Origin of the sequence: Collinsella sp. SGI.184, from assembly GCF_050313415.1 — a bacterium.
Classification (GTDB): Bacteria; Actinomycetota; Coriobacteriia; order Coriobacteriales; family Coriobacteriaceae; genus Collinsella.
On sequence record NZ_JBNPLJ010000005.1, the window covers coordinates 1 to 57,671 of the forward strand.

45 protein-coding genes are annotated in these 57,671 nt (G+C 60.8%); 28 read left to right on the forward strand and 17 right to left on the reverse strand.

What is annotated here, in order from left to right:
* Positions 1–70: 70 nt before the first annotated feature.
* Positions 71–952 carry a homoserine kinase gene (gene thrB, locus ACQRAJ_RS02595; protein ID WP_154514914.1) on the reverse strand — a complete coding sequence of 294 codons (882 nt, stop codon included), beginning with the start codon at positions 950–952 and terminating at the stop codon, positions 71–73.
* Between the two features lie 203 nt (positions 953–1,155).
* The gene (gene thrC / locus ACQRAJ_RS02600) at positions 1,156–2,673 is read right to left on the reverse strand and encodes a threonine synthase (protein WP_427747656.1); all 1,518 of its coding nucleotides are present in this window, start codon (positions 2,671–2,673) and stop codon (positions 1,156–1,158) included.
* 103 nt (positions 2,674–2,776) lie between these two features.
* On the opposite strand from thrC, the gene ACQRAJ_RS02605 reads away from it, so the two are divergent.
* From ACQRAJ_RS02605 to ACQRAJ_RS02615, 3 genes are all read left to right on the forward strand, one after another.
* Positions 2,777–4,165: an aspartate kinase gene (locus ACQRAJ_RS02605; RefSeq protein ID WP_154514910.1), complete on the forward strand. Its 1,389-nt coding sequence runs from the start codon at positions 2,777–2,779 to the stop codon at positions 4,163–4,165.
* A gap of 221 nt (positions 4,166–4,386) precedes the next feature.
* The gene (locus ACQRAJ_RS02610; RefSeq protein ID WP_154514908.1) at positions 4,387–5,412 is read left to right on the forward strand and encodes an aspartate-semialdehyde dehydrogenase; all 1,026 of its coding nucleotides are present in this window, start codon (positions 4,387–4,389) and stop codon (positions 5,410–5,412) included.
* A 696-nt stretch (positions 5,413–6,108) separates the two neighbouring features.
* Entirely contained in the window at positions 6,109–6,687 is a 579-nt protein-coding gene (locus tag ACQRAJ_RS02615) for a methylated-DNA--[protein]-cysteine S-methyltransferase (protein ID WP_427747657.1), read from the forward strand.
* Between the two features lie 206 nt (positions 6,688–6,893).
* On the opposite strand, the gene ACQRAJ_RS02620 is transcribed toward ACQRAJ_RS02615, so the two are convergent.
* Positions 6,894–8,129, reverse strand: coding sequence for a chloride channel protein (locus tag ACQRAJ_RS02620; protein WP_427747658.1), 1,236 nt, complete (start codon positions 8,127–8,129; stop codon positions 6,894–6,896).
* A 317-nt stretch (positions 8,130–8,446) separates the two neighbouring features.
* On the opposite strand from ACQRAJ_RS02620, the gene ACQRAJ_RS02625 reads away from it, so the two are divergent.
* Together ACQRAJ_RS02625 and ACQRAJ_RS02630 are read left to right on the forward strand one after the other, a co-directional pair.
* Positions 8,447–9,148 carry an ABC transporter ATP-binding protein gene (locus tag ACQRAJ_RS02625; protein ID WP_427718202.1) on the forward strand — a complete coding sequence of 234 codons (702 nt, stop codon included), beginning with the start codon at positions 8,447–8,449 and terminating at the stop codon, positions 9,146–9,148.
* Between the two features lie 5 nt (positions 9,149–9,153).
* Positions 9,154–11,919 (forward strand): FtsX-like permease family protein, encoded by a 2,766-nt coding sequence (locus tag ACQRAJ_RS02630; protein ID WP_427747659.1) that lies wholly within the window; start codon positions 9,154–9,156, stop codon positions 11,917–11,919.
* Between the two features lie 513 nt (positions 11,920–12,432).
* On the opposite strand, the gene ACQRAJ_RS02635 is transcribed toward ACQRAJ_RS02630, so the two are convergent.
* Positions 12,433–13,512, reverse strand: a complete 1,080-nt coding sequence (locus ACQRAJ_RS02635) for a 6-phosphofructokinase (RefSeq protein WP_154514896.1) — start codon at positions 13,510–13,512, stop codon at positions 12,433–12,435.
* A gap of 140 nt (positions 13,513–13,652) precedes the next feature.
* On the reverse strand, positions 13,653–14,738 hold the full coding sequence (locus tag ACQRAJ_RS02640) for a carcinine hydrolase/isopenicillin-N N-acyltransferase family protein (RefSeq protein ID WP_427747660.1): 1,086 nt from the start codon (positions 14,736–14,738) through the stop codon (positions 13,653–13,655).
* Positions 14,739–14,899: 161 nt separating this feature from the next.
* Here ACQRAJ_RS02640 and ACQRAJ_RS02645 point away from each other — a divergent pair, with 161 nt between their 5' ends.
* Entirely contained in the window at positions 14,900–16,285 is a 1,386-nt protein-coding gene (locus ACQRAJ_RS02645) for a M18 family aminopeptidase (RefSeq protein WP_427728085.1), read from the forward strand.
* 285 nt (positions 16,286–16,570) lie between these two features.
* Here ACQRAJ_RS02645 and ACQRAJ_RS02650 read toward each other — a convergent pair whose 3' ends face one another.
* From ACQRAJ_RS02650 to ACQRAJ_RS02660, 3 genes are all read right to left on the reverse strand, one after another.
* Complete coding sequence (locus ACQRAJ_RS02650) at positions 16,571–17,512, reverse strand: D-2-hydroxyacid dehydrogenase (protein ID WP_427728083.1); 942 nt, start codon at positions 17,510–17,512, stop codon at positions 16,571–16,573.
* Between the two features lie 123 nt (positions 17,513–17,635).
* Entirely contained in the window at positions 17,636–18,523 is an 888-nt protein-coding gene (gene map, locus ACQRAJ_RS02655) for a type I methionyl aminopeptidase (RefSeq protein ID WP_427728080.1), read from the reverse strand.
* Positions 18,524–18,692: 169 nt separating this feature from the next.
* Positions 18,693–19,469 (reverse strand): radical SAM protein, encoded by a 777-nt coding sequence (locus ACQRAJ_RS02660; protein WP_427728079.1) that lies wholly within the window; start codon positions 19,467–19,469, stop codon positions 18,693–18,695.
* A gap of 225 nt (positions 19,470–19,694) precedes the next feature.
* On the opposite strand from ACQRAJ_RS02660, the gene ACQRAJ_RS02665 reads away from it, so the two are divergent.
* Both ACQRAJ_RS02665 and ACQRAJ_RS02670 read left to right on the forward strand, forming a co-directional pair.
* Positions 19,695–20,492: an alpha/beta fold hydrolase gene (locus ACQRAJ_RS02665; RefSeq protein ID WP_427728076.1), complete on the forward strand. Its 798-nt coding sequence runs from the start codon at positions 19,695–19,697 to the stop codon at positions 20,490–20,492.
* Between the two features lie 211 nt (positions 20,493–20,703).
* A complete protein-coding gene (locus tag ACQRAJ_RS02670; protein WP_427728073.1) occupies positions 20,704–22,584 on the forward strand; it encodes a diguanylate cyclase in 1,881 nt (626 codons plus the stop codon).
* Positions 22,585–22,655: 71 nt separating this feature from the next.
* On the opposite strand, the gene ACQRAJ_RS02675 is transcribed toward ACQRAJ_RS02670, so the two are convergent.
* The 6 genes from ACQRAJ_RS02675 to ACQRAJ_RS02700 form a co-directional block, all read right to left on the reverse strand.
* Positions 22,656–23,465 carry a gamma-glutamyl-gamma-aminobutyrate hydrolase family protein gene (locus ACQRAJ_RS02675; RefSeq protein ID WP_427728070.1) on the reverse strand — a complete coding sequence of 270 codons (810 nt, stop codon included), beginning with the start codon at positions 23,463–23,465 and terminating at the stop codon, positions 22,656–22,658.
* Positions 23,466–23,552: 87 nt separating this feature from the next.
* Complete coding sequence (locus ACQRAJ_RS02680; protein WP_117840240.1) at positions 23,553–24,317, reverse strand: amino acid ABC transporter ATP-binding protein; 765 nt, start codon at positions 24,315–24,317, stop codon at positions 23,553–23,555.
* A 36-nt stretch (positions 24,318–24,353) separates the two neighbouring features.
* A complete protein-coding gene (locus ACQRAJ_RS02685; protein ID WP_427747661.1) occupies positions 24,354–25,187 on the reverse strand; it encodes an amino acid ABC transporter permease in 834 nt (277 codons plus the stop codon).
* Positions 25,184–25,843 (reverse strand): amino acid ABC transporter permease, encoded by a 660-nt coding sequence (locus tag ACQRAJ_RS02690; protein ID WP_427747662.1) that lies wholly within the window; start codon positions 25,841–25,843, stop codon positions 25,184–25,186. Before ACQRAJ_RS02690 ends, ACQRAJ_RS02685 begins: the two co-directional genes overlap by 4 nt.
* Positions 25,844–25,981: 138 nt before the next feature.
* Positions 25,982–26,977: a glutamate ABC transporter substrate-binding protein gene (locus ACQRAJ_RS02695; protein ID WP_427718227.1), complete on the reverse strand. Its 996-nt coding sequence runs from the start codon at positions 26,975–26,977 to the stop codon at positions 25,982–25,984.
* A 649-nt stretch (positions 26,978–27,626) separates the two neighbouring features.
* Positions 27,627–29,408 carry a 1-deoxy-D-xylulose-5-phosphate synthase gene (locus ACQRAJ_RS02700; protein ID WP_427728065.1) on the reverse strand — a complete coding sequence of 594 codons (1,782 nt, stop codon included), beginning with the start codon at positions 29,406–29,408 and terminating at the stop codon, positions 27,627–27,629.
* 227 nt (positions 29,409–29,635) lie between these two features.
* Here ACQRAJ_RS02700 and ACQRAJ_RS02705 point away from each other — a divergent pair, with 227 nt between their 5' ends.
* From ACQRAJ_RS02705 to ACQRAJ_RS02745, 9 genes are all read left to right on the forward strand, one after another.
* On the forward strand, positions 29,636–30,193 hold the full coding sequence (locus ACQRAJ_RS02705) for an HD domain-containing protein (RefSeq protein WP_427728062.1): 558 nt from the start codon (positions 29,636–29,638) through the stop codon (positions 30,191–30,193).
* A gap of 3 nt (positions 30,194–30,196) precedes the next feature.
* Entirely contained in the window at positions 30,197–31,216 is a 1,020-nt protein-coding gene (locus tag ACQRAJ_RS02710) for a putative ABC transporter permease (RefSeq protein ID WP_427728060.1), read from the forward strand.
* Between the two features lie 198 nt (positions 31,217–31,414).
* Positions 31,415–32,692 (forward strand): ammonium transporter, encoded by a 1,278-nt coding sequence (locus ACQRAJ_RS02715; protein ID WP_427747663.1) that lies wholly within the window; start codon positions 31,415–31,417, stop codon positions 32,690–32,692.
* A gap of 156 nt (positions 32,693–32,848) precedes the next feature.
* On the forward strand, positions 32,849–33,187 hold the full coding sequence (locus ACQRAJ_RS02720) for a P-II family nitrogen regulator (protein ID WP_117734256.1): 339 nt from the start codon (positions 32,849–32,851) through the stop codon (positions 33,185–33,187).
* Between the two features lie 84 nt (positions 33,188–33,271).
* Positions 33,272–34,129 carry an HAD-IIB family hydrolase gene (locus ACQRAJ_RS02725; RefSeq protein ID WP_427747664.1) on the forward strand — a complete coding sequence of 286 codons (858 nt, stop codon included), beginning with the start codon at positions 33,272–33,274 and terminating at the stop codon, positions 34,127–34,129.
* A gap of 120 nt (positions 34,130–34,249) precedes the next feature.
* Positions 34,250–34,960: a TetR/AcrR family transcriptional regulator gene (locus ACQRAJ_RS02730; protein ID WP_427728052.1), complete on the forward strand. Its 711-nt coding sequence runs from the start codon at positions 34,250–34,252 to the stop codon at positions 34,958–34,960.
* A gap of 11 nt (positions 34,961–34,971) precedes the next feature.
* Positions 34,972–39,735: an acyl-CoA dehydratase activase-related protein gene (locus tag ACQRAJ_RS02735; RefSeq protein ID WP_427728049.1), complete on the forward strand. Its 4,764-nt coding sequence runs from the start codon at positions 34,972–34,974 to the stop codon at positions 39,733–39,735.
* A gap of 416 nt (positions 39,736–40,151) precedes the next feature.
* Positions 40,152–41,111 (forward strand): 3-hydroxyacyl-CoA dehydrogenase, encoded by a 960-nt coding sequence (locus ACQRAJ_RS02740; RefSeq protein WP_427747665.1) that lies wholly within the window; start codon positions 40,152–40,154, stop codon positions 41,109–41,111.
* A gap of 123 nt (positions 41,112–41,234) precedes the next feature.
* Complete coding sequence (locus ACQRAJ_RS02745) at positions 41,235–42,092, forward strand: aminoglycoside N(3)-acetyltransferase (protein ID WP_427747666.1); 858 nt, start codon at positions 41,235–41,237, stop codon at positions 42,090–42,092.
* On the opposite strand, the gene ACQRAJ_RS02750 is transcribed toward ACQRAJ_RS02745, so the two are convergent.
* Both ACQRAJ_RS02750 and ACQRAJ_RS02755 read right to left on the reverse strand, forming a co-directional pair.
* Positions 42,049–43,188: a DUF389 domain-containing protein gene (locus tag ACQRAJ_RS02750; protein ID WP_427747667.1), complete on the reverse strand. Its 1,140-nt coding sequence runs from the start codon at positions 43,186–43,188 to the stop codon at positions 42,049–42,051. The two genes, ACQRAJ_RS02745 and ACQRAJ_RS02750, sit on opposite strands and share 44 nt — an antisense overlap.
* Positions 43,189–43,397: 209 nt before the next feature.
* On the reverse strand, positions 43,398–45,101 hold the full coding sequence (locus ACQRAJ_RS02755; RefSeq protein WP_427747668.1) for an OPT/YSL family transporter: 1,704 nt from the start codon (positions 45,099–45,101) through the stop codon (positions 43,398–43,400).
* A gap of 306 nt (positions 45,102–45,407) precedes the next feature.
* Between ACQRAJ_RS02755 and ACQRAJ_RS02760 the strand changes: the two genes are divergently transcribed.
* The 11 genes from ACQRAJ_RS02760 to ACQRAJ_RS02810 all read left to right on the forward strand — a co-directional run bounded on the left by ACQRAJ_RS02760 (position 45,408) and on the right by ACQRAJ_RS02810 (position 55,846).
* Positions 45,408–46,259, forward strand: coding sequence for a type III pantothenate kinase (locus ACQRAJ_RS02760; RefSeq protein ID WP_427747669.1), 852 nt, complete (start codon positions 45,408–45,410; stop codon positions 46,257–46,259).
* Between the two features lie 87 nt (positions 46,260–46,346).
* A complete protein-coding gene (locus ACQRAJ_RS02765) occupies positions 46,347–46,871 on the forward strand; it encodes a deoxycytidylate deaminase (RefSeq protein ID WP_154514829.1) in 525 nt (174 codons plus the stop codon).
* A gap of 188 nt (positions 46,872–47,059) precedes the next feature.
* Positions 47,060–47,338, forward strand: coding sequence for a NifU family protein (locus ACQRAJ_RS02770; RefSeq protein ID WP_427718265.1), 279 nt, complete (start codon positions 47,060–47,062; stop codon positions 47,336–47,338).
* A gap of 109 nt (positions 47,339–47,447) precedes the next feature.
* The gene (gene lgt / locus ACQRAJ_RS02775) at positions 47,448–48,269 is read left to right on the forward strand and encodes a prolipoprotein diacylglyceryl transferase (protein ID WP_427747670.1); all 822 of its coding nucleotides are present in this window, start codon (positions 47,448–47,450) and stop codon (positions 48,267–48,269) included.
* Between the two features lie 146 nt (positions 48,270–48,415).
* On the forward strand, positions 48,416–50,599 hold the full coding sequence (locus tag ACQRAJ_RS02780) for a DUF6020 family protein (RefSeq protein ID WP_427747671.1): 2,184 nt from the start codon (positions 48,416–48,418) through the stop codon (positions 50,597–50,599).
* A gap of 165 nt (positions 50,600–50,764) precedes the next feature.
* Complete coding sequence (locus ACQRAJ_RS02785; RefSeq protein ID WP_154514825.1) at positions 50,765–51,571, forward strand: YebC/PmpR family DNA-binding transcriptional regulator; 807 nt, start codon at positions 50,765–50,767, stop codon at positions 51,569–51,571.
* Positions 51,572–51,736: 165 nt separating this feature from the next.
* Positions 51,737–52,282, forward strand: coding sequence for a hypothetical protein (locus ACQRAJ_RS02790; protein WP_175406071.1), 546 nt, complete (start codon positions 51,737–51,739; stop codon positions 52,280–52,282).
* The gene (locus ACQRAJ_RS02795) at positions 52,275–52,652 is read left to right on the forward strand and encodes a DUF2273 domain-containing protein (protein WP_427747672.1); all 378 of its coding nucleotides are present in this window, start codon (positions 52,275–52,277) and stop codon (positions 52,650–52,652) included. The genes ACQRAJ_RS02790 and ACQRAJ_RS02795 overlap by 8 nt, the downstream gene beginning before the upstream one ends.
* 44 nt (positions 52,653–52,696) lie before the next feature.
* Positions 52,697–53,218 carry an Asp23/Gls24 family envelope stress response protein gene (locus ACQRAJ_RS02800; RefSeq protein WP_154514821.1) on the forward strand — a complete coding sequence of 174 codons (522 nt, stop codon included), beginning with the start codon at positions 52,697–52,699 and terminating at the stop codon, positions 53,216–53,218.
* Positions 53,219–53,425: 207 nt separating this feature from the next.
* Positions 53,426–54,448 carry a YitT family protein gene (locus tag ACQRAJ_RS02805; protein ID WP_427747673.1) on the forward strand — a complete coding sequence of 341 codons (1,023 nt, stop codon included), beginning with the start codon at positions 53,426–53,428 and terminating at the stop codon, positions 54,446–54,448.
* Between the two features lie 150 nt (positions 54,449–54,598).
* Positions 54,599–55,846 (forward strand): DUF4013 domain-containing protein, encoded by a 1,248-nt coding sequence (locus ACQRAJ_RS02810; protein WP_427747674.1) that lies wholly within the window; start codon positions 54,599–54,601, stop codon positions 55,844–55,846.
* Between the two features lie 140 nt (positions 55,847–55,986).
* Here ACQRAJ_RS02810 and ACQRAJ_RS02815 read toward each other — a convergent pair whose 3' ends face one another.
* Positions 55,987–57,450, reverse strand: a complete 1,464-nt coding sequence (locus ACQRAJ_RS02815) for a M20 family metallopeptidase (RefSeq protein WP_427747675.1) — start codon at positions 57,448–57,450, stop codon at positions 55,987–55,989.
* Positions 57,451–57,671 lie beyond the last annotated feature (221 nt).

Sequence of the window (57,671 nt, forward strand, 5' to 3'; positions counted from 1 at the left end):
GGCAATTCATGATCGAGGACGTTTTCAGGGGAAGCCCCAAGGAGACCGGTGAGAGCAATGAGACAGGGCGCTACAGGTACTCGATTTGAGCGCCCTCGGTGTCGCACGTCAGAATGTGCGTCTCACACTTGGGGAACTGCTCGCGCAGCTTGACCTGCAGGAATTTTGCCACGATGGTGTCGTCGGTCACAGCCATAAGGGTAGAGCCCGAGCCGCTGATCCAGATGGTCTTGGCGCCGCCGTTAAGGCAGGTGTCGCGCACAGCGTTGTAGTCGGGAATCAGGCGACGACGATAGGGCTCCTGGATGCGGTCGTCATTGGCGGCAGCAATCAGGTCGAGGTCGCCGGCCTCCAGGCCTCGCGTCATGCCGGCGATACGGCCCATTTGCCATACGGCGGTGGAGAGCGGAATCTCCTGCGGCACGACCTTGCGCGCCTCGCTCGTGTGAACCTCGTAGGGCGGAATCACGGTAATAAAACGCAAGCGATCGCTTACCTCGTAGCGCAGGCACTGGGGGAGCGAATCGGTCGGCGTAAAGGAGCAGACGGCGCCGCCCAGGATGGCGGGAGCGACGTTATCGGGATGGCCCTCGACCTCGGTGGCAATGCGGACGAGCTCAGCGCGGTCGACGGTGTGGCCTGTCAGTGCGGCGGCGGCCATAATGCCAGCGACGACGCAAGTGGAGCTGGAACCCAGGCCGCGAGCGACGGGTACATCGGTTTGAATGTCGATGGCAACGGGGAAGGCCGGCTCGCCCCATGCGGCCAGCGCATCGACAAAGCTGACGTAGACCAGGTTGTTCTCGTTTTGGAACTCCTCGGGGCAGCCCGTGATGGTGAGCTTGTCAGCGCGCTCGAAGGTGAAGTGCGAGTAGAGGCTGACGGCCATGCCGAGGGTGTCGTAGCCGATGCCCAAGTTGGCGCTGGTTGCTGGGACGGTGATTTTGATCATGTGGGCCCTCCTGGCGTGCCTGGCTGTTTAGTTCGCTGCTCGGGCAGTCCTGCGCAAGACGGAAAGCACATTAAGTGCTTTCCTTTGCGTGCGGAACTCGCGACGAACTAAACAGCCAGGCACGCTGTGGGCGTTCGTCATCATCCCGGGGGTTATCTGATAAAAGAAGGTGCGCCGGCTTTCGCCGGCGCTTAATAAGGGTTTTAGTTGGTAGCCATCTTTTTTGCTGCAGACTCGACGTAGCTTGCCATCTCATCGACGTCACAGACGTCTTCGAAGCGGACGGGTTTGGATTCGAGCTCGGCGAGCTGCGCCGGTGCGGCCGTATTGGTGGCCTGCTCGAGCACGCGCATGGCCTCAAAGTCGTCCTCGGGAACGTTGAGCCCCAGAGCGTCGCAGCAGGCACGCGGGAACTTGTAGGGGCTGGCGGTCGAAAGCAGCACACGGGCCTTGGCGCCCTCGGCGGGAGCGACCTTTTCAAAGACGTGATAGCCGCAAGCGGTGTGCGGGTCGATCACGTAGCCGTTCGCATCCCAGCAGCTCTTGATGGCAGCGCGCACCTCGTCCTCGCTGGCCCAGCCGCAGCCAAAGACGCTCTGAATCTTTGCCAGCAGGTCGGCGGGAACCTCATAGTGACCAGTCTTTGCCAGCTGCTCCATAAGGCCGGCAACAAGCTCGCAGTCGCCATCGGACAGGAAGTAGAGCATGCGTTCCAGGTTGGAGCTGATGAGGATGTCCATCGACGGCGAGATGGTCGTGAAGAACGGACGGTTGCGGTCGTAGACGCCGGTGGTCAGGAAGTCAGCCAGCACGTTGTTCTTGTCGCTCGCGACGACGAGCTTGGCGACGGGCAAACCCATGCGCTTGGCATAGTAGCCGGCCAGGATATCGCCAAAGTTGCCGGTCGGTACGCAGAACTCCACGGCGTCGCCGGCCTCGATGGCGCCGGCGCGCAACAGCTGCGCATAGGCGGCAAAGTAGTAGACGACCTGCGGCACCAGACGGCCGACGTTGATGGAGTTGGCACTCGAAAGCACCGTTCCGGCGGCCTCCAAGCGCTCGGCAAGCTCCTTATCGGCAAAGATGCGCTTGACGGCACTCTGGGCATCGTCGAAGTTGCCACGAATGCCGCAGACGGCGACGTTATCGCCTTCCTGTGTGGACATCTGCAGATTCTGCACGCGGCTGACTTTGCCTTCGGGATAAAAGACGGTGATGCCCGTGCCCGGAGCGTCGGCAAAACCGGCGAGTGCGGCCTTGCCGGTGTCGCCCGACGTGGCGGTGACGATCATGATGCGTTCGGCGCCGCCGTCCTTGGCGGAAGTGCGGGCCATGAGGCGGGGGAGCATCTGCAGGGCGACGTCCTTAAAGGCACTCGTGGGGCCGCCAAAGAGCTCCATCACATAGGTCTGAGGGGCGTCAGCGCCCGGCGCAGAGTCGAGTTTGACGAGCGGCGTAACCTCTTCACTCGCGAACGTGCCGCGATATGCCTCATTCACACAGGCCGAAATTTCTTCGCCCGTGTAATCATTCAGTAACATTCCCAACACATCTTGAGCGATTTCAAAGTACGATTTATCTGCAAGCGAGCTGATATCGACCTGCTGGGTGCCGAGCTCGTCCGAGACAAACAAACCCCCGTCGGGAGCGATGCCGGTGCGGATTGCCACCTTACTTGAGCACGATAAAGTGCGTCCTCGTGTACTATGATAAGTTCCCATATAACACTGCTCCTCGGATGCCTTGGTCCCAATCGGTGAAACCATGGTATCAGAGCGCGCAAAACAGGTTCGCAGAGGCTTTTAGAAAGGTAACCTCCAGCCCATGATTAAGATTGCCAAGTTTGGCGGCTCGTCGGTCGCCGACGCCGAACACTTTAAGAAGATCAAAGCCATCGTCGATGCCGACCCGGCCCGCCGTTTTGTGGTGGTTTCCGCCTGCGGTCGCCGCTTTAAGGGCGACACCAAGGTGACCGACCTGCTCTACCTGGTTAACGCGCACGTTAAGTATCACGTGTCGTGTGAGGAGCTGCTCGAGGACATTGGCCAGCGCTATTTTGATATCGCTGACGAGCTGGAGCTCACCTATCCCATCCGTGAGGAGTTCGCGGCCTTTGCCGAGCGCGCCCGCTCGGGCGGCTACTCCACCGAGGAGCTTGTGAGCCGCGGCGAGTACTTCACCGCTCGCCTGATGGCCGAGTACCTGGGCCTGCCGTTCCTGGACGCCGCGACGGTTGTGGCGTTCCATCACGACGGTACGCTCAGCATGAACCGCACCTCCGAGCTGGTGCAGGAGTACGGTCAGCAGGGCGGCTTTGTTATGCCCGGTTTCTACGGCGCGACGCGTGAGGGCCAGATTAAGCTGCTCGATCGTGGCGGCGGCGATATCTCGGGCTCGATCCTGGCCAAGTGTCTGGACGCCGACCTTTACGAGAACTGGACCGACGTCTCGGGCTTCTACTCTGCCGATCCGCGTATTGTTCCCGAGGCTCAGCCCATTGCGCGCGTTACCTACGAGGAGCTGCGCGAGCTTTCGTACATGGGCGCAAGCGTCCTGCACGAGGAGGCCGTGTTCCCCGTGCGCGAGGCGGGTATTCCGCTGGTCATCAAGAACACCAATGCGCCGCAGGACCCCGGCACCATCATTAGCGAGACGGCTGATGAGGGCGAGGCGGAGCCCATCATTACCGGCGTGACCGGCAAGCGCGGTTTTGTCGCCATCAACGTGGCCCGCGATCGCACCAAGCCCCGCGTCGGCTTTATGCGCCGTGCACTTTCGGTCTTCGAGCGCTATGACGTTTCCGTCGAGCACATGCCCACCGGCGTCGACCGCTTTGGCGCCGTGGTGCAGGAGCAGGATGTGCACGATTCGCTGTACTCGCTCGTGGGCGACATCCAGCAGGAGGTTGAGCCGCTCGAGATTGAGGTTGTCGAGGGCCTGGCGCTCATCGCGACCGTCGGTCGTAACCTGCGCGGCCGCGCAGGTATTTCCGGCCACCTGTTTGGCATGCTCGGCCAGGCTGGCGTGAGCGTGCGCATGATTTCGCAGAGCTGCGACGAGATCAACATCATTATCGGTGTCGAGGATAAGGACTTCGACCTGGCGATTCAGACCATTTACCGTGCCTTCTCCGACGAGAACGGCATTGTGAAGGTCTCCGATCTGGAGGCTCCTGCACCGATTGAACCCGCCCTGGCTGCCCTCCACAAATAGCGACCATCCCGGTAGATTTTTGGGATATGTCTAGAAATCTACCTTTTGGCGCATGAGTGGGTTTTTGAGGCATGTTCCAAAAAATCTAGCGCGGGGCGTTTCGTTTCGGTTTCGTTTCGACGGGGTGGGTTTCGTGTCCGCCCCGTTCTTGTATACACTGGGCAAGAATATCCTGCCTGCTCGGCGTGCGGGCAAAAGCCACAACCTTTAAAGGGGGAAGCATGAAACAGTACACGGTTGCTATTTTGGGCGCGACGGGGGCCGTGGGCACCCAGATGCTCGAGTGCCTCAACGAGCAGGAGTTTCCGGTTGGCAAGCTCAAGCTGCTGGCGAGCGCGCGCTCTGCGGGCAAGACCGTCGAGTTCCGCGGCGAGCAGGTTGTTATTGAGGAGGCTTGCCCCGAGGCCTTTGAGGGCTGCGACATCGTACTCGGCGCTGCCGGCGACGATATCGCCAAGGAGCTGCTGCCCGAGGCTGTCAAGCGTGGCGCCGTCGTGGTCGACAACAGCCACGCCTTCCGCATGGATCCCGAGGTGCCGCTCGTCGTGCCCGAGATCAATGCCGACGACATCAAGTGGCATCACGGCCTTATCGCTAACCCTAACTGTGCAACTATCATCGGCCTGGTTCCCACCTGGCCGCTGCACAAGCTCGCCGGCGTGAAGCGCATGATCGTCTCGACGTACCAGGCGGCTTCGGGCGCTGGTGCTCCCGGTATGGCCGAGCTCGAGGCCCAGCTGGCCGCCCTGGGTCGTGGCGAGGAGATTCCCGAGCCGCGCGCATTTGCCGCCCAGTTGGCGAGCAACCTGATTCCGCAGATTGGCGGCGTCAAGGAGGAGGGCTTTACCTCCGAGGAGATGAAGTTGCAAAACGAGGGTCGCAAGATTATGCACCTGCCCGAGCTGCGCGTGAACTGCACTTGTGTGCGCGTGCCTGTGCTGCGCTCGCACTCCGAGAGCATTACGCTCGAGTTTGAGCGCGACATTACGGTCGAGGAGGCCCGTGCTGCGCTGGCTTCTGCCCCGGGTGTCAAGCTGGTCGACGACTTGGGCGCCGAGGATGCGCACGACCGATTCCCCATGCCGATGGACACCTCCGACCAGGACCTGATTTGGGTCGGTCGCGTGCGCCGCGACATCTCGAACCCCGAGGCCGCGCGTGGCATCACCTTCTGGTGCTGTGGCGACCAAATCCGTAAGGGCGCGGCAACCAACGCCGTCCAGATCGCCAAACTGCTCTGCGAGTAGCGGTGGAACTGTCCGGCGGGGGCCGGACTTAGCTTTCAGAACGTCCTCGACCATGTGCGGCGCCTTGTCCTGCTCCTTCGGAGCTGCGGACAAGGCGCCGCACTGGTCTGCGGAGTGTTCTGAAAGCTGAGCCCGGCCCCGCCTGCGGTGACTCGGCTGCGAGCGGCCTGCGATGGGGCCGTTGTTGGTTGGGGCCGCTGGGCTGATGTGAGGGCACGTGGCCGTTGCGGGACCTGGTCCCGGCGGCGGCCTCGGCGCTTTGCGCCTGCCTCCTTTGGGGACTGCGGGTCCGTGACGGCAGCTGCGGCGCTTCGCGCCTGCTGCCTGAGGTGACTTTGGGGTTGGGGTGAATTGAAGTTGAATACTTTTCCCGAGAAGTGAACGACCTATTTTGGACCCCCGAAGCATTGGCATATTTTGACCGCTATTTCCTGCGGTTTTGCTGCGCGAATCCTGCGGTTTTGTAATCAAAAAGTGTGGATGCTTTGGGGTCCTATTTTTACTCGTTCACTTCTCGGGAAAAGTATTAGAGCTCAGCTGGCATGGGTACCGCTCTGGCGTCGAAGCCCCGCGTCTTCTTCTCTTGATTGGGGAAAGCGGCCTCGCTTAAACAATTACGAGCCTGCCCGGGCGTATCAGACAGGTTGTCTGCACAATTCGCGGTATTATGGTGCGGAGTTTTGAAAGGAGCCGCTGGTGGTCACGACGACGTTTGCTTCGCCTTTGGGCGAAATCCTGCTTGCCGCTGATGGCCGCGGCCTGACGGGGCTTTGGTTTGAGGGGCAGGAGCACTTTGGCTCCACGCTTCTCCGGGAAGACTCCGAACATGTTGAAGGGGCCGATGCGGTTTCCGGTGCTGGTGGCATGTCGTCGGCGAGTCCGGCTCATGGTGCGGCTTCTTCGGTGCTTGAGCGTTCGTGGGCTTGGCTGAATGCTTATTTTGCAGGGCAGGAGCCTCGGTATACGCCGCCGTTGCATATGATCGGTACGGCGTTTCAGCGTGAAGTTTGGTTTGAGCTGCTTTCTATTCCGCGTGGCGAGGTCGCCACGTATGGCGAGATTGCGGCTCGTGTCGCCGCCCGCCATCGGGTGCCGGGGAACGAAGACCCCGTTGTGTCTCCTCGTGCGGTGGGGGCTGCGGTCGCTCGCAACCCTATTTCGATTATCGTGCCGTGCCATCGCGCGGTTGCCGCCGACGGCTCGCTTAACGGATATGCCGGCGGGCTCGATCGCAAGGAGTGGCTGCTTCGGCTTGAGGGCGCGTACGAGGAATAACGTTCGAGCACTTTGCATAGCCAAGATGCCGTGAAAGAACGGGACACGCTTTCCGAATGGAGACTCAGACGGAAACCACGTCCCGGAATTCCGTTTTAAAGCGGGATGCGCTTTCCGAATGGCGTCCCAAGCGGAAACCGTGTCCCGGAATACAGCCTCAGAGTGGGACGCCGTTTCCGGTTGAGACCACCTGCTTGGACATCTTTCTACGCTCGCTTCTGCAGGGCGTAGATCGACTTATCCATGTTGAACAGGTAAGCCACGACGCAGACAATAAAGAACATCGGCAGATTACCAAAGCCGAAGACTTCGCAGCCAATAAGGATGGGTGCGAGCAGCGTATTGGTGGCGCTGCCAAAGACGGCTGCGTAGCCCAGCGCGGCGCAGAGTTCGGCGGGCATGCCGAGAAACCCGGCGAGTACGACACCCAGGCTGGCTCCGATGGAAAACAACGGCGTCACCTCACCGCCCTGATATCCTGCGGCAAGTGTGGCGATGGTGAGCACGAATTTGAGCGCCCAGTCCCAAGGCATGATGGCGACCTTACCGTTACCGTTGAGCGCCGCCGATATCAGGTTGGTGCCAAGGCCGCAGTATCGACCCTGCCACAGTGCGAACAGAATCGCCGATAGCGCGATGCCGATAGCGACGATGCGCGCATAGGGGTTGGGGAGCAGCCGCGCCGCAAGGGTCTTGGCATGCGCAAGGCACCAGGCAAAGGCACCGCCTACCATGCCAAACGCGATGCCTAGTACCGCAAGCCGTCCAAGACCGGGGAGATCAAGCGCGCATGAGGCGACAACGGCGACCTCAAACTTCTCGAGTCCCAGGGCACCGGAGGTCATACTTGCGGCGAGCGAGGCTGTAAGCGCGGGAAACAGCGCGCGGTATTCCATGCGTCCTGCGACCAGTACTTCGATAGCAAAGACCGTGGCAGCAAGGGGCGTTCGAAAGAGCCCGGCAAAGCCGGCGGCCATGCCGATAAGCAAAAACGTGTTGCCGGGGTCTCGGAAAGGTAGACGTCGGCCGATCCAATGTGAGACGGTTGCACCGATCTGCACGGCCACGCCCTCGCGTCCTGCACTGCCGCCAAAGAGGTGCGTCCCCCACGTGCTCAGCATAATGAGCGGCACCAAGCGCGGCGAGATGGCGTCCTCACGCCCGTGGCCTACGTCGAATACCAGGCTCATGCCGCGGTCGGTACCCTTGCCCCAAGCGTGGTAGGCAAACACGATGGCAAGGCCCATAAGGGCGAGGAAGGGGAGGAGCAGGGTGATGTGTTCGTCGCGGAAGGCGCCGATCGCCAAAAGCACGCGTCCAAAGAGCGCGCAGATGGCGCCAACGATGATACCGACGGGGATTCCGACGGCACCCATAAGCACAAGACCGCTATAGGTGTTGAGCAGACGTTTGATTCTGCTCGATGCGCTGCTTTCCGACACTTCTCCTCCAAAACAAAAAAGACTCCTGCCGCAGCGTGATGCCTAGGGGCATCACGTAACAGCAGAAGTCATCAGCAACAAGGCGGTTTAGGGTAACGCGGCAGCTTCTTGGCTGGCGCACCCAACGGAGACATTCATTCCGCAGTGGCATCATAGCGGTGGATACGGTTTGGGTCAAATGGTTGCCGTGGACAGTCCTGGTGCCTGCCCGCACCCTCGTTTCCCCATATAAAACCTGCCAAAATAAACCTGTCCCTTTTTGGTCGGTGCGAAATGGGTAATACTAAAGAGTTATCCGACCAGATGGGAATTAATCGATGGCTTATATCGAATTCAAAGACGTCGTCAAAGCATACGGCGAGGGTGACGCCCGCATTCACGCGCTGGACGGCGCGAGCTTTACGGTCGAGCGCGGTGAGCTCGCCATTATCCTGGGTGCTTCGGGTGCCGGCAAGACCACGGCGCTCAACATTCTGGGCGGCATGGATACGGCGACTTCCGGCACCGTAACGGTGGATGGGCGCGACGTGAGTTCCGCCAATGAGGCGCAGCTCGTGGAATACCGCCGCGCCGACGTCGGCTTTGTCTTCCAGTTCTATAACCTGGTTCCCAACCTGACGGCGCTCGAAAACGTCGAGCTTGCGGCGCAAATCTGCCCCGATTCGTTCGATGCCGAACAGACACTTCGCCAGGTTGGCCTGGGCGAGCGCCTCGCCAACTTCCCCGCGCAGCTTTCGGGCGGCGAGCAGCAGCGCGTGTCCATCGCCCGCGCACTGGCCAAGAACCCCAAGCTGCTCCTGTGCGATGAGCCCACGGGCGCGCTCGACTATAAAACCGGCAAGCAGATCTTGCAGCTGCTGCAGGATACCTGCCGCAAGCAGGGCATTACGGTCATCATCATCACGCACAACTCCGCGCTCGCGCCCATGGCCGATCGCCTGATCTGCTTTAAGAGCGGTCGTGTGGAGAGCGAGACGGTCCAGCAAAATCCCGTGCCTATCGAGACGATCGAGTGGTAGCGCCCATGGACCAAGATCGCCAAAACAGCCAAAACCACGATACGGAGCACGTGGGTAACGATCGGGAGTTCGCGACCTACCGTACCGCTCAAAGCTCAAATGATATGGCGCCGACGGTTTTTCGCCGTGGCATCTCCCGCACAATCCGAGGCAGTCTTAAGCGCTTCCTATCTATCGTGGTCATTACCGCGCTCGGCGTGAGCGTGATGTGCGGTCTTAAGGCGGGCTGCGAGGATCTGCGCGATTCGGTCGACGTCTATTTTGACCAGCAGAATGTCTATGACATTAACGTGCAGTCGACCTATGGCCTTACGCGCGACGATCTTGCGGCCATTCAAGAGGTCGACGGCGTCGAGACGGCCGAGGGCATCTACACCGAGACCGCCTACACCGCCGTGGGTACCACGCGCGAGCGTGTAGTCGTGCAGAGCTTTTCCAGGAAGAATATCGATCAACCGGTGCTGGTGAGCGGCGATTTGCCCGAGAGCGCCGGCGAGGTCGCGGTGACTTCGAAGTTCCTGAAGGCTTCGGGCAAAAAGCTCGGCGACACGGTGAGTTTTGCCGCCAATGACGCGAGCTCGTCGAACCAAAGCGCCAAGGACCAGTTTGCCGCGGGTGATTACACCATTACGGCCGAGGTCCTCGATCCTACTGATGTGAGCTCCGACTCGACAGTCAACGCCTTTCGCGCTGCTTCGGCTGCGGACTATAAGTTCTATGTGAGCGAGGATGCCGCGACATCTTCTTCCTACTCCGCGGTCCACGTGATCGTCGAGGGAGCCAAGAGCCTCAACTCCTATTCAGATGCCTACACGACAAAGATCAACGAGGTCAAGGGTAATATCGAGAAGATTCGCGACGAGCGTGAGGAGGTGCGCGTCCAAGAGCTGACGGTCGACGCGCCGGCAAGCTTGGATGCCTCCGAGCGCCAGGCGAATATGCTCTTTGGGATTGAGCAGGACAACATCAACCGCATGCCCCAGGGCAGTGAGGAGCGCGCTCGGGCTCAGGCCGATTTGGACCAGCGCCGCGCCGCCACCGACCAGCAGTTTGCCGATGCACGCGCCGAGCTTTCCGATCTGGGCGAATGCACTTGGTACATCCAGGATCGCGGTAACATCGCAAGCTACTCAAGCGTCGAGAGCGACAGCTCTTCGATTGAGGCCATTGCCACGGTTTTCCCATTTATTTTCTTTGTCGTAGCCGTGCTCATCAGCCTTACCACCGCCACTCGTATGGTCGAGGAGGAGCGCACGCTCATTGGCTTATACAAGGCGCTCGGCTATTCACGCGGGCGAATCCTGTCCAAATACGTGGACTACTCGCTGTGGGCATGTCTGTTCGGCGGCGTACTCGGCAACATCATCGGATTTGTGGGGTTGCCGCTGTTCCTGTTTACGGTGTTCGACGACATGTACTCACTGCCCCAGATGCTGCTTTCGTACGACATCGTGTCCTCGATCGTCTCGGTGGCGCTGTTTACCGTGGGCGTGGTGGGTGCCACGATTATCGCCTGCCGCCACGAGATGGCCGAGACCCCAGCCTCGCTTATGCGTCCCAAGGCCCCGCGAGCCGGCTCGCGCATCTTGCTTGAGCGCATCGGCTTTATTTGGCGCCGCATGGGCTTTTTGAACAAGGTGGCAGCGCGTAACCTGTTCCGCTACAAAAAACGTGCCTTTATGACCATCTTCGGTATCGCCGGCTGCACGGCGCTCGTGATCTGCGGTATGGGCATCCGCGATACGTCGGTGGCGCTTTCGCCCAAACAGTACGGGCACATCACGCGCTATGACTTGCTGGCGGTCGCCAATCCCGATGACTATGCTCAGACGTGTGCGGCGCTGGAAGAGCGTAGCGCGGCCAGCGACTCCGGCGTACGCGTGACCTCGACCCTGCCGATTATGACCGACAACGTCACCTTTACGTTTGGCGGTAAGAGCGAGACCGTACAGCTCATCGTGGTGCCCGATGACCGCACGAATGACCTGGACGATTACGTGCGCCTGGAGGATGAGTCCAAAGAACCGCTCGCCCTGCGTGACGGGGACGTGTATTTAAGCAAGAGTTCACAGCTGGTGCTGGGGATTCAGCCGGGCGATACGGCGCAGGTCCAGGATTCGTCGCTCAATGTTACCAAGGTCAAGGTTAGCGATATCTCGCTCAATTATTTGGGCAACACGCTTTATATGACGCAGGGCACCTATGAGCGCGCGTTCGGCCGAAGCGCGCGTCTTAACGGCATCTTTGTGCTGCTTAAGGGCTCGTCGGCCGACCAGATTGCGTTTAGCAAGAAGCTTAAGAGTGACGGTTGGCTTACGATTTCGAGTACGGCCGAGCATTGGGAGAACTATGAGTCGAACTTTACGATTATCAATTCGGTCGTAGTGCTTGTGACCTTTATGGCGGCGTGCCTGTCGTTTGTGGTGGTGTTTACGCTGTCTAATACGAATATTTCGGAGCGCGAACGCGAGCTGGCGACCATCAAGGTGCTGGGCTTCCGCCGTGGCGAGGTGCACCACTACGTCAATAAGGAGACGTTGATCCTTACGGCGATTGGCACCGCATTGGGCGTGCCGCTGGGTGGCCTGCTTGCCGAGAGCTTTACGTACGTTCTTCAGATGCCGTCGCTGTACTTTGATGTTGAGGTCGAGCCGCTGAGTTTCGTGCTCGCTGTGGTGCTTTCATTTGGCTTTACGTTTATCGTCAACCTCGCCACCAACCGTACCCTCAACAAGATTGACATGGTCGGTGCCCTCAAGAGCGCCGAGTAACCTGTTCTTGGATTCAAGTTGTAGCGAGCTGTGACGTGCCGCAGTCGCTTTATTGCATAAACCGCCCCGCAGAATGCATATTTTGGCGGGGCGGTTGCTTTTTGCCCGCAGGTACCCCCAGAGGCGGCGTGCAAATTCCGGAGAATTCAGCATTCCGGAGTCCACGAGTATGGGAGCGGGCGCACAAAACTGCGCTGAAAGCCCTGATTCTGAGCTCCCAACGCCTCAAGAGCCGCTCGTTTTTACAAGATGCGGCCCATGGCGCCTGCCTTTCGCCCAAAATTCAGTATGCAGGCACCCTCGGCTGCTGAAAACTCCCAAAAATGCACGGCGCCTCCTGCCCTAGGCACCCGCAGCAAGAAGACGAATAACCTCGGCGAGCATGTAAACGCAGGGCCCTCCGACCCCGACCGACGATTTCGATTGGCGACCTTTGACGGAGTCAAGGGAGGAGCCAAATCGAAATACGTCGGGCGGGGTCGGAGGGCCCGATGGGATGGATTTCGGCCGAGGCTATTCGTCGCCGAAGCTGATGCCCAGCGCCTTGGCCTCGCGTACCAGGTCGCTCTGGGGATCGACAAACTTGAGCTTGCCGGCGACCTCCTCGAGCGGCATGTGGCACATCTTGCCGTCACGCAGGGCAATCATGTAGCCAAACTCGCCGCGTAGGCAGCCCAGTGCCGCCTCAACGCCGCACTGGGTCGCAAAGATGCGGTCCTGGGCGTCGGGCTGACCGCCGCGCTGCGTGTGGCCGGGGATGGCGACGCGGGTCTCTCGACCGGTCTTGGCCTCGATTTCCTTGGCAATGTCGTAGACAATCGACGGACTCGTGCGCTCGGCGAGCTTCTTCTTGTACTCCTTCTTGGGCAGCGCCGCGTCCTCCTTGGAGATAGCGCCCTCGGCGACGGCCACGATCGTAAAGCGGCTGCCGGTCTCCATGCGATGCTCGATGGTCTTGATGACGTTACCCATGTCGTAGGGAATCTCGGGAATCAGGATGACGTCCGCGCCGCCCGCGACGCCGGCGTACAGCGGGATCCAGCCAACCTTGTGGCCCATGATCTCGATAACGAACACGCGGCCGTGACTCGAGGCGGTGGTGTGGATGTCGTCGATGCACTTGGTGGCGACGTCGATGGCGCTCGTAAAGCCAAATGTCATTTCGGTGCCCCAGGTGTCGTTATCGATGGTCTTGGGCAGAGCGATAACGTTGAGGCCCTCTTCGCGCAGGCGGTTGGCAGTCTTGGTGGAGCCGTTGCCGCCCAGCATAAACAGGCAGTCGAGTTGCAGCTTGTGATAGGTGTGGACCATCGCGGGCACCTTCTCGACACCGTCGGCCTCGGGAATGTCCAGGCGCTTGAACGGCGTGCGGCTCGTGCCCAAAATGGTGCCGCCGCGGGTGAGGATGCCGCTAAAATCGGCGGGCGTCATGACGCGGAACCTGCTGTAGATAAGGCCCTGGTAGCCGTCCTCAAAACCATAGATCTCGATAGGTTCTTCGCTATTGGTCATAAGCGTTTTGACGATGCCGCGCATGGTGGCGTTGAGCGCCTGACAGTCGCCGCCACTGGTAAGAAGACCGATCCTAAGCATGATGAATCCTTCCGGGCAAGTTATAACATGCGCATAAGTTTACCCCCGCACACTGTTGATACGGGGGTAAAACGTGTTAGCTCAAGCGTATAGAAATGTAAACAACGTCAGGCGAGCGTAAGGTCGACGGGCATGGCTCCTTACAGCGCGAAGGCGTCGACGTCGCCCCAGTGGCGGCGCAGCGTAATAGCGGCGGCGGGTTCGGTATTGTCAAAGACGACCGACCATTGCGTATTGCTGGTGATGTCTTCCGGATTGGGCTCTTGCGCTGCAGCGCGCAGGGCTTCCCAGGCAATCGTTTCGTCCTGGGCACCGACATGGGCGTCAAGGACATCGGCAATTGCGACGGCGCGCTCTTTACCATGGCCCAGCTCGCCGTTCCTTTGGTTGGGCAGCACTTCGTCGCCATAGCAGGGGTAGAAGTTCGTAACCTGGCGTACAGGAGTCGCTTGGAAAGCGCGGTCCGGATCGTGCGGATCCCACTCTACTACGCGCGCGTCACCGGTGGCGTCGTTGATAAAGAAGTGATAATCGCGTCCTGCCATGGCGTGCATGTCGTAGGCGGAAAGCAGGTCGACAGCTTCTTGCGTGGTGGCGGCACGGTCGAGCACCAGACGGATGGCGAGCGAGGTATTGATGACAGGGCGTTGCGTGTCCTGGTCACAGGGCTTGGAATCAAGGGTGAGTACGGCAACGGAAACGCCGCATTCGTTAACACCGTCGAGCTGGGCAAACGGACCCATGAGTGCGGCGGCGCGTCCGGCGACGGAGTCAAGCGGAGTGTTATCGCCCAGGTTGTTAAGGGCGGCAAACCCGATGGAGGCATAGCCGCCGCGTGGGTGATTGCGCACCAGCAGCGCCGAGGTGTCGTCCTTAAAGTCGTAATTGCGACCGGTGCGCACGCGGCCTTCGGCATCTACGGCGACAAAAGCGCTGCAGGCAAACTGGGGAGCCTGGACATGTGCCGGCATACCGGGCAGCACCTGCGCCACCACGGCATCGATGTAGGCCTGGTCGTCGCGCACGCCAGCGGCGATGATGCGATCAAGATCGTAGTCGTAGGCGATGTCGATTGCGTACAGGTCATAGCCATCCGCGTAGCCGGTCAAGCGTCTGAGCGACGCGGCGGACTTGATTTGCTTGCGGTAAACGATACCGGTGGCAGCGGCAAGGCCGACGGTGACTCCCGCGACACCGCAGGCGATGGCAATGTTACGTGGCTTCATGACGGCTCCTCTCGTCCTGTTGGCGTAATTATCGCAAAAGGAGCGCGGGCATGATGGCTCAACCTGGTGAGCGGCACGGGATTAAACATGGAATGAAGAGTGCGGCGCTGGCGTGGCGGGGTATGCTGGAGGGGACCATCAACCCAGCGAAAGGGGAGAGCATGACGGATCAGGAAACGCCCGAGCGCGCGCATGTGACGGCCGACGATATCGAGGCCGCCAACGACCTTATCGACTTTATCGAGGCGTGCCCCAGCATGTTCCATACGGCGGCGACCATTATGGCCGAGCTCGACGAGGCGGGCTTTACCTACCTGCCCGAGAATGCGGCGTGGGACATCGAGCCGGGCGGGCGTTATTACACGCAGCGCAACACCTCGAGCGTTATCGCCTTTAAGGTGGGCGAGGACCTGGCCGCGACGTGGGGCGAGGACGGCGTTGCCGGCGACTATCATTTTCAGCTCACGGCGTCGCACAGCGATTCTCCGACGTTTAAGGTCAAGGCCGTGCCCGAGCTTGACGGCGCGGGCGAGACGCTGCGCCTGAACACCGAGGCCTACGGTGGCATGATCGACTACACCTGGTTCGATCGCCCGTTGGCGCTGGCTGGACGCGTGTTGGTGCGCGAGGGCGACCGTATTGAGAGCCGCCTGCTTGCCACCGAGCGCGAGGTCGCTATCATTCCGAGTCTTGCTATCCATATGGACCGTGGCGTCAATGAGGGCTTTGCACCCAACCGCGCTGTCGACCTGTGCCCGCTCATCAGCGCCGGCGAGCTTAAGCAGGGCGACTTCGATGCTCTGATCGCCGACGAACTGGACGTCGAGCCCGAGCAGATTTTGGGCCGCGATCTGTTTCTGGTCAATCGTCAGGACGCGCACATTTGGGGCTGGGCCGACGAGTTTATCTCGACGCCCAAGCTCGACGACCTAGCCTGCGCCTACACCTCGCTGCAGGCATTTTTGGGCGCCGAGAATGCACATGACATCTCGGTCTTTTGCTGCTTCGACAACGAGGAGGTTGGCTCCGAGACCAAGCAGGGCGCCATGTCGACGTTCTTGGCCGATGCGTTGCGTCGCATTAACGGGTCGCTGGGCTTTGATGACGAGTCGTACCACCGTGCGCTTGCCGCCTCGATGCTCGTGAGCTGCGACAACGCGCACGCCGTGCATCCCAACCACGCCGAGAAGTGCGATGCCCACAACCAGGTCGTGCTCAACGGCGGTATCGTCATCAAGGAAGCCGCCAACCAGCACTACTGCACCGATGCCTTTAGCCGCGCAGTGTTCCAGGCCATCTGCGATGACGCAGACGTGCCCACGCAAGCCTTTGCCAACAAGAGCGATATGGCGGGTGGCTCCACGCTCGGCAATCTGTCCAATATGCAGGCGAGCATGCACGCCGTGGACGTGGGCCTGCCGCAGCTGGCCATGCACTCGAGCTACGAGACCGGTGGCGTGCGCGACGTGATGTACGCGATTCGTGCCCTCACGGCTTTCTACGAGCGCGACCTAAACATCAACGGTGCCGAAAGTGTGGAGCTCTAAAACCTGCCAAAAAAGGACGGGTTTATTTTGGCAGGTTTTATCTGGGCAAATGCCGCAATGTCAACGGTAAGACGGAGCTGCTAAGGCTTGCAGATGAAGCCGACGCCAGCGAAACCGCCTCAGGTAGAGCAAAAGTCAGCGAGAGCCCGCCGTTTGAGCCAAGGTGCCGTGAAATGAAAAGGCGCTGACCTTCTGGTCGCGCCTTTGAAATTGAACGGCAGATTGGCCGAACGGCGGGCTCGCAGCGTCGAGGGGTTCCGGCGTTTGGTAAAACGCCGGAACAATCTAATGCTCAATCCAACAACGTAAAGTTTCGCCGGCCAGCAGGTGACGCAGATTCTCCGCGGCGATGTCGACCACGTTATTGAGCGTGGCGGCTAGGTGGAACCAGCCGGAGACGTGCGGCGTGATGAGCATGTTGGGTGCATCCCACAGCGGGCTTGTGGCGGGCAGCGGCTCGGGATCGGTGACGTCGACCGCGGCGCCGGCGAGATGCCCCGATTCCAGAGCGGCAACCAGGTCGTCGGCGACCACAAGATCGCCGCGGCCGCCGTTGGCAAAGAACGCGCCCGGTTTCATCGCGGCGAAGAACTCGGCGTTCGCCAGGCCGCGGGTCTCGGGCGTGCTGGGCATAAAGGATGCGACGATGTCGGCCTCTGCCAGGCGCTCAGACAGGGCATCCATGTCGTCCATGTCCTCAAACACAATGGGGTAGACGAGCGGATGGCGCTTGATGCCGCGGACGTGCGCACCCATGCTGCGGCAGAGCGTGGCAAAGTGGCCACCGATATCGCCTGCGCCCAGCACCAGCACGTTGGCGTTTTTGAGCGAGGTGACCGGCCCCAAATCCTCCCAGCGATGCTCGCGCTGCAAGTCGTGATAGCCGGGCAGGCGCTTCATCATGGAAAGGACCATGGCAAACATGTGCTCGCTCACGGCCTGACCGTAGGCGCCGATCGAGCAAGACAGCTTGGCTTCAGCCGGCACGGTGCCGGCGGCAAGGTAGTCGTCATAGCCGGCGGTCTGCAATTGCAACAGCTGGAGATGGTCGCATGCCGTGAGCATGTCAGGGTCGATGTTGCCCAGGATCACGTCGGCATCGGCGACCTGTTCGTGCGTGATGTCGCCGGCGCTCGTGTAGATAAAATCCTCGCCCGGAGCGCTCGACTCAAGAATTGCACGATGGCGGTCGTTGACGGGCAGCAAAACCAGGATGTTCACAAGCATTCCTCTCCGCTCAACCTGCCAAAAAGGGACAGGTTTATTTTGGCAGGTTTTATCAGGCAAAACGTTCAAATAAAACGCCGGAGGCAAGACGAGCGTGCTCGTCAGCATCTGGCGCATCTACGGCTACCAGCTCAGCAGCTCGTAGCCGTTCTCGGTCACCACGAGCTGTACCTCGCACTGGGCCGAGTCGCTGCCGTCCTTGGTGCGCACGCACCACCCATCGCCCTTGCTAATCTTAATGTCGGGTGCTCCGGCGTTGACCATGGGCTCGATAGTAAAGACCATGCCCGGAACCATGATAGTGTCTACGTCGGGCGCCTCGGTGGTAAAGCCCACAAACGGGTCCTCGTGGAACTCCTTGCCAATGCCGTGGCCACCGTACTCGCGCACCACGCTAAAGCCGGCGTCCTCGACCGTCTTTTGTACGGCCTCGGCCATCACGGAGAGCGGCAGCCATGGCTTGACGGCTGCCAGGCCCGCCTCCACGCTGGCGCGGGTGACGTCGACCAAGCGCTGGCGCTCGGCCGAGACCTTGCCGATGCAGAACATGCGGCTCGAGTCGCTAAAATAGCCGTCTAAGATCGTTGAGCAGTCCACGTTGATGATGTCGCCCTCGTGCAGTACGTCCGTATCGCAGGGAATGCCGTGGCAGACTACGTCATTGATCGAGGTACACACGCTCTTGGGGTAGCCCTCGTAGTTGAGGTCGGCCGGCGTTCCACCATGCTCGACGGTGTAGTCGTAGATCATCTGGTCGATCTGGTTGGTGGTCATGCCCGCGGTGATATGCTCACCCACATAATCGAGCACGCCCACGTTGATGGCGGCCGAGCGCTTGATGCCCTCGATATCGGCAGGCGTCTTATAGAGCGTGCGGGGCAGGACGTTCCAGCCCTCTTCCCACAGGCGCTCGAGGCGCTCATCAAAGGAGCTGTGACATTTCTTGTATTTTTTGCCGCTGCCGCACCAGCAAGCGTCGTTGCGGCCAGGCACGGGTCCATTGTCAAACATGGCTAACTTCCTTTCATCCGAGGCTAGTATAGCCCACCCGCAGAGCAGCTAATTTGGGACGGGGCTTTTTTGACTGCTTTTGTCCGCGCGGCCTTGCGCCGCCCATATCGCTCCCAAAAGCAGTCAAAAAAGCCCCATCCCAAATTAGCTGCTCTTGGGCAGACGGGTGCTAGTAACTCACCTGGCAGGGGATGCCGAGGGCGCGCACGCGTGCGGCAATCGCGTCGAGCGCCTTGGGAGCCGCTTTAGCAAGGCCGGCGACTGGTGTCTCGCGCGCCACCGTGTAGATGGTCGCCTCCTGCGGACGAATGCGCTCGAGCGCCGCAAGCCAAGGGCCGACGTATTCGTCGCCCGTGTTGTCAATAGACTTGCCTTGGTACTCGCCGGTTAGGAATAGCGTCTGAATGATAACGTGGCCATCAAAGCTCGCGAACGTCTCGATCTGGTGCTCGACGTCGTAGGGACCAACGGGCTGGTCGAGCAGCTGGATAAATGCCGGATCGACCGTATCGAGCTTGAGGATGTTGTCGTCGACCATCATGAGCGCATCATGCACCTGGGGACGGTCGGCGCGCGTGCCGTTGGAAAGCACGGCGATCTTGGTGTTTGGGGCAAGCTCGTCGCGCAGCGCGACGGCACCGGCGATGGCCTGCGGAAACTCCGGTGCGGCAGTGGGCTCGCCGTTGCCTGCGAAGGTGATCACATCGGGGAGCTCGCCCTCGGCTGCCATCTCGCGCAGCTTTGCTTCGAGCGCGTCGAGTACTACGGCGGCTGTGTTGCACGGCTCATGGCAGGGGCGCTCGGCGTTGAGGCCGTTTTCGCAGTACATGCAGTCGAACGTGCAGATTTTGCCGCTGGCCGGCATCATGTTGACGCCGAGCGAGAGACCAAGGCGACGGCTGCGAACGGGCCCAAAGATAGGGCTGGCATTCAAAAACGTAGACATAGGCATATGCTCCTCTAGACAATTGTGCCTAAGCATAGCATCGGCTCCAAAACAAGGTGCGGGCTCTTGCTTTACAAGTTTCGTTTTTTCACGTCGCTCATGATGCTGTGCCATGAAAAGCCTCGGCTCGGGTACAGTTAATCTGTTAACAAGGCATAAGGCAATGCGGGTCCATCCAACCGTACTGACGTGCAACTGGATGGGCATTGATGATGGGGGCACAACATGGATTTTACGGTCGAAAATGCGGGCACCACGATTGCCTGCCGCGAGTATGCCGGCCCGGATGTATCGTCCGATGCGCCCGCCTTGGTGTGCGTGCACGGTGCGTGCGTCGACGGCACATTTTTTGACGGCATCGCCCGCGAGCTCGCCTGTGGCTATCGCGTCATTGCCTATGACCGCCGTGGTTGCGGCGAGAGCGACGATGCGGCAGACGGACGCTACGATCTGGCAGTTCAGGCTGCCGACCTGCGAGCTGTTATCCAACATGCCGGCGCCCCGGCAAATGTCCTCGCGCACAGCGCCGGTACGTTGGTGGCGCTGGAGCTTCTTCGCACCGAACCCCATCTCGTCGCCCGTGCGATTTTGCATGAGCCGGCTGTGTCGGCCGAAGGCGTCGGCATGGGCGCAGCTCCGGTTTTGCTCGATATGATTGCGGCTGGAAAGGTTTCAAGGGCGCTCCGGCTTTTCTTGGGAGCCCTCGGCGACTTGGACCCCGAGGCTCCTGGGACGACCGAAGCGGAAGCCAAACATGCCCTGCGCAATGGTCGTTGCTTCATGGCCAATGAATACGGAACAAATATGACTTACGTTCCCAATTGGGATAGTGTCCGCGCATCGAAGTCCGTTGCTGCTGTGCTTCTCGGCGAGCTTTCGGTCGGTACGCCCCGCGAGGCTGGTACGCGAGCGGCTGCCGAATATCTCGATTGCCCCCTCGTGACGATCCCGGGCGCGCATAACGGTCTGCGCGATCGTCCCGTTACGGCGGCAAACGCCGTTCGCGATGTCTTGGAGCGTTAGCGCGCTCGATGACCTGCGGGGAGGGAGACTGTTGGCGTTTCGTCATTGTTAACGAATGCGCCCATAACCGCGCGCCCGCGGCTCCATTACCGCTGTTTGCCAGGTCATAAAAATGCAACGATAATCGCGCATTTGCCTGCAGCTGTTAGATGATACCCTTGTATCATTTGATATGCGCCGTTGCCGTGCGTGACGATAGAAAGGGCCCCATATGCTCAATAATCACGAGGCAAATCTAACCGACGAGGAGGCTGCCGCTGAGGTCGCCCGCGTCGCGAAGACCTACCCCGTGGTGCGTTTGCTGTCGGCCGATCAGATTAAGAGCGAGCCTAACTGCTTGCTCGCCGGCGATCGCTGCCCTTGTCTGCGTCAGTCGAGTCTTGAGGCCTTGGCAGATTCGGGTGAGGTGTCGGAGCAACTGCTCAACGATGGTGTTGAGTACCGCGCCCGTCTGCGCCCTCTAAAGGTCGAGGGTGAGCCTCACGTCTTGCTGATGGTGCGTCCGATTGATGAGCAAGAGGCCACAGAAGAGGACCTTGTCTACACCGACGTGCTGACGGGCGTGCGCAATCGCCGATATTACGAGGAAAAGCTCCGTAGCGCCCGCATGAATGCCGGCGTTGCGATGATCGACCTTGATGATTTTAGGGTCTTCAACGATACGTGTGGCCGTCATGCCGGCGACCTTGCGCTCGGTGCTGTGGCGACAGCCATGCGCAGCGGAATCCGTTCGACTGACGAGCTTGTGCACTATGGCTGCGACAAGTTTGTGGTCGTCATGCCCAATATTCCCTCCGATGACTTCACCCGTCGCCTGCATCAGGTATCCGATGCCGTTCATGCCACGATTATTCCGGGCCATGAGCACGCGAGCTTGACGGCATGTGTTGGTGGCGTTCTCATTCATGGCGAGACGGTCGATGAGGGCGTTGGCCGCGCCGTCCAGTTATTGAGCCGCGCTAAGGCAAAAGCCGGTACGGTCGTGACCGATGCCGATTCCATCGAGGCCTTCCAAAGCGAAAAGCCTTTGGTGCTTATTGTCGATGACTCCGAGATGAACCGAGCCATTCTCAACGAGATGCTTAAGGATGAGTATTGCATCCTCGAGGCTGATAACGGTCGTGCGGCGCTCGACATGGTCGACCGCTATGGCGATGAGTTGTCGCTCGTGCTGCTGGATATTGTCATGCCGGGCGTAAGCGGCTTTGAGGTGCTGGCCGATCTGTCGCGCCGATCGGTTAGTGACAATCTACCTGTCATCATGATTTCGAGCGAAGATTCCGATGATATGGTTCTGCGCGCGTACGAGCTGGGCGCCTCGGACTATATCAGTCGCCCGTTCGATGACCGCATTGTGCGTCGTCGCGTCAACAATATTATTCGACTGTATGCCAAACAGCGTCGTCTGACGAGTCTGCTGTCGCAGCAGTACAATGCGCGCGTCAATAACAGCCGTATACTCGTCGACATCATGGCGAGCGTCATGGAAGTCCGTAATGGCGAAAGCGGCAGGCATGTCACGCATATCGAGAAGTTGACTGAGCTGCTGCTTGGCGACTTGGCGCGACGGAGCGACAAGTACTCTCTTGGCAACGAGGAGCGTTCTTCGATTGCGTTGGCGTCGGCGCTGCACGATATCGGCAAGATGTCGATCGACGATGCGATTCTCAACAAGCCCGGACGTCTGACGCCCGAAGAGTTTGAAATAATGAAGACGCATACTACCATTGGCGCCGACATGCTGCGCAATCTGGGCAGAAACCATGAAGGAAGTGCCCTTTTGGACTATGCGTACCAAATCGCCCGCTGGCATCATGAACGTTGGGATGGTACGGGCTATCCTGACGGTCTTAAGGGCGACGATATCCCCATTGCCGCTCAGGTGGTCTCGGTGGCCGATGTGTACGATGCGTTGACGAGCGTGCGTGTGTACAAGGACGCCATTTCGCAAGAAGAGGCGATTCGGATGATTCTGGACGGTGAGTGCGGCGCTTTCAATCCGCTGCTTATCGAGTGTCTGCTCGAAGTGCGCGATCGCATTGCCGAGACGCTGGAGCGCCCTGCGGACGTTGTCGCGTTCCCTTCGGTTTAAGCTAGGCAAAGGGACGCCCCGTCGGACCATGTGGCCGGCGGGGCGTCCTTATCTGTTGTGCGGTTCGCGAACTAGCGGGCCTGCTTTACCTTGGCCGCCGCCTCGACAAACGACTTCCACAGGTTAAAGTCGGTCTCGAGCGTCTGCCAGGTGTACTCGGGATGCCATTGCACGCCCAGGCAGAAAGGCTGGCCTTCGACTTCGATGCACTCGGGAACGCCGTCGGTTGCCTTGGCGACCAAGCGCGTGCTCTTACCCAGACGCTCGACGCAGCAGTGGTGTGCGGAGTTGGTCTGGATCAGCCTGTGCCCGCCAACCGCGCGCTCCAGAAGCGAGCCCGGCACGACCTCGACGGGATGCACGGGGTCGTTGAGCACGTGGGTATGGCGCCACTGCGTGCGGCCCTCGCGCGCGCCCAGGCTCGGTACGTCCATGCACAGGGTGCCGCCGGTGGCGACATTGAGCAGCTGCGTGCCGCGGCAGGTGGTAAAGAGCGGCTTTTTGGCGCGGAGCACCTCGTCGACCAGCTTAAACTCAAAGCTATCGCGGATCTCGCAGCAGAGGGTGGGGTCGTAGGGTCGATCATCGCCCCAACGTTTGGGATTGACATCGGGGCCGCCGGGAATGGCGATGCCGTCGGCGATATCGACGTAATGACGGATAACATCAATGTCCTCGGTGATGGACATCTGCAGCGGCAGGCCGCCGGCGGCAAGGATGGCATCGACAAAAACACTGGCGATTTCCTCGTTGGGGGAGAGCGTCTCGCTTAAAAACGGCTTTGCCTCTTCCCAACGCGGCGCCACCAGGATGAGCGGGCGGTCGGCGGGGGCAACGTCGACGTGCGGGGTATAGGACGAGGAAGTACGTGTTCCGATCATGGGTGCTGCTTTCGAATCTGTAGGTGACAGGGCGCATGAGAGACGTGGGACAACACTTTCAATGGATTTGTCCCACGGGGTTGCTGGTTAGTGGCCCTTGATGGAGTTGAGGAAGTCCTGGGCGCGCTTGGTCTGGGGGTGGTCGAAGAACTCGTCGGGCGTGCCGGTTTCCACGATTTGGCCGTCGGCCATAAACACGACGCGATCGGCCACGCGGCGGGCAAAGTTCATCTCGTGCGTAATGACGATCATCGTCATGCCCTGCTGGGCCAGACGGACCATGACCTCGAGCACCTCGTTGATCATCTCGGGGTCAAGGGCGCTCGTGGGCTCATCAAAAAGCATGGCCTTGGGTTGCATGGCAAGCGAGCGGGCGATGGCTACGCGCTGCTGCTGGCCGCCCGAGAGCTGTGCGGGCACCTTATCGGCCTGTTCGGCAACGCCCACGCGGCCCAGCAGGTCCATGGCGCGCTCGCGGGCCTCGTCCTTGGAGACGCCCAGCACGTCGACCGGTCCCAGCATGACGTTCTGCAGCACGGTCATATGTGCGAACAGGTTGAACTGCTGAAACACCATGCCCAGCTCGGCACGCATACGGGCAAGGTCCTTGCCTTCCTGCGGCAGGGGCTCGCCCTCGATGAGGATCTCGCCCGAGTCGATGGTTTCCAAGCGGTTGATGGTTCGGCACATGGTCGACTTGCCCGAGCCCGAGGGGCCGATCACGACGACGACCTCGCCGCGGTCGACCGAGAGATTGATGTCGTTGAGGACGTGCAGATCGCCATAGTGCTTATCGACGTGTTTGAGCTCGATCAGCGGCTGATTGCCGGTGGAAGAGGTGCTCTGTGCCATGGTGCTCGGCTCCTTATGACTGGAAATGGTAAAGCGTTAGCGGATGATGGTCGCGCCGGTCTTGTGCGAAACGTAGACAGCGGCCTTGTTGATCGCGACGTTGATGAGGATGTAGATGACCGCGATTACCAGGTAGACCGACACGAGGGCGTCGTAGTTGGTAATGAGCACGCGGGCATTTTGCATGAGGTCGGGGTAGCTCACCACGTAGGCGACGGTGGTGTCTTTGACTACGACCACAAGCTGCGAAATCAACGACGGAATGATAAACCGAATCGCCTGCGGCAGCACGATTTTAAAGGTGATTTTAGCTTTGGAGAGACCGAGCGCTTGGGCTGCCTCGACCTGCCCGCGCGGTACGGCGTTGACGCCCGCGCGAAAGATCTCGGCCAGCACGCCGGCTGCAGCGAGCGCGACGGGGAGCGTGAGCATCCAAAACGACGGCAGCGCAATTTTGTACTGAGGCAGCACCAAAAAGAAGAAGTAGATGAACAGCAGGCTCGGTACGCCGCGGAAGAAATCGGTGAGCACGCGGCAGACCAGCTGCAGCGGCTTAATGTCGCTGGTGCGGCCGAGCATAAGGGCTAGGCCCAACACCAGCGCGATGGCGCCAGCGGTGAGTGCGACTTTAACGGTGCCCTCAAAGCCGGCAAGCAGGAACTTCCAGGTGGTGAGGTGCGTAAAGAAATACCAATAGTGGACCGAAAGCTGACCGGTCACATAAAAGCGCTGCAACACGAGGACGGCGAGCGCAGCGACGGCAACAAGCGAGATAGCGGTGCCGATGCGAATCTTGGCGCGCATCTTGGGGCCGGGAGCCTCGTAAAGCGCATCGCGCATGGTGAGCGCAGAAGAGGAGTGCTTGCTCATCGGAGGATCCTCACCTTCTTATCGATGTAGTTGCCAATGTGGCTCACCACAAAGGCCGTGCCCAGGTAGCCGAGCGCCGAGATAAAGAACGCGGCGACGCCGCCGAGCGAGCGCGTGTTGATGTAGCTCACCACGCCGGTGAGCTCCTGCGGTTGAAGCGGTACCTGGCTGCCGAGTGCGGTGGTGAGCATGACGGCGATAAAGAGGTTGGTCATGGGCAGCACGCTCGAGCGCAGCGCCTGCGGAATCACGATCTTGGCGAGGATACGGCTGAAGCTCATGCCGAGCGAGCGCGCGGCTTCCACCTGGCCGACGCCGACGGTGTTGATGCCGCTCATAAAGTTCTCGGAGCCAAAGGCCGAGCCCAAAAGGACCGTGGCGACGACAACGCAGGTGCGGTAGGGCAGGACGACCTTGAGCGGCGGCAGCGCATAGACGACGATGATAAGCAGCGCGATGCCGGGGATGTTACGGAAGACCTGAACATACAGGTCGCCAAAAATGCGCAGCGGCTTGAGCGGCGACACGCGCATCACGGTGACAGCGACGGCCAGCACCATGGCGATGGCAAACGACTCAAGCGTCATGCCCCAGGTTGCTAGCAGCGCGTCGATATAGTTCTGGCCATAGAGCGACCAGAGCTCGGAGAGACTCATGCGGACCTCCCGCCGATAAGGAAAGGGGCTCCCGTGTGTACGGAAGCCCCGACAACTCAGTGTGGAAACAGTTTAGCGCAATAAAGCGCATCGTGCGTTTCCGTATGGTTTCGTAGCGGCCGTTACTGGGCTCGCTGTCTAGGCGCCGATCTCGGGCAGCTCGGGAACGTTGGTGTCGCCCGTGCGATCGCCGATGCAGATCTGCCACAGCTCGGTCCAGGTGCCATCGTCCTCGATCTTCTTAAGGAAGTCGTTGACAAAGGCGACGCCGTCGGAATCGAGCGGCAGGCCGATGCCGTAGGGCTCTTTGCTGCCGAAGGGCTTGCCGGCGATCTTGTACTTACCGGGCTCGCGGACCAGGGCGCTCTGCTGCATGTTGTTGTCGATGACGTAGGCGTCAACGCGGCCCTGCTGAAGTGCCTGGCGGGCCTCCTCGTCGGTCTTGAACTCCTGCTGGCTGGCCTTGGGGGCGAACTCCTCCAGGATGGCGGGGCCGTTGGAGCCGGACTGGACGGCGACGTTCTTGTCGGCCAGGTCGTCGACGCTCTTGATGTCGTCGTTGTCGGCGAGCACCAGGATGGCCTGCTGGGTGTAGTAGTAGGGGCCGGCAAAGGAGACAAGCTTCTTGCGCTCATCGGTAATGGTGTAGGTGGCAAAGACGGCATCGACCTGGCCGTTCTGCAGGACGGACTCACGAGTGTCCGAGGTCACCTGGGTGATCTCGACCTTGTTCTCGCCCAGAATGTAGTTGGACAGGAGCTGCGCGATGCCGGCGTCGAAGCCACGGGTCTTGCCGTCCTTCTCGTTGAGGAGGGAGAAGAGCGTGGAGGTCTGAACGCCACCGATCTTAAAGACGCCGGCGTCCTTGACGGCCGTGGCCCAGGTGCTGGCGGCGATGGCGTCATCATCGGCCTTGGGGCCGTTGTCGACGAGCTTGTCGAATGCCTTGGCATCGAGCGTGGTGGAAGCCTCGGTGTCCTCGGGACTCTTGGAGGAGCCGGCGGCGGAACCCTTGTCGGCCTCGGCGCTGGTGTCGGAGCAGCCGGCAAGACCAAGGCCGGCGACGGTTGCAAAGGTGGCGGCGATGAAGCCACGACGGTCGAGAACGACCTGCTGGGAGAGGTTCTTGCTCATGGTAGAACACCTTTCTCAATAAAATCCCTAGCGGTTGAATAGAGTTATACCCTATCGCGCTCAAATGGGTCAACACGAAATAACTCAGAAACATACTTACCTTATGGGTAATTCTACCTACCAAAAAGGGACAGGTTTATTTTGGCAGGTTTTATCTGGGCAAACGTCGATTATTACAGCTGAGATAGCGTTTTGCGGACAGCATGGTCGCTCGCGGCGGTCGCTATAATGGCGGCAACGCGACATATATAAGTAAGGAGATCGCGTATGAACGGCTATTCGTTTTTCGCGCCGACCATGACTTAAAACCACCACAAAGGGGACGGGCACCTTTGTGGTGGTTCTTGCAGATGTGGCGGCCTGCCTCGATGTTTTGTCTCAATCTGTAACATCTGCAGCCATTTTTGCCGAGTAACTGTTACAGATTGAGATTTTCTCTTTAGGGGGATTTGAGTGTCTCGATCTGTAACATCTGGACGGACAAAAGGTCTCTATCTGTTACAGATTGAGACAAACAACAGGGGCAAAGACGGTTTGTCTAGATCTGTAACAATTGGGCGAGGATTTGTCCTCTAGGTGTTACAGATCGAGACAATTGAGTTGGGAAAATAAAAACCTCCGCAGGGGTGCTTCCCTTGCGGAGGTTTTTCTACTCGTTCAGCAGGCGTACTGCTTCGGCGGCCATGTTCTCAATCGTCATGCCGTTCTGAGCAAGCAACTCGTTGGGGTCGTAGCGGTCGGGAAAGCCCTTGGCGATGCCAAAGGTGCGCGTGCGCACGGGCGTGCAGGACAAGTAGCACGCGACGCGCTCGCCCCAGCCACCGTCCAAGATGCCGTCCTCGAGGGTGACGACAACGCGATGCTCGGCGGCAAGGCCATCGAGAGACTCGCGGTCAAGCTCGGTTGCAAAGCGCGGGTTGACGAGCGTGGCCTCTATGCCGTATTCGGCAGCCAAGCGGTTTGTCACGCGCTCGCCCAGCTCAAAGAAATCGCCAAGCGCGAGCACGGCAACGTCGCGGCCCTGACGCACCACGTCGTAGCGAACGGCGCTGTAGTCGGTGTCCTCGGCGGGCGCCAAATCGGGGCGGCTAACCAGGCCAATGCCCGGAACGCGGATCGCCACGGGATGCTCGCGGTGGTCGAGCGACCAGCTCAGCATGGACAGGTATTCCTCCATGCAGGCCGGTGCCAGATAGCGCATGTTGGGAAGTCCGCCCAGCATGGATATATCAAAGAACGAGAGGTGCGTCTCGGATGTGGTGCCAAAGATCGACGCGCCAAACACCAGGATGGTTGCGGGGGTGTCGTTGAGGCACAGGTCGTGCCACAACTCGTCGTAGGCGCGCTGTAAAAACGTGCCGTACACACCAAAGACTGGCTTGGCGCCCGAGCGCGCAAGCGCGGTGGCAAAGGTCACGGCGTGCTCCTCGGCAATGCCCACATCGACGAACTGTTTGCCGGCCGCGGCGCGAAGCTCGGGTGTAAAGCCCATGATGTAGGGCGTGGCGGCCGTGATGCCCACGACCTGCGGATCGCGCTCGATGGCGGCGCTGAGCGCCTCGCCCGTAATGTCGGCATAGGTGCGCGGCGCAGGCTCGCTCGGATGGCCCGGGCAGAGCTTGCGCCCAGTAGTCATGTCAAACGGACCCACATGGTGCCAGCGCTCGGGGTCGCTCTGGGCTGGCTCAAAGCCCTTGCCCTTGGCGGTGGAGACATGCAGCACGATGGGATGATCGATATTGCGCAGTTCCTGCAGCGCGTCGACGAGGGCCAACACATCGTTACCGGCGTCCAGATAGCGGTAGTCGAGCCCCATCGCGCGGAAAACATTGCGCTCACAGGTGCCGTTGCTGGCGCGCAGTTCGGCCAGATTGCGATACAGGCCGCCATGGTTTTCGGCGATGGACTGGTCGTTATCGTTGACGATGATGATCAAGTTGCTGTCGAGCTCGGCGGCGTTGTTAAAGCCCTCAAACGCCAGGCCGCCCGAAAGCGAGCCGTCGCCAATAACGGTAATGACGTTATACGTGTCGCCCGCCAGGTCACGAGCGTGCGCAAGGCCGCAGCCCAGGCTCACCGACGTGGAGGTATGGCCCATGGCAAACAGGTCGTGCTCGGACTCGTCGGGATTGGCAAAGCCAGAAGCCTCACCATAACGCTCCGGATCGATATAGGTGTACGCGCGCCCCGTCAGCGCCTTGTGGGCGTAGGTCTGGTGCGAAACGTCAAAGACAATCTTGTCGATGGGGGAGTTAAACACGCGATGAAGCGCAACCGTAAGCTCAACGACGCCCAGGTTGGGGGCAACGTGCCCACCGACGGCGGCGGAGCTTTCGAGGATTGCCTGGCGGATCTCGCCGCAGAGCAGCGGAAGCTCGGCGCGGTCGAGAGCCTTGACGTCCTCGGGCGTTGTCGTTTGCGTAAGCAGCATCGTTGTGGGTTACTCCATGCGAATCGAGCGCCGGCGCTCCCTCGGCCGGCACAATTGCACAAAACAGTCTCGCACATTTTGGCGTTTGATATGTGACGGCGGCGCGGTAATTCGCCAACTGGTGGGACAAAACGTTTTGTCCGATGCCATACTGGTAGATTCGATGATGATTTATTCAATGCGTGCAGGCTGTGGCTTGTCGCCGTGTGTCGCTGGAAGGAGGCAGCATGTCCGATGTCGTTCGTGCCGAGAAAATCGCGCACGAGGTCGACTATGCCGCCCGTCAGCTCGCCCAGGCGGGTCGTCTGGACCTGACGCGCGAGTTTATCCAGCATGGCGACGTGACGGTATATGCACATGTGACTTCGGTAGCGCGGGCGAGCCTGTCCTTTGCCGAGCGCTTGGGCCGTGTCGGTATCTCCGTCGACCGCGGCTCGCTGTTGCGAGGGGCCCTGCTGCACGATTACTTTCTTTATGACTGGCACGATCCCGACCCAAGCCATCGGCTGCATGGCTTTCGGCATCCGTTTTTTGCCCTGGCGCGTGCGGAGGAAGATTTTGAGCTGACGTCGCGCGAGCGGAATATTATCGTGCGGCATATGTTTCCGCTGGTGCCGGTGCCGCCGACGTGTCGTGAGGCATGGATTGTGTGCCTGGCGGATAAATGGTGCGCTCTGCGCGAGACGGTCGCCGGCCGTCTGCCGCGCAAAGACGGCGCGAACGATTCGAACGAGGGCTCGAGCGACGGCTCGAGCAAAGATTCGAGTGAAAAGAGGAGAGGATAGACGGTGGGGACCGCGATCGACATGGCATTTGACGGCGCGACGCTTGCCGCCTGCCCGCTCTCGGCGCTGGTGCTCTCGTTTGCCTTCTACGGTTTTTGCGGTTGGGCATGGGAATCGACAGTCTGCGCCATGCTCAACCACGGGCGATTTGCCAACAGTGGCTTTTTGCTGGGGCCGTGCTGCCCTATCTATGGCGCGGGCGGCATTGCCTGCTGGCTGCTGTTGCGCGGAATTCCTGACGCGTCGAGCCAGTTTGTCGCCGCGGCGCTTGTGTGCAGCGTAATCGAGTACAGTGTGGGCCTTCTATTGGAAAAGACAACAGGCGCACGCTTTTGGGACTATTCGCACCTGCCGTTTAACTTGCACGGACGTATCTGCCTGTACTGGGCCTGCGCGTTTGGCCTGGGCGCGTTGTGCATTTGTCGTTTAGTGGAGCCGGCATTGCTGGGACTGCTTGGCCATCTGCCGGTGCTGATTGTGCGGCTGTCCGCCTTTATCGTCGCGGTTGCGATGATGGTCGACGCGGTGTTCTCTTTGGCCAGTTGGCGTCGCCTGTCCGATCAGCTGGAGCGTGTGCGCGCCGACCTTGCCGACCGCATCAATGAGTCGCTTGCCGATGCCTCGGACTCCATGCTCGAACGTATTCCCGATTCGACGATTGACTCGGTAGCGCAGACGCATATCCGTAGCCGCGCCGTTAACGCGTGGCTGGCCGAGCTGGGCGACGCGGCGCTCGATGCCCTGCGCGAGAAGGCTTCGATGCCGACGTTTATCTCGGATGGTGCTCGCGGCCTGGCGCTTGCCGCCCGCCGCGTCGCCGATGCCGCGCCGAGCATGCCGCGTCCGTCGCTCAGTCGTCGCCTTGCCGGTAAGCGCATGAGCCGTCCGGTGCCGAGTGTGTCGCTCAGCCGTCGCGACCTGCGCTTCTTCAATGCCTTCCCGCGTCTGCGCATCAATCGCTACGAAGGTGTCATTCGAGCAACTAATCTCCGCGACCGCGCCCACGAGCTGTTTCGGCGCTAGCCGGGAAGGGCACGCTCACGGCTCCCTTGCTCGCGTATTTCCCGTTCGTTTCGCGTCCGTTGCCGCGCCGTTTCCAAGATTGCGGCACCGTTTCCATTCGACAACGCAGCGTTTAACAACGCCGTATCTGGTCTACACCAGTTGCCCCTCGGCCGCATTATGGGCGCCGACAACGTTCATGCGACCAAAGGGGAGCGAATGTACGATACGGGATCGACAACGTTTATGCTCATCTGCACCATGCTCGTGTTTTTAATGACACCGGGTCTGGCGTTTTTCTATGGTGGCCTGTCCAGGCGCAAAAATGTCATCAACACCATGCTTATGTGCTTTGGCGCCATTGGCCTGGTTGGTGTGCTGTGGATTGTTGCCGGCTGGTCGCTGGCCTACGGCGGCGACGGCTCGAGCCCGTTTATTGGAGGCCTTGACCAGCTGCTGTGCTTGCCGGTGCTCAACCAGGTGCTGCAGGCGGCCGAGGGCAATGCTGCGGACGGTGCCGTCTACCCTCAAATCATCAACATCGCCTTCCAAATGGCGTTTGCCATGATCACGGCTGCTATCGTCACGGGCAGCCTGGCCGGCCGCGTTAAGTTTGGTGCCATGACGGCCTTCCTGGGCATTTGGCTGCTCGTGGTCTATGCGCCGCTCGCCCACATGGTCTGGGGCGGTGAGGGTTCCTTTATCGGCGACGTCATCGGTGCGCTCGACTTTGCGGGCGGCGACGTGGTGCACATCTCGTCCGGTCTCACGGGCCTGATTCTCTGCTTAATGCTCGGCCGTCGTCGCGGCTTTGGCATGGTGAGCTACCGCCCGCATAACGTGCCGTTTGTGGCGCTGGGCGCCGGCCTGCTTTGGTTTGGCTGGTTTGGCTTTAACGGCGGCAGCGAGTTTAAGGCCGACGCCGTGGCCGCGCTCGCCATCCTCAACACCGTGACGGCCAGCGCGGCGGGCATGGTCTCGTGGCTTGCCGTTGAGCGCTTGCGCACCGGTCGCCCCACGCTGGTGGGTGCCAGCACCGGTCTGGTTGCGGGCCTTGTGGTGGTCACGCCGGGTGCGGGCTTTGTCGAGCCGTGGGCGGCGCTGGTCATGGGCCTGATCGTATCACCTGTCTGCTACCTGGCTATCAGCCATCTTAAGACCAAGTTTGGCTACGACGATGCGCTCGACGCGTTTGGCTGCCACGGCATCGGCGGCATCTTGGGCGGCGTGCTCACGGGCCTGTTCTGCGTGCCGGAGCTCTCGTGGACCGGTAAGGGCGGCCTGTTCTACACGGGCGACGTGTCGCTGCTCATCTCGCAGATTTTGGGCATTGTGGTGACGGTCGCTCTTGTACTGGTGCTCGACTTGGTGATCGCTGCGGTGGTCAAGGCGCTGTTCCGCGGCAGCCTGCGCGTGGACGAGGCAGACGAGGCACTGGGCTTGGATGCGAGTCAGCACGGCGAGAGCGCTTATCCCTCCTTCTCGGGACTTGACTAGCGGCACGGCTTTCCCAGGCACCCGACCTTGCCCCTCAAGCCGTCGCTTGCGTACCGAAGTACGCGGCGCTCCTCTTTCGGGGCAATCTCGGGCACCTGGAAAACCCGTGCCATGTGAAGGACAATCAATTTCTTTTATTAAAGAGAGGAATTCACTATGAAGAAGATTACGGCGATCGTTCGTGCCGAGAAGCTTGAGGTTCTTAAAGATGCGCTGTTTGCTGCCGATGTTCGTGGCATGACCATCAACCAGGTGCAGGGCTGCGGTGCGCAGCATGGCTGGAAGGAATATGTGCGCGGCAACGAGTTGCTTGTCAACACGATCCCTAAGGTGCAGTTCACCCTCATCTGCGCCGATGAACATGTCGACGGAATTGTCGAGATTATCTGCAACGCCGCTCGCACCGGTGCCGTTGGAGACGGCAAGATTTGGGTTGAGCCGGTCGAGGAAGTTATCCGCATCCGCACCGGCGAACACGGCCCCGCCGCGGTGTAGAATCGACCGCCTGACGGGTGTGCCTCTCTTGGGGCGCGCCCGTTCTCGTCTACAATATCGTGCAGACGAAGGAGAGGCATGCCCATGATCAAGATGTTTGCGAGTGACTTAGACGGAACGCTGCTGAACGCCCTGCACGAGGCAGACGGGACCATTCGCCGTGCCATTCGCGAGCTGACCGAGGCTGGCCTGCATGTGGTTCCCGCAACCGGGCGCTCGACGCTGCCGATCGGCGAACATGGCTTTACAGGTCTGGCACTCGACGCCTGCTGCTCCAACGGATCCATCGTGCGCAACAGCCATGGCGAGGTGCTCAAGACCTGGACCATCGACCCGCAGATTACCGAGGAGCTGCTCAAGAAGTTCCCGGGCATTTGCTTTGATTGCTCCACGCCCGATGGCATGTTCTCGAGCGGATCGTTCGAGATGCACCAGGCGGGCTTTAAAAAGGACAGTCCTATCAGGCGCATCGTGATGCGCGGCATGCGTGCACGTGGGGGGTATCACGAGGAGCAATATTTCGACCAGTCGATCGGTGACATCCTGCGCCATGACGTATGCAAGATCAATTGTCGCGTGACCTCGCCCGAGCTGGAGCGCGACCTTAAGGCGTATTTGGCCGAGCGCTCGGACCGCGTGGTCAACGCGCCGTTCGATCCGGTGATGTTCGAGATCACGGACGTGGCGTGCAACAAGGGTGAGAGCGTGGCCTGGTTGGCGGGCTACTACGGCATTGCCGAGGACGAGGTCGCGGTTTACGGCGACGGCGGCAACGACATCGCCATGCTCAAGCGCTTCCGCCACAGCTACGCGACCAAAAACGGCAGCGATGCCGCCAAGGCCGCCGCGAGCGCGACTATCGGCAGCTGCATGGTCCATGCCGTCCCCAAACACATGCTTGCCACCATGCATAAGCAAAATTCCCGCACCATCATCGAATAATGTGACAAAGGGACTGCCCCTTCGTCGCATCCAAATATTGCCTTTACGTGTTGATACACACGGTGTGCAATAATACTCGCACTGTGCAATAGCGCACAGGCAGAGTAACAAGGAGGACGCTTGTCCCAGCTCGAGAAATGCGATCGCCGGTCCCTTCGCTCGCAGCGTGCCCTTCGCCAGGCACTTGCCAGCGAACTAGCCGAAAGCGGCGATCTTTCGCGCATTAACGTCGCGTCGCTCACCGAGCGTGCTGGCCTCACGCGCCGTACGTTCTATTCGCACTACCGCGATATCCCCGACTTTATCAATCAAATCGAGGACGGCTTGCTGGCCGAGATCCGTGAGCGTATTGAGCTCATCACCGCAGCTCGGCTGCCCGATCTCTATCACAACATCGATGAGCTCGAGCCGGCGCCCGGTTCGGTTGAGCTACTGCGTTATCTTGCGGCCAACCGCGACTTGATCGGTGCGCTGCTGGGTCCGGGCGGCGACCAGGCCTTCATTAAAAGGATTATCGACACCGCACGTGAGGCTGTGGTGCCGCGTGCACAGACGGGCATTTTGGGCCTGGCGCTGGGCACGTTCTTTGACTACTACGTCACCTACGTCGTGAGTGCCGAGGTCGGCATGATTCAGCGCTGGTTTGAGCGTGGGCTCACCGAATCGCCCGAGGCCATGGCGCGCATGATGACGGTGCTCGCTTTTGTGCGTCCTGGTGACCTGTATGGCCAACCCATCGATATCAACGTGCCGGAGTACGGCATGAAGCTATTGAACTTGCAGCTCGAGGACGCGGCCGACACCCCCGCAACCGTCGAGTCCAACAACTAAGAGGAGAGACAATGAGCAAACTCGTCGAGGGCATCAAGGACCGCATGGTCGCCGCCGCACGCGAGGCTGCGCCCACCGTGGTGGACGCCGCGCAGAAGGCCGCGACCGCGGCTGCCGAGAAAGTTGCCGAGGCAGTTGCCGATGCCAAGAACTCGGTAGGGGAGACGTCCGTCGCTAGCGAGCCCGCAGCCACCGCCCACGCCCCCGAAGGCGCAATCTTCAACCCCGAGGCCGCCCACGGCAACCTGCACCTGGGCATCGATGTGGGCTCCACCACCGTTAAACTCGCCGTGCTCAACGATGACAACCAGATCGTCTACGCCAAGTACCAGCGCCACCACACCGACGTCCGCGCTTGCGCCCGCGACCTGTTCGAGGGCGCTGCGGCCGTGCTGCCGACGGCCCAGATGACCTGCGCCATTACCGGCTCGGGCGGTCTGCTGCTGTCCCAATGGCTCGACCTGGAGTTTGTCCAAGAGGTCATCGCCAGCAAACGCGCCGTCGAGACCCTCATCCCGGCCACCGATGTCGCCATCGAGCTGGGCGGCGAGGACGCCAAGATCATCTACTTCGATAACGGCATCGAGCAGCGCATGAACGGCACCTGTGCCGGCGGTACGGGTGCGTTCATCGACCAGATGGCAACCCTGCTGCACACCGACGCCAGCGGCCTTAACGAACTCGCGGCCAACGCCACCACCATCTATCCCATCGCCAGCCGCTGCGGCGTTTTTGCCAAGACCGACGTGCAGCCGCTGCTCAACGAGGGCGCCCGCCCCGAGGACGTGGCCGCCTCCATCTTCCAGGCTGTCGTGACCCAGACCATCTCGGGCCTGGCGTGCGGCCGTCCCATCCGCGGTAACGTCGCCTTCCTGGGCGGCCCGCTGCAGTATCTCTCCGAGCTGCGCCATCGCTTCTACCTCACGCTCAACCTGGACGAGGAGCACCGCATCGTGCCCCAAAATGCTCACCTGTTTGTGGCGAGCGGTGCCGCCATGGCGCACGAGTCCAATAAGCTCAGCACGTTCCCGCAGCTCATCGAGGCCATCGATGCCCTGGGTGACACACAGGGCGCCGAGGTCGAGCGTCTGGATCCGCTCTTTGCCACCGACGAGGACTTTGCCGAGTTCAAGACCCGCCACGACACCGAAGTCGTCCCCAAGGGCAAGCTCGAAGGCTACACCGGTCGCGTGTTCATCGGTATCGACGCCGGTTCCACCACCATGAAGGCCGCGCTTGTGGGTGAGGACGGCCAGTTGCTGCATACCTGGTACGGCAATAACAACGGTGACATCCTGGGTACGGCCAAGGTCATCATGGCCGATTTCTACAACCACATCCCCGCCGGCTGCACCATCGGCCACGTGACCACCACGGGTTACGGCGAGGCGCTGCTCATCGAGGCCCTCAAGGCCGACTCCGGCGAGATCGAGACCGTCGCGCACCTGCGCGGAGCCAAGGCATTCCTGCCCGGCGTCGAGTTTATCCTGGACATCGGCGGCCAGGACATGAAGTGCCTGCGCGTCAAGGACGGCGTTATCGAGCACATCATGCTCAACGAGGCCTGCTCGTCGGGCTGCGGTAGCTTTATCGAGAGCTTCGCCGTCTCTATGAACATGGACGTGCGCGCGTTCGCCGACGCCGCCATCCATGCCAAGGCTCCGGTGGACCTGGGCAGTCGCTGCACGGTCTTTATGAATTCGCGTGTTAAGCAGGCGCAAAAGGAAGGCGCCACGGTGGGCGACATCGCGGCCGGTCTGTCCTATTCCGTCATTAAGAATGCCCTGTTCAAGGTCATTAAGCTGCGCGATCCCAAGGAGATCGGAAGCCAGGTGATCGTCCAGGGCGGCACCTTTATGTCCGATGCCACGCTGCGCGCGTTTGAGCAGCTCACCGGCGTTCACGCCGTGCGTCCCGACATCGCCGGCTGCATGGGCGCCTATGGTGCGGCCTTGCTCGCCCGCGATCGCGCTGGCGCCGACGGCACCTCGACCATCCTTTCGGCCGAGGACATCGCGCACCTCACTGTGACGCAAAAGCACGTCCGCTGCGGTCGCTGCTCCAACAACTGCCAGCTCACCGTCAACGACTTTGGCGGCGGTAGGCGCTTCATTACCGGCAACCGCTGCGAGAAGGGCGCCGGCCACAAAAAGCAAAAGACCGAGGCCCCTAACCTCTTCAAAAAGAAAAACGAGTTGCTCTTTAATCGCGAGGTGCTGAGCCCCGACGAGGCCCCGCGCGGCACCGTGGGTATCCCGCGCGCACTCAACATGTACGAGAACTACCCCTTCTGGCACGCGTTCTTTACGCGCTTGGGCTTTAGCGTGCAGCTGTCCGACCAGTCGAGCAAGAAGACCTACCAGGCGGGCATCGAGTCCATGCCGTCCGAGAGCGTGTGCTATCCGGCCAAGATGAGCCACGGCCACGTGATGAACCTTATCGACCGCGATGTCGACTTTATCTGGATGCCGTGCGTGCGCTGGGAGCGCAAGGAGGATCCGACGGCTGGCAATTGCTATAACTGCCCCATCGTCATGAGCTACCCCACGGCGCTGGCGCTCAACATCGACGAGATCCGTGAGCAGAACATCGAGTTCCTGTACCCGTTTGTGCCCTATCACGACAAGACCGAGCTCAAGCGCCGCTTGTACCAGGTGCTTGCCGTCGACCGCGTGGCCGATGCTGAGGCCGGTCGCGGTCGCGTGCGCGGTCCCAAGATCACGCGCTCCGAGGTCGATGCCGCCGTCAACGCTGCCTTTGAGGCCGATGCACGCTTCCACGAGGACATCCAGACCATGGGCGAGGAGACCCTTAAGTGGGTCGAGGACCACGGCGGTCACGGCATCGTGCTCGCCGGCCGCCCCTACCACAACGACCCCGAGATCAACCACGCCCTGCCCGAGCTTATCTCGAGCTTTGGCTTTGCGGTCTTTACCGAGGATTCGCTTGCGCACCTGGTGAAGCCCGAGCGCCCCATCCGCGTCGTCGACCAGTGGATGTACCACAGCCGCCTGTACGCCGTCGCCCGTTTTGTGACGATGCGCAACGACCTGGACCTGATCCAGCTCAACTCTTTCGGCTGCGGCCTGGACGCTCTGACTACCGATCAGGTGCAGGAGATTCTGGAGGCCAGCGGCAAGATCTATACCGTGCTCAAGATCGACGAGGTGTCCAATCTGGGCGCCGCGCGCATCCGCATCCGCTCGCTCATGGCCGCGCTTAAGGACCAGGAGGCCGAGCGTTTGGCCGAGGCCGCGGCCGCGGGCGAGACCTACGAGCAGGGCGATGCCGCGCCGGTGGCTCCCTCCACGGATGCCCCCGCATTCGCGAGCCGCAAGTACACGTTCGAGGCTCAGCGCGAGAGCGCATCGACCGCGTGGCCCAAGGTGCCCTTTACCGAGCAGATGCGCGAGGAGGGCTACACCATCCTGTGCCCGCAGATGGCGCCGATCCACTTTGACCTGGTCAAAGAGGTGTTCCGCGGTGCCGGCTACAACTTGGAGCTGCTGCCCTCGACCGATCACGACGCCGTCGAGGCCGGCCTGCGCTATGTGAACAATGACATTTGCTATCCGTCCATTTTGGTGACCGGCCAGATTATGGAGGCCATCGAGAGCGGCCGGTACGACCTGTCCAAGACGGCCGTGGTTATCAGCCAGACAGGCGGCGGCTGCCGTGCCACCAACTACATCGCACTCATCCGCAAGGCCCTGCGCGAGAGCGGCCACCCCGAGATTCCGGTGATCTCGCTTTCGGCGGTGGCGCTCGGTGAGGACAACCCCGGCTTTAAAATTACGCCGGCGCTGCTTAAGCAGGCAGTCTACGCGGTGCTCTTTGGCGACGTGATGATGCAGATGCTTTATCGCTGTCGTCCATACGAGGCTACGCCCGGTGCCGCCAACGCACTCTACGAGGAGTACATGGCGCGCGCCCGCAAGCTGGCGCCCAAGTTCAACCGCCACAACTACACCAAGCTGTGCCGCGAGGCCATCCGCGCGTTCGACACCATGCCGCTCGTGGGTGAGGGCACCAAGCCGCGCGTGGGCGTGGTCGGCGAGATCTTGGTCAAGTTCCACCCCACAGCCAACAACCACGTGGTCGACGTTATCGAGCGCGAGGGCTGCGAGGCCGTGGTGCCGGGCCTGCTCGACTTCTTCCTGTACTCCATGAGCAACGCCGAGCTGCAGAAGGATGAGCTCGGAAGCTCTGCAACCACGCGCGCTGGTATGCAGGCGCTCATCAAGCTCGTGGACTGGATGCGTACGCCGGTGGAGGAGCTGCTCCAAAAGTCCCGCCGCTTTGAGGCGCCCGAGCGCATCGGCACCATGGCGGACAAGGCCCGTACGGTGCTTTCGGTGTGCAACAACATGGGCGAAGGCTGGCTGCTCACGGCCGAGATGCTCGACCTGATTGACCATGGCGCGCCCAACATCATCTGCACGCAGCCCTTTGCGTGCCTGCCTAACCACGTGGTGGGCAAGGCCGTGATCAAGGAGCTGCGCCGTCAGCACCCCGAGAGCAACATTGTCGCGGTGGACTACGACCCCGGCGCGTCCGAGGTCAACCAGCTCAACCGCATTAAGCTCATGATCAGCGTGGCCAAGGAAAACATGCGCGCCGGTAAGGGCTTTAAGCTCGAGAAGGTGGCGCCGCTCGCGATGGACGAGGTCACCGGCCAGATGCGTGACCATGGTGGCTGCGTGAGCTGTGGCTCGGCCAGCGAGGAGGCCGTTGCATCGGTCGCCAAGCGTCTGGGACGCGGCATTAAGAAGTAGTTGGCCTGCTATGCGCTAGATATGAGGCAAACGGGTGGCAGCCGTACCGGCTACCACCCGTTTTTGCTGGACATATGTTGCGTAAATCGTTTTGTTGCAGCATTCTGTGCACTCGAATTTCGGAAGTGCGGGGAAAAACGCGAACCTCCTGAGCACACCGCCTTTTTAGACTCTCGCGACCTGCGGTTTTGTTGTAAATAAAGCCGGTCTGGTCGGCGAAACCCGATTTTTCCCCGCACTTCCGAAAACAGCGGTTCAGCAGCGCCAAAAAATGCCCTCAAAATCGAGAGATAATGAACATATGTAGCCGTTCGCCGCAAATTACCGTCCGTTTATGGAACCCACCCTCAGCGCGCGTCATCCTTACGGTTGAATAAATACACATCCATGGAATTACGTAAGAGAGGACTGTTCCTATGAGCTACAAGACCGTTTGTGTTGCCGGTGGCGGCGTGTTGGGAAGCCAGATTGCCTTTCAGGCTGCCTACTGCGGCTTCGATGTGACGATCTGGCTGCGCAGCGAGGGCAGCATCGGCCGCACTCAGCCCAAGATCGATCATGTGCGCGAGGAGTACATCGCGGCTATCGAGGGCATGGCGGACGGCACGGGCGAGTGGTGTGCCGGTATCGCCGATAGCGACCAGCCCTTCGACAAGGAGGCGGCGCTCGCCGCCGTCGAGCGTGCCTACTCCACACTCAAGCTAGAGCTCGATCTTGCCAAGGCAGTGGCCGACGCCGATCTGGTTATCGAGTCGATGGCCGAGGACACCCAGGCAAAGATCGACTTCTACAAGAAGCTCGCCCCGGTTCTCCCGCAAAAGACTGTTGTCGTGACGAACTCCTCCACGCTGCTGCCGAGCACCTTTGCCAAGTACACCGGCCGCCCCGAGAAGTACCTGTCGCTGCACTTTGCCAACTCCATCTGGAAGAACAACATGACCGAGGTCATGGCTCAGGACCAGACCGACAAGCGCTATTTCGATGAGCTCGTCGACTTCGCCAACGACATTCGCATGTTGGCACTTCCTGTCAACAAGGAAAAGAACGGCTATCTGCTCAATTCCATGCTGGTGCCGTGGCTGCTTTCGGGCCTTGATCTGTACGTTTCGGGCGTCAGCGACCCCAAGAGCATCGACCTCGCATGGACGCGCGGCACTGGCGCGCCCAAGGGCCCGTTCCGCGTGTTCGACACCGTGGGCATCCAGACGGCCTACAACATCGTCATGCAGTATCAGAAGGTGCCGGGCTTGGTGAGCCCGCTGCTCAAAAAGATGATGATGCCCTACAACTTTAAGGCTATGGCATCCGTCCTCAAGCAGATGCTCGACGAAGGCAAGCTGGGCGAAAGCTCGGGCGAGGGTTTCTTCAAGTACTAAAAAGATTCCTCGGCAACATTGAGAAACGTATCTTTTGCATTGTCAGTGCGCCGCATGGCCCGTGTGCCATTTTGGCGCCTGACGCAAATGCAACTGATGCGTGGGGATAGAGGGGGAACGGCAATGGATCGGCAAATCGTGCTTAAGCAGGATATCCTCGACGCGCTCTCCGCCGTCGGTATGTGCGCGGGGCAGACGGTTATGGTCCATTGCTCGCTCAGCGCACTTGGATATGTGTGCGGCGGCGCGCAACCAGTGATCGAGGCGCTGCTCCAGACGGTGGGCGAAACCGGCACCGTCATGATGCCGACGCAATCATGGAAAAACTTGGACCCCGCAAGTGGTGTTCATTGGCAGGAACCCCAAGAGTGGTGGCAACTGATTCGCGATAACTGGCCTGCCTACGACAAACGCATCACGCCCACCAACACGATGGGTGCGGTGGCTGAGATGTTTCGCACATGGCCAGGAACGCTCAGGAGCGATCATCCGGCGCGTTCGGTGGCGGCAAACGGTGCACGTGCCCAGTTCCTGACGGAGAACCATGACTTAAGCAACATCTTTGGCGACGGGTCGCCCATTTCGCGTCTGTACGATCTGGACGGTTACGTTTTGCTCGTAGGCGTGGGCTACGACAAGAACACGTCGCTGCATTTAGCAGATGCCCGTGCGCAATACCCCGGCAAGCATGATTGCGTGGAGCACAGTGCAATTATGGAAAACGGTCAGCGCGTGTGGAAGGAATACCGCACGCTCTTTGTCGATGGCGAGGACTTCGATGAGATCGGTGCTGCCTTTGAGCGGGAATGCAGGGTTCACACCGCGCCGCTTGGCAACGGGACGATTCGCTTTATGCGTCAGCGTGAGCTCGTCGATTTTGCCGTGAGCTGGATTGAACGTCATCGCGGTCGCGCCGAGCCCCATCGCGGCTCCCGCATCACGCCACATCGAACTCCACGCGATCGAGTTCGGGTACGTTGAGGTCGATGAGCTTGCGAGCGACGTGGCGGTCGTGTGCCCCGAGCGCCTCGCTTGTCGTCACATGGGCGACAATCTCGCGCTCGACGATGCCCCTCTCGTCGCCTTCGGTGGCCGAGGTCTCGACGGCGACGGTGTAATCCTTAAAGCCCGGCAGTACCGCGGCAAGCTCGCGCGTGGTTTCGGTGACGCCGTAGCCGTCCTGCACGCCGGCTTGCGCCGAGCCAATAGACCCCGCCGTCATAACGATGCAGGGGATGGCAAAGACTACCGTGCCTACAATGATGCGGCGGCGCACCTTGCGTGACAGCTCGTCGACCTCGGCGTTTTCTTCAGCAGTCACAATACCGTCGCCGTTGAGGTCACGCTTGAGCGGTACACGTAAGAGAAGCAATACGGCTTCGGCCGCCAGCGCGATAAAGACCACGTTGATGCCAAACTCGTAAAGCGCCGAGAGAAACAGCGACCCGCTTGCGATGGCGATGCCATAGCCCGCCGCGCACAGGGGCGGCATGAGCGCGGTCGCCACGGCCACGCCGGCGATAAGCGTGGCAGGTTCCTGGTCACGCGAGTTGCCCAGCCCGCCCGCAAAGCCGCCCGCGAGCGCGACGGCAAGGTCCCACACAGTGGGTGTCGAGTTGTCGATGATGGCGGCCGTGGTGGTGCCAAGGGGCGAGAGCTTAAAATACAGCGTGGACGTGATCAGACAAAAGGCCATCTGTAGCGCGAGGCCGGCGACGGCCTCGACGGCAATCTCGCGGTCAAGCGTGGCGATGCCATATGCCATGGCAAGGACCGACCCCATGAGTGGGCAGATGAGCATGGCGCCCACGATGGCAATGTCCGAGTCGATATCGAGGCCGATGCTCGCGATGAGCATGGCGATGATGAGGATGCATAAGTGCGAGCCGGTCAGCCGCGCCCCGTTTACAAAGCGCTTGCGAATCACGTGATAGGGCGCGCGACCCTCGCGAATGTTGAATGCGCGCTTTAGGAAGCGGCCGGTGTTCTCCAGGGCCTCACTATGGGCAGGTCGAATGCCGTGGCGCCGGTGATGGCGTTTGCGTAGTCGCTTGATCTGTTGTTTGTCGAGTTCCATGTCCACCTCGTATTGCCGCAGGAACGCGGGTGCGCTCGCAGCATGTACTCTACACCGTGGCGGGCGGGGTGGTCATCTTGACGTGAAACTTAGACGAGCAGGTAAGGGGGACGTCAAATGCGGTTGCGGCCGAGTGTGTCGACAGATACAGAGCGCGGGGCCGGATGGTCTCTGACCCTGCGCTCTGTACGGGTACGTTGTTGTTGGGTTTAGCCCAGCAGACTCAGGCCGACGGAGACAAACGCCAGGATAACGCCGACGATGGACTCGCCGCCCAGCAGGCCGCTGGCAACGACCAGGCCCTGCTCCTGGAAGGCAGCATCCTCGGCAGCCTTCTCTTTGCCCGAAAGACCGGCAGTGGCGTCGCGGTGGGCGGCCCACTTGTCGTAGGCGAGCTTGACGCAGGAGCCCAAGAAGGCCGTGAGCGACATGTAGAACGGCAGGTACACGCCCAGACCGATCATCATGGCCGGAATGCCGAGCCAATACATGACGATGCCGGCGATAAAACCGCCTGCGAACCACGGCACGCTCGGGATGCCCGAGACCATGGTGGCGACTACGCTTGCCTGCGCGGCCACAAAGCTCTTGACGGGACCAAAGGCGTCCGGACCATAGGCGGTGACGAGCGCGACCATGACGGCGGCAGCGACCAGTGCGCCCACGATGCCGCCGATGGCCTGGCCGATCCACTGTGCGCGCGGGTTGGTGCCCAGCACGGCGCCGGCCTTAAAGTCGTTCATGACGTCGCCCGCAAGGCCGCACGCCACGGCCACGATGCCGGCGATAAAGAACAGCTTGACCTGCGCAAGCTGCGCGAAGGCCGCTACGATGAGCATGACGATGAGGCCAAAGATCTCCATGGGGTCGATACCCGTCTGACCGCAGCTCTGCGCACTCATGATGGTGGTGACAAAGGTGAACAGCGTGACGATGACGGCTGGGACGGGGCCAAGGTCGAGCGCGATGGCGATGATCACGGCCATGGCGGCGCTGCCCAGGCCGATGATGCCGGCGTCGAGCTTAAGCGAGCCCGAGATGAGCGACTGCTCGTCGGTATCGGTGGAGCTGTCGGCGGCAAGACCGCGGACGATACCGGCGACCTGCGGCAGGATGTCTTTAAGGACGACGGCGACGCCAAAGCCCATCATAAGGCCCATACCTAAGGACTTGACGATACCCTGCGCGGTCACAATATCGAACAGGCCGGCAGCGGTGCCGCCGACGATAATGCCAAAGTTGCCCAGCAGCGCGCCGGCAAACCAGAAGGCGACGGGGGCAAAGCCCACCAAAAAGCCGATGGACAGCAACATGGGCGAGTTGTAGATGGCAAAGGTCACGCCGGGGATATTGAGCGTGCACAGCATGCTGGGCACCACGCCCAGGGCGTCGCGCAGCACGCTATAGATGCCTGCGATGGCCATGGAGCCAAAGAGCTGCTTGCCGGTCTTGCCGCCAGCCTCGGTAGCACGCAGGGTCTGGGCTGCGGCGTTGCCGGTGGGAAACTCCAGCGCGGCGTCCACGATAAAGTGACGGTGGATGAGCGCCGTTGCCAGAAGGCCCAAGATGGTGCCGGCGAGCGCCACGATAAACATGTCGAGCCAGCTGATCTGGTCGGCATAGCCCAGCATCCAGGCGCCCGGGATGGTAAACGCCAGGCCGCCGGCGACCATGGCACCCGCGGACATGATGGTGTGGGTAACGTTGGCCTCGTTGAGGCTGGCATTGCCCATGAGCTTAAGGAAGAACAACGAGATGACGGCAGCGAAAATGATCGGCCAGGGGAGGGCGCCCATCTTGAGGGCCGTGTAGGCCGAGCTTGCCGTGATAATCACGCAGCCAAGGACGCCGATGACGACGCCGCGCAGCGTGAGTTGACCGCGCATAGAGGTGCGGTTCGAGGGATTGCCCATATAGAACTCCTTTGCGTATATCCGCTTCCCCCGCAAGCGCCGCTACGGATACGGCGCGGGAAGTCGGGTTACCAAGGGCCGCCGCGTGAGCTCGCGCACGACCGCGCATCAGTATAGCGGCAAGGTAGTCATTTTGGGACGGGGCTATTTTAGCTACCCTTTGACAGACGACGAATTATCTGGGATTGGGGCAAATATCAACCGACATATTGGGGTAGCTAAAATAGCCCCGTCCCAAAATGACTACCTGGGATGGCTGGTTCGGGTAGGCGATATACTGCTGGGCAGACGAAAGGAGCGCCGACGATGCTTAATGGGTGCGCATATATATTGACGGTCGACGTGGGCAACACGTTCATTCGCTTTGGCCTGTTTGCCGAGGATTCGGCCGCGGCGCAGGAATGTCCGCTTGCGACGTGCGAGATCACCACGCCATCGAGCATCACAGCAGACGAGGCGCGCATGCGTCTCGCGCGGGTCATGGCCGCACTGGCGGCCGATGCGGGCATGCCGGGTGCGCTTGTGCCCGCGGCTGCTGTGTTGAGCTGCGTGGTCCCGGCGCTCGAGCGCCCGTGGAAGGTAGCGCTTTCCCGTACCTGCACGGGGCGCGTGCTCACCGTGGGGCCGGGACTTAAGACCGGCATGCCCGTGCATTACGACGACCCGGCCGAGATCGGTCCCGATCGCATCGCCGACGCCGTGGCGGCCCGTGCCGTCTACGGCTCTCCGTGCATCGTGATCGACCTGGGCACTACGACCAATATCGAGGTCATCGATGCACGCGGAACCTTTGTCGGCGGTGTTATCGCGCCGGGGCTGGCGCTCGGCGCTCGCTCGCTCTCGGCCGCTGCGGCGCGCCTGCCGCAAGTCGAGCCCTCGGCACCCACGCATGTGATCGGTCGCAACACGCGCGAGGCCATGCGCTCGGGCGTGGTCTTGGGCGAGGTGGCCCGTATCGACGGCATGCTCGACATGGTGCTTGCCGAGATGCGCTCGACCAAGGCGGCAGGCGAGGGCAGCGTGCCCATTGTCATCACCGGCGACGATGCCGAGGCGCTCGCGGCGTTGGTCGGCCACAGCCTGACGGTAGACGACGCGCTGACGCTGCGGGGTCTCGCCGAGCTGTACCGCATCAACCAAAAGCCTCGCCGCGCATAAAGCCAAGGACGTCGGCGCCGGGAGAAACAGCCCCACCTTTCACCTGCTACAATGGGCCAAACTATTTCGATTTCGGAGGTGTCTGCCATGTCGGACGATCTTCATCAAACCGCGTCGGGCAAGCGCCGCGACGTTATTAGCTGGGACGAGTTCTTTATGAGCGTGGCAATCGCCGCGCAGCGCCGCAGCAAGGATCCCAATACGCAGGTGGGCGCGTGCATCGCCAGCACTAACCACCGCATTCTTTCGGTGGGCTACAACGGTACGCCCTCGGCGCTCAACGACGACTTTTTCCCGTGGGGCACGAGCGATGACCCGCTGCAGGACAAGCATAACTACGTAGTTCATGCCGAGGCCAACGCCGTGCTCAACTACCGCGGCTCGCTCAAGGACCTTGAGGGTTCCACGGTCTACGTCACGCTGTTCCCGTGCCACGACTGTGCCAAAATCCTGGCGCAGGTAGGTGTGGGCGAGGTTGTCTATCTGGACAATAAGTACGCCGACACCGACGACGGCCGCATCAGTCGCCGCATTCTCGACTCCTGTGGCATTAGCTTCCGCCAGGTTATCGTCGATGTCCACATTGGTACCGGGGAACAAACGCAGCAGTAGCGGCAGCGTGTACGAGCGCCGGGCGTTGGCAAAAGCGGCTAATTAAGCCCCGTTCCAAATTGACTGTCAAATTAACTGCTCGTGAAAGTCGTGTCCGCGCGCATGGACGGCTCGCGAGCGGGTACATGGCTGTAGTAACATAGCTCTGTCCGCGGGCGCGCCCGCGTTATTGTGAGAAAGGAGCCCCTGTGGCTGTTAACGAAGAGCTGCTTAAGAAGGTTCTTGAAGAGATTCGCCCCAACCTGCAGGCCGACGGCGGCGACATGGAGTATATGGGCGTTGATGACGAGGGCGTCGTCAAGCTGGAGCTTCAGGGCGCCTGCGCCGGTTGCCCCATGAGCGCTCTGACGCTTTCCATGGGCGTCGAGCGTATCCTCAAGGAGCACGTGCCCGGCGTTACGCGTGTCGAGCAGGTCAATGCCTCCGGCGAGGTCGAGGATCTGTACGACGAGTATGCGCCGTTCTGAGAAGCGAAAGCTGCGGGCGATGTGCTCCGCATAGACGTCATGCCCAAATGTGCGGCTGCGAGCGAAAGGCCCGCGGCCGCATTTGTATGTAGGGAACAGGGGGACCGATATGCTCAACGACCTCTACCATATGCTTGATCCTGTCGCCATTTCGGCGGGGCCCATCACCATCTACTGGTACGGCTTGGCCTATGTGGTCGGAGCTCTGCTCACGGCGGTCGTCATGTACCGCACGCAGCGTCGTTGGGGTTTTGACATTACGGTCGACGACCTGATGAGTGTCGTGGTTGGTGTGGTCTTTGGCCTCATCATTGGCGCCCGTCTGTTCTACGTCATCTTTTACGGTGACGGCTACTACTGGGCGCATCCGCTCGAGATCTTTGCCACCAACGAAGGCGGCATGAGTTTCCATGGCGGCCTGGTGGGCGGCATCATCGGCGGCGTGCTCGTGTGCCGCATGTACAAGCTCGACGCCTGGACCATCGCCGACCTTGCCGTTATCGGTGCTCCGCTGGCCCTGTGCCTGGGGCGCTGCGCCAACTTTGTCAACGGCGAGCTGTGGGGCAAGCCGACCGATTTGCCCTGGGGCGTGATCTTTGGCGGCACCGCGGGCGATATGCCGCGCCATCCATCCCAGCTCTACGAGGCATTTCTCGAGGGCATTGTGCTCTTCTGCATTCTGCAGGTGCTCAGCCGCAAAAAACCGCTGCTGCCCCAGGGTACGTTTATGGGTGTGTTTGTGATGGGGTACGGCATTGTCCGCTTTTTCGTTGAGTTCGTGCGCGTGCCCGATGCCCAGCTGGGCTATCTGTTGGGCGGCGTCATCACCATGGGCCAGCTGCTGAGTTTGCCGCTCGTGATTGCCGGCCTGGCGCTCATCATTTTTGCCCTCCGTCGCAACCGTCCCCAGCGCATCTATCTCGACGCCTAACCACCACATACCACCACAAAGGGGACAGGCGCCTTTGTGGCGGTTTTGCCAGGCAACGATGACAGAACCGTAACGTTTCCCCAGATAAAACCTGCCAAAATAAACCTGTCCCTTTTTGGCAGGTTTCTAGAAAGGCTTTTCGGACTGTGAAGGATTCCGATCTCTCCACAACGGCTGCGCGCGACGCCGCCCGCATCGTTTGGTTTAAGCGCTATCCCGCCAAGCAGACGCTCGTCGCATTTTTGCTCGCCCTGCTGGCGACTACGGCGTTTTCCATCGATCCCGCCCCGGTGTCGAGCAACGCGGTCCTGGCGATCGATCCAAAGGCGACGGGCATGCTTTACGTGTGCTACGAGGTACTCCTCTCATTTGCCGGCCATACCGACGCTGTGATGCTGCTCGCGCTGGCCTGCCTGCTCACGCTGCCGTTTCGCTATGTGTTCTTTGGCCGCGGTGACGCTTGGCGCCCCTCGGTCGTGCTGCCATCGCTGTTCTTTGCCGTCTGCATGGTGTTCGGCCGCAGTTACGACCTCACCGATTCGGCCGAGATTGTGCTGGGCGACAAGGCGCGCGTTATCTGCGCCTGGATTGGCGGCGCGGGCTGGATGCTTCTGGCGATTGTGTCCTTCTATCTGGCTTTTGAGTTTTTGGATTGGTTGAGTTCCCGCCGCATTCCGTTTTCGGAGGCGCATTTTGGCCGCGTGTGGCGTGTTACCCACGCCGTGCTCTCGGTCCATCCTTTTGTTGGGCCGTTTCTTGTGCTCATGATTGTCTGGGCGCCCACGCTTATCGCCTCGCTGCCCGGCCTCTTTATGGGAGATACGGGCGCGCAGATCCGCCAATGGTTCAACTACCCCAACGGCACGAGCGACTACCTGCGCCTGCTTAACCCCAACGTGCTGCTCAACGGCCATCATCCGGTGGTGCACACGGCCATCATCGGCTCGTGTGTGCAACTGGGGCTTTCGCTATTCAATAGCGCCAATGCGGGTCTTGCCATCTACACCTGCGCCCAATTTGTCATCACGGCCGCCTGCGTGGCCTATTCCATATCGTCGCTGCGCAAGCTGGGCGTGAGCCTGCCGGTCCGCGGCGTCATCTTGCTGTTCTTTGCGTTTATGCCGATGTTCTCCAACTACGCGGCGCTGCTGACCAAAGACGTACTGTTTGCCGATGCGTTTCTGGTACTGCTCGTTCAGACCGTCAAGCTCGTGGCATGTGGCCTGCCCCGTCGCGATGTCAATGCCGAGCGCGCGGGCGAGCGCACGCCTGTGCTCTTTGCGCGCCACGACTGGCTGTTGCTCGTGCTGGGCGCCATAGGCTCCACGTTTTTGCGCAATGGCGGCCTGGTCTTTCCGTTGGCGGCCTGCGTGATTGCGGCGGCGTTTTGCGCCTGGGACGCGCATGTGGCCCGTCGCGTGGTCAAACAATCTGGCGTCGCACCCTCATGCGCCACGCCGCGCTTCCGCTGGGCCGGCGTTCTCGCGGTGCTCGTGCTCTGCCTTGTCTCCAACATGTACTTTACCAAGGTCTTTATGCCCGCGCACGATATCACGCCGGGTTCCAAGCGCGAGATCCTCTCGATTCCGTTTCAACAGACGGCGCGCTTCGTCCAAAAGCACGACGGCCTTAATTCGGGCGTTAACCCCAAGGTCAAAGACGACGGCACGATTGAGGAAGCTCCCTGCGACGGTCTGGTGACCGATAAGGAACGCGCTGCGATCGATCGGGTGCTTAAGTACGAGAATCTGGGCCGCCGTTACAACCCCGACAAGTCGGATGCCGTAAAAAACTGTTTTAACGAGTACGCCTCGCAGGAGGACATCAAGGCCTATTTTGAGGTGTGGGCCCAGATGTTCAAAAAGGATCCCGAGTGCTATATCTCGGCGCTCATCAATAACTACTACGGCTACTTTTATCCGAGTGCCCGCGATGCGTGGGTCTACAGCACGGCGCGCAGTGCCGAGATCATGGCGAAGCCCGATAACCTCAAGTACTTCGACTTCCATCCGGTCGATAGCAAGGTTGTGCGCTGGTGCGACCACCTGATCAACCTGTATCGCGTGGCAGTACAACGCATCCCGTTTATCTCGCTCACCATGAGCTCGGCCACCTATGTGTGGATCATGATCGCTGTGGTGGTCTATCTGCTACGTCGTCATTCGTGGCGCGGGCTGGCCATTTGGGTGCCGCTGCTGGGCGTGCTCGCCGTGTGCCTGATCGGTCCCTGCAACGGCTCGACCTACATGCGCTACCTGTATCCAGTCATCGCCTGCATGCCCTTCGCCATCGGCGCCACCATCACCCGCAGCGACCTTCTCTGGTTCTAACTTGGTGCAAAGGGGACAGGTTACTTTGCACCAAGGGGCTGCATCATCACGACGCCTTCATTTTGGGGTTTATCTCGCAGGCCACTAGGTATATCATAACGACGTTTGTTTATATTGCCCGAGCATCTGCGCTGGGCTTTAGGTCGAAACCGATAGGAGACACGTATGTCCGGACACTCTAAGTGGGCCACAACCAAGCATCGTAAGGGCGCGCAGGACGCCAAGCGTTCCGCCCTCTTCTCCAAGCTGAGCCGCAACATCACCGTTGCTGCCCGTCTCGGCGGCGACCCGCTGCCCGAGAACAACGCCAGCCTCGCCGCTGCCGTTGCCAAGGCTAAGGCTCAGTCCATGCCCAAGGACAAGATCAAGTCCGCTATCGACAAGGCCTTCGGTTCGGGTGCCGATGCCGCCGTCTACGAGAACATCGTGTACGAGGGCTATGGTCCCGCCGGCGTTGCCGTCTACGTCGACTGCCTGACCGATAACCGCAACCGTACCGCCGCCGATGTCCGTTCCGCCTTCTCCCACGCTGGCGGCAACCTGGGCACCTCCGGCTCCGTCGCCTTCCAGTTTGAGCGCAAGGGCCAGATCGTCGTCGCCAAGGAGATCCTGGACGAGAACGCCAAGAAGGAGACCATGATCGCCAACGGTGCTGCCGGTGACGAGGAAGAGTTCATGATGGCTATCGCCGAGGCCGGTGGCGACGACTACGAGGACGCCGGCGAGGAGTGGATCGTTTGGACCGCCGCCAACGACGTCATGGCTGTTTCCAAGGCGCTCGAGGAGCAGGGCATCCAGGTCAAGGGCTCCGAGACCACCATGGTTCCGACCACCCCGACCGAGGTCTCCGGCGCCGATGCCAAGAAGGTCCAGCGCCTCATCGACCGTCTCGAGGAGCTCGACGACGTTCAGGATGTTTACAGCACCATGGACATGACCGACGAGGTCATCGCTGCCCTCGAGGAGGAGTAGCGCCTGCACGGGTTAAGCTGTGCATATCTGGGCATAATGAAGCGAGCATACAAGCCTCGTGGAATAGATGAGCCGGATCCGCGTGCGTATGGCACCGGACCCGGCTCTTTTATAATGATGCGAATCGTTTTGCATTCTGTGGACCGAAACCTGAAGGGAGCGCGCGTGCGCGTACTCAAACGAGCCCTAGCAATCGTGTACCTTGCCGCCGCCATCGTGGCGCTGGGCACGCTTGTCTGCCAGTTCTGGGGACCGTATACGTATCGCTTTATGCTGCTGTTGCGTGACACCATGCCTCGCGTCGTCGTTACGGTGTGCGCCGCCATCGTGGCACTTGGCGTGCTCATCGGGTTTTTCCGCCTGATGTTCGCGCGTCGCGAGCCGTCCTGCGTGCATCCGGCGGGGGAGCGCAACATCGAGGTCACCCTCGCAGCGCTTTCCTCGTGCGCCCGTGCCGCGGCGGAGTGCGATGATCGCGTGATGGTTGAGCGTATCGAGGCACGCGTTCAAGGCTCCGACGAGTCGCGCGTTCGTTTTAAGGTCGAAGCCATCGCGCTCGACGATAAGGACGTTGCCGCTCTTGCCACCTCAATGCAGCAGCGCATCGAGAAGGCCTGCGACACCATGCTCGGCACGCCGGGCACGACCGCGCGCGTCCGTTTTTTGCCGTCCAAGACTACCGTCCAGACCGTGGAGGTTTCCGGTGAGTGATACTAATCAAGACAAGACCGTCCGCACCCCGCGCCTGACGATCGACCAGAACGCTACGCCGGCAGGCGAGTCCGCCGACACCAAGCCCGAGGCCGGCGAGCAGCACGACAGCGCCGCCAACGACTTTGACGAGGCCATGGGTCTCATCAAGGGTACGGGGGCGGCCATCTGGAGCTATGCCGTCCGTCATCCCAACACCACGCTCGGAGCCGTCGCTGGTTTTGTGCTCGCCGTGCTGGTGCTCACGCTCGGCCTGTGGGACACACTCGTCATCGCATTCTTTGTGCTGATCGGCGCCGTGATTGGCCAGATCCGTGACGGCGAGAACGGGATCGTCAACTTCTTCGGCCGTCTGTTTAGCGGCCGCTAGTATGTATTCGACCGCCGCGTGTGCGGTGGGCATAAGGAGGAACCATGGCTTTTAACACGAAGGTCGATGTGGCCGATACCGAGCTCGAGGCAGACGAGACCGTTGCCGCCGAGGCTGAGGACGTAACGCTCGAGGACGGGGCGCTCGTCGAGGCCGAGCCCGCCGACGATGCGGACGAGGATGATGAGGAAGCGGACGAGTCCGAGGATTCGCTGACCTATTCCAACGGTGTGATCGAGAAGATCGTCGCCATGGCCACCCGCGAGGTGCCGCACGTCCTGGGCATGAAGGGCAACCTTATGCACTTTGTGCAGGAGCAGTTTGGTGCCGAGAACCTGACCAAGGGCGTGACGGTCGAGGTCACCGATGACAACCGCGTGGTCGTCAACATTTCCGTCATTATCGAGTACGGCGCCTACGCACCCGCGATTTTCGACGACGTTAAGGCGCGCGTGACCGAGCGTCTGGCCGCGATGACCGGCCTTGAGGTGGCAGGCGTCAACCTGCGCATCGAGGATGTCATCACCCCCGAGGAGTACGAGCACCGCACCAGCCAGCACGAGTAACCTACCAAATAGGGACAGGTTTGTTTCGATAGGTTGTACCTGCGAAAACGCTAAACGGTCGACCGCGCAAGCAAAAGTGCGGTCGACCGTTTTCTATATGCCCCCGATGTAGGCATACCGCTCGTCTAACTAGGGGTTGCAATCTTCGCGCTCCGCGTTACCCTAATGGGCGCATTGTTTCCAAATTGTTAACGAGGGGTTGCCGTAATGGCCGACGAGCACGAAACAGAAAGCAAGGCATGGGCGATTGAGGCCGCTGCGGCAGAGGCGGCATCGCGTGCCGCCGAGGAGGTGCATCGTCCTCCCGTGGTGCCGATGGAGCGCGTGGTCGATCGCGCCGATATCGAGCGCGGCGAGCGTGCCGGTCGCAAGCGCAGCCAGGAGCCGGGCTTCCCGCGCTTTTTCGCCGAGCTCAATCTGGGCCTGATCCTCACGGCGTTCGCCATCGTGGCCTTTAAAACCCCCAATCACTTTGCCTTCGGCGGAACCTCGGGCGTGTCGGTCATTCTTTCCACGCTGTTCCCGACTCTGCCCGTCGGCGTCTTTATGTGGATCATCAATGCGGTTCTCGTCGTCTTGGGCTTTATCTTTTTGGAGCGCAAGGCAATCCTGTGGAGCGTTTTTGCCTCGTTTGCGCTTTCGGCCTACGTCTCGCTGTTTGAGCTCTTCATTCCGACGGATGTTTCGATGACGGGCGATATGTGGCTCGACCTGTGCTTTGCCGTTATCTTGCCGGCGCTGGGCAGTGCCATCGTCTTTGATATTGGCGCCTCGACGGGCGGCACCGATATCCTTGCCATGATCCTCAAGCGTCGCACGACGCTCGAGATCGGACGCGCCTTGCTACTGGTCGATATCGGCATCGTGACCATCGCGGCCTTTTTGTACGGTCCGCGCGTTGGCCTGTACTGCGTGCTCGGCCTGTTTGCCAAGACGCTTGTGGTCGACAAGGCCATCGAGAGCATTCACTTGCGCAAGGTCTGTACGATTATTTGCTCCGAACCGCGCAAAGTCGAGGAGTTTATCGTCAAGCATCTCAACCGCACGGCAACGATCAGCCGCGGCTACGGTGCCTTCTCGGGCAATTGCGTCACAGTGATTATGAGCGTGTTGAGCCGTCGCGAGGCAGTGCAACTGCGCCGCTATACCCGCGATATCGATCCAGATGCGTTTATCACGATCGTTGACAGCTCCGAGATCGTGGGCAAGGGCTTCCGCGGCACGAACTAGCGCGGATATACCCTTCGAACCATTGAATAAAGCCGCCTACGTTTCAAATCGGTCATCTTGGGGTATTTGTCCCCACATTGCGCGATAATGTTGCCAAAGACGTCGTTTGCGATCCAGGTGATTCGCTCTAGATACGAAGGGATGATTTCGATGTTCTGTTCGCAGTGTGGCGCCCCCATGGGCGATAACGACAAGTTCTGCGGCGTGTGCGGTGCCCCTAATACCGAGGTCAAGGCCGCCGGCCCCGCTCCCCAGGGACAGTCTCAGCCCCAGCAGTTTGTTCCGCAACCGCCCGTGGCGAATGCGCCAAAGGGCTGTGTGGCTCAGGCGTTCCAAGACATGACCAAGACTCCGGGCGTGCTGCAGCGCGTGTGCCAGATTGCTTTTTTGCCGGCGCTTATCTGTGTCGTGTCGGTGCTCGTGCTGTTCATTCCCGTTATCGGCGGTATTGCAGCTGCTATCGGCTTTTTGGCCGCCTGCGTGGCGAGTGTGTGCGGTTCGGGCTTTGGCATCGAGTGGGGTCGCGACCTGTCGCTTAAGATCGATGACGGTATGGATCGTCCGTTGATGCGTTCCACATCGTTTGGCCTCGGGGTCTTTTCGAGCGTTATTTCGGTCGTGCTCGAGATTATCGCTGCCATTCCCGTTATTGGTGTAGTGCTTTCGCTGGTGGAGAGCGTGGTAATTGGCGCGGCGGGCTCGTATTCGTATTACGGCTCTTCTGCGCTCGAGACTGCGCTGTTTGGCTCGCTTGGCCTGCTTGTCCTGGCTATGATTGCCACGGCGGTCCTGGGAGTCTTCTTTAAGATGTTCGCCGATATCGCCGTGATGCACTTTGCGGTGACCGGTCGCGTCGAGAGCGCGTTTTCGCTCGACAAGGTCTGGGCGGCCTTTAAGAACAATAAGACCAAGCTGTTCTGCGCTTCATTCCTTCCCGAGTTTTTGACGGGCCTGGTCGCCAACGTTGTCACATGGATCTTGACGGCGGTCTTTGGCGCCATTGCCTCTGTCGGTATGTATAGCTACTACTATCGTCCTACGGGTATTGAGGCAATTGTTAGCGGCGGTGGCATCTCACTCGTGCTGTTCCTGGTGCTGATCGCTTTCGTCACCGTATTTCTAACGGTCTTTGGCAAGATGCTCAAGCACCGTGCCGTTGGCTATTGGGTCGCACGTTATGCAAGCGAGTGGGCCGACGAGGATAAGGACGACGTCCTGACGTTTGTATTGCCCTTCGAGAAGAAGTCCGCTCCTTCGGGTTACAGTGCTCCGGATGTCGCGCCTGAGCCCGAGCCTGAGTCTGTCCCGGGATCTGCGCCGGAGTCCGAGCCCACGACGGAGCCCGAGCCCACGACGGAGCCCGCGCCAAGCTCCGACGAGGACCCGCAAGACGAGTAGCCCTGTCACCTGCCATTTGGGGACGGGATAGAAATGGTAGAAATAGTGCTTGACGAATGAGCGGGGGCGGACGTGTCGAAACGTCCGCCCCCGCTTTGACATCGCGATGTGGCTACGGCTGCGAGATGGTCGCGATTCGACTACTCGTTGTGCTTCTCCTCGTGGCGAGCGGCGGCACGGGCATCGTGAATGCCCTTGATGGCGGCATGGCGGGCGGTACGGGCGTCGTGCATGGCGTCGCGGGCCTCGGCGGCTGTTGCCTTGGCAGAGCGCAGTTTGGCGGCCAAGTCGGGATTGGTCTCGGCAACCGCGGCGATAGCGGGGCCGTCGAGCTCCTCTTGCGTGGGCTCGGCCAAAAAGTCGATAGCATACTGAGCGGCTACCATGGAGCCCTTGGCGAGCACGCTCTCGTCGATCTTATAGAAGCAGGAGTGCTGGGCATAGGTGGCGCCGATCTGGGGGTTGCGCGTGCCCACAAAGGCAAGCACACCCGGTACACGGCGCAGGTACTCCGAGAAATCCTCGCCCGAAAGCGTGCCGCGATAATGGCCTTCGCCGGCTGCACCCAGACACTTGACCACGGCCTGACGACAACGCTCACTCGAGGCGACGTCGTTTTCGACCTTGTAGTTGGCGATGGTGTAGTCGGTAAGTTCAGCCTCGGCGCCCAGGGCCGCCGCAGTGTGCTCTACGATGCGGCGCATGAGCTCGGGCATTTCCTCGTGCGTCGAATCGCCATAGGTGCGCACCGTGCCGGCGAGGTAGGCGGTACCGGCGATAACGTTGCGCGCGGTGCCGCCGTGCAGCTCGCCGACGGTAATGACGGCCGGCTCGTAGGGGCTGATCTCGCGCGAAACGATGGTCTGCAGGGCGTTGACGATCTCGGCCGCCACCATGACGGCGTCGTGGCCGCGCTGGGGCATGGCGCCGTGGCACGAGGTCCCGCGGACATCAATGCGGAACCAGTCGGTATTGGCCATGCGCGGACCGGGCTCGCAGCTTACGGTGCCGGCGTCGACCTCACTCCAGATGTGTGCGGCGTAGGCGCCATCGACGCCGTCGAGCACACCCGTGCCGATCATGAGTTTGGCGCCTTGGCCGTTTTCCTCACTGGGTTGGAAGACGATGCGGACCTCGCCGTGGATGTCGTCGGTCATATGGCGCAGGATCTGCAGCGTGCCGAGCATCATGGCAATGTGGCAGTCGTGGCCGCAGGCGTGCATGCAGCCCTCGTTGACGCTGGCGAACTCCTCGCCGGTCTGCTCGGTGACGGGTAGGGCGTCGATATCCGCGCGCAGCAGGATGCGGCGGCGCGGCGTGCCGTCCTCGCGGTAGGCGTCGGGTGCGGTGCCGCGAAGGGTCGCCACCAGGCCCGTCTTAAGCGGGCGCTCGTAGGGGATATTCATGGCGTCGAGCTGGTTGGCGATGTCAGAAGTCGTGCGCTCTTCGGCGAGGCTCAACTCTGGGTGCTTATGGAAGTGCCGGCGCTGCTTGATGATGTAGGGCTCAAACTCGGCGGCGATATCTTGGATGGCTGCGGTGACGTCATCAGCCGCGCGGGCCTCGGTCGCTGCCATAATCTGCTGTGCCTTGGTCTTCGTCATGGTCGATTTGCTCCTTGCTGGTTTATCGCAAAATCGTACAGGCTCTTTCCAGTATGCCACCTGCCACTTGGGGACGGGGCAGAAATGGTAGAAATGGATACCTCCGTAACCTTGACAGGTCCAAATTGCTTGTGCACGCAGCCTTGGATGCGGCTTTCAAGCTTGAAATCTACCATTTCTACCCCGTCCCCAAGTGGCAGGCGGGGCCGTTGGGGTTGGGA

Bases quoted from the DNA above. Each gene is read 5' to 3' on its own strand.
- thrB (WP_154514914.1), bottom strand. From the start codon at position 952: ATGATCAAAATCACCGTCCCAGCAACCAGCGCCAACTTGGGCATCGGC.
- thrC (WP_427747656.1), bottom strand. From the start codon at position 2,673: ATGGGAACTTATCATAGTACACGAGGACGCACTTTATCGTGCTCAAGT.
- ACQRAJ_RS02605 (WP_154514910.1), top strand. From the start codon at position 2,777: ATGATTAAGATTGCCAAGTTTGGCGGCTCGTCGGTCGCCGACGCCGAA.
- ACQRAJ_RS02610 (WP_154514908.1), top strand. From the start codon at position 4,387: ATGAAACAGTACACGGTTGCTATTTTGGGCGCGACGGGGGCCGTGGGC.
- ACQRAJ_RS02625 (WP_427718202.1), top strand. From the start codon at position 8,447: ATGGCTTATATCGAATTCAAAGACGTCGTCAAAGCATACGGCGAGGGT.
- ACQRAJ_RS02630 (WP_427747659.1), top strand. From the start codon at position 9,154: ATGGACCAAGATCGCCAAAACAGCCAAAACCACGATACGGAGCACGTG.
- ACQRAJ_RS02635 (WP_154514896.1), bottom strand. From the start codon at position 13,512: ATGCTTAGGATCGGTCTTCTTACCAGTGGCGGCGACTGTCAGGCGCTC.
- ACQRAJ_RS02640 (WP_427747660.1), bottom strand. From the start codon at position 14,738: ATGAAGCCACGTAACATTGCCATCGCCTGCGGTGTCGCGGGAGTCACC.
- ACQRAJ_RS02645 (WP_427728085.1), top strand. From the start codon at position 14,900: ATGACGGATCAGGAAACGCCCGAGCGCGCGCATGTGACGGCCGACGAT.
- ACQRAJ_RS02650 (WP_427728083.1), bottom strand. From the start codon at position 17,512: ATGCTTGTGAACATCCTGGTTTTGCTGCCCGTCAACGACCGCCATCGT.
- map (WP_427728080.1), bottom strand. From the start codon at position 18,523: ATGTTTGACAATGGACCCGTGCCTGGCCGCAACGACGCTTGCTGGTGC.
- ACQRAJ_RS02660 (WP_427728079.1), bottom strand. From the start codon at position 19,469: ATGTCTACGTTTTTGAATGCCAGCCCTATCTTTGGGCCCGTTCGCAGC.
- ACQRAJ_RS02665 (WP_427728076.1), top strand. From the start codon at position 19,695: ATGGATTTTACGGTCGAAAATGCGGGCACCACGATTGCCTGCCGCGAG.
- ACQRAJ_RS02670 (WP_427728073.1), top strand. From the start codon at position 20,704: ATGCTCAATAATCACGAGGCAAATCTAACCGACGAGGAGGCTGCCGCT.
- ACQRAJ_RS02675 (WP_427728070.1), bottom strand. From the start codon at position 23,465: ATGATCGGAACACGTACTTCCTCGTCCTATACCCCGCACGTCGACGTT.
- ACQRAJ_RS02680 (WP_117840240.1), bottom strand. From the start codon at position 24,317: ATGGCACAGAGCACCTCTTCCACCGGCAATCAGCCGCTGATCGAGCTC.
- ACQRAJ_RS02685 (WP_427747661.1), bottom strand. From the start codon at position 25,187: ATGAGCAAGCACTCCTCTTCTGCGCTCACCATGCGCGATGCGCTTTAC.
- ACQRAJ_RS02690 (WP_427747662.1), bottom strand. From the start codon at position 25,843: ATGAGTCTCTCCGAGCTCTGGTCGCTCTATGGCCAGAACTATATCGAC.
- ACQRAJ_RS02695 (WP_427718227.1), bottom strand. From the start codon at position 26,977: ATGAGCAAGAACCTCTCCCAGCAGGTCGTTCTCGACCGTCGTGGCTTC.
- ACQRAJ_RS02700 (WP_427728065.1), bottom strand. From the start codon at position 29,408: ATGCTGCTTACGCAAACGACAACGCCCGAGGACGTCAAGGCTCTCGAC.
- ACQRAJ_RS02705 (WP_427728062.1), top strand. From the start codon at position 29,636: ATGTCCGATGTCGTTCGTGCCGAGAAAATCGCGCACGAGGTCGACTAT.
- ACQRAJ_RS02715 (WP_427747663.1), top strand. From the start codon at position 31,415: ATGTACGATACGGGATCGACAACGTTTATGCTCATCTGCACCATGCTC.
- ACQRAJ_RS02720 (WP_117734256.1), top strand. From the start codon at position 32,849: ATGAAGAAGATTACGGCGATCGTTCGTGCCGAGAAGCTTGAGGTTCTT.
- ACQRAJ_RS02725 (WP_427747664.1), top strand. From the start codon at position 33,272: ATGATCAAGATGTTTGCGAGTGACTTAGACGGAACGCTGCTGAACGCC.
- ACQRAJ_RS02735 (WP_427728049.1), top strand. From the start codon at position 34,972: ATGAGCAAACTCGTCGAGGGCATCAAGGACCGCATGGTCGCCGCCGCA.
- ACQRAJ_RS02740 (WP_427747665.1), top strand. From the start codon at position 40,152: ATGAGCTACAAGACCGTTTGTGTTGCCGGTGGCGGCGTGTTGGGAAGC.
- ACQRAJ_RS02745 (WP_427747666.1), top strand. From the start codon at position 41,235: ATGGATCGGCAAATCGTGCTTAAGCAGGATATCCTCGACGCGCTCTCC.
- ACQRAJ_RS02750 (WP_427747667.1), bottom strand. From the start codon at position 43,188: ATGGAACTCGACAAACAACAGATCAAGCGACTACGCAAACGCCATCAC.
- ACQRAJ_RS02755 (WP_427747668.1), bottom strand. From the start codon at position 45,101: ATGGGCAATCCCTCGAACCGCACCTCTATGCGCGGTCAACTCACGCTG.
- ACQRAJ_RS02760 (WP_427747669.1), top strand. From the start codon at position 45,408: ATGCTTAATGGGTGCGCATATATATTGACGGTCGACGTGGGCAACACG.
- ACQRAJ_RS02765 (WP_154514829.1), top strand. From the start codon at position 46,347: ATGTCGGACGATCTTCATCAAACCGCGTCGGGCAAGCGCCGCGACGTT.
- lgt (WP_427747670.1), top strand. From the start codon at position 47,448: ATGCTCAACGACCTCTACCATATGCTTGATCCTGTCGCCATTTCGGCG.
- ACQRAJ_RS02785 (WP_154514825.1), top strand. From the start codon at position 50,765: ATGTCCGGACACTCTAAGTGGGCCACAACCAAGCATCGTAAGGGCGCG.
- ACQRAJ_RS02800 (WP_154514821.1), top strand. From the start codon at position 52,697: ATGGCTTTTAACACGAAGGTCGATGTGGCCGATACCGAGCTCGAGGCA.
- ACQRAJ_RS02805 (WP_427747673.1), top strand. From the start codon at position 53,426: ATGGCCGACGAGCACGAAACAGAAAGCAAGGCATGGGCGATTGAGGCC.
- ACQRAJ_RS02810 (WP_427747674.1), top strand. From the start codon at position 54,599: ATGTTCTGTTCGCAGTGTGGCGCCCCCATGGGCGATAACGACAAGTTC.
- ACQRAJ_RS02815 (WP_427747675.1), bottom strand. From the start codon at position 57,450: ATGACGAAGACCAAGGCACAGCAGATTATGGCAGCGACCGAGGCCCGC.